This is a genomic window from Acidovorax sp. IB03 (assembly GCF_016406015.1).
GTDB lineage: Bacteria > Pseudomonadota > Gammaproteobacteria > Burkholderiales > Burkholderiaceae_C > Acidovorax > Acidovorax temperans.
The window spans coordinates 72,549-127,150 of the sequence record NZ_JAEFCH010000004.1; the positions used below are offsets into that span (position 1 = coordinate 72,549).

At 64.9% G+C, this 54,602-nt stretch carries 60 protein-coding genes and 1 pseudogene (2 of these 61 cut by a window edge); 43 read left to right on the plus strand and 18 right to left on the minus strand.

Annotated elements, in window-relative coordinates:
- Positions 1–247 carry the 5' portion of a helix-turn-helix domain-containing protein gene (locus tag IHV84_RS03555; RefSeq protein WP_198845838.1) on the minus strand. It extends 203 nt beyond the left edge of the window, so the window shows 247 of its 450 coding nt (coding positions 1–247); its start codon is at positions 245–247; the stop codon falls past the left edge of the window.
- Positions 248–314: 67 nt separating this feature from the next.
- Here IHV84_RS03555 and IHV84_RS03560 point away from each other — a divergent pair, with 67 nt between their 5' ends.
- From IHV84_RS03560 to IHV84_RS03650, 19 genes are all read left to right on the plus strand, one after another.
- Positions 315–521 (plus strand): hypothetical protein, encoded by a 207-nt coding sequence (locus IHV84_RS03560; RefSeq protein WP_198845839.1) that lies wholly within the window; start codon positions 315–317, stop codon positions 519–521.
- Positions 521–1,087: a hypothetical protein gene (locus tag IHV84_RS03565; protein WP_198845840.1), complete on the plus strand. Its 567-nt coding sequence runs from the start codon at positions 521–523 to the stop codon at positions 1,085–1,087. Before IHV84_RS03560 ends, IHV84_RS03565 begins: the two co-directional genes overlap by 1 nt.
- Positions 1,087–1,326 carry a hypothetical protein gene (locus IHV84_RS03570; RefSeq protein WP_198845841.1) on the plus strand — a complete coding sequence of 80 codons (240 nt, stop codon included), beginning with the start codon at positions 1,087–1,089 and terminating at the stop codon, positions 1,324–1,326. The genes IHV84_RS03565 and IHV84_RS03570 overlap by 1 nt, the downstream gene beginning before the upstream one ends.
- On the plus strand, positions 1,326–1,808 hold the full coding sequence (locus IHV84_RS03575; protein WP_198845842.1) for a hypothetical protein: 483 nt from the start codon (positions 1,326–1,328) through the stop codon (positions 1,806–1,808). Before IHV84_RS03570 ends, IHV84_RS03575 begins: the two co-directional genes overlap by 1 nt.
- A gap of 97 nt (positions 1,809–1,905) precedes the next feature.
- The gene (locus IHV84_RS03580; protein ID WP_198845843.1) at positions 1,906–2,229 is read left to right on the plus strand and encodes an ogr/Delta-like zinc finger family protein; all 324 of its coding nucleotides are present in this window, start codon (positions 1,906–1,908) and stop codon (positions 2,227–2,229) included.
- Positions 2,230–2,314: 85 nt separating this feature from the next.
- Complete coding sequence (locus tag IHV84_RS03585) at positions 2,315–2,626, plus strand: hypothetical protein (RefSeq protein ID WP_198845844.1); 312 nt, start codon at positions 2,315–2,317, stop codon at positions 2,624–2,626.
- Positions 2,626–3,024, plus strand: a complete 399-nt coding sequence (locus IHV84_RS03590; protein WP_198845845.1) for a hypothetical protein — start codon at positions 2,626–2,628, stop codon at positions 3,022–3,024. Before IHV84_RS03585 ends, IHV84_RS03590 begins: the two co-directional genes overlap by 1 nt.
- Before the next feature lie 11 nt (positions 3,025–3,035).
- Positions 3,036–3,419 (plus strand): hypothetical protein, encoded by a 384-nt coding sequence (locus IHV84_RS03595; protein WP_198845846.1) that lies wholly within the window; start codon positions 3,036–3,038, stop codon positions 3,417–3,419.
- Between the two features lie 2 nt (positions 3,420–3,421).
- On the plus strand, positions 3,422–5,392 hold the full coding sequence (locus IHV84_RS03600) for a replication endonuclease (protein ID WP_198845847.1): 1,971 nt from the start codon (positions 3,422–3,424) through the stop codon (positions 5,390–5,392).
- Positions 5,386–5,661, plus strand: a complete 276-nt coding sequence (locus IHV84_RS03605) for a hypothetical protein (RefSeq protein WP_198845848.1) — start codon at positions 5,386–5,388, stop codon at positions 5,659–5,661. The genes IHV84_RS03600 and IHV84_RS03605 overlap by 7 nt, the downstream gene beginning before the upstream one ends.
- Before the next feature lie 5 nt (positions 5,662–5,666).
- Positions 5,667–5,879 carry a hypothetical protein gene (locus tag IHV84_RS03610; RefSeq protein WP_198845849.1) on the plus strand — a complete coding sequence of 71 codons (213 nt, stop codon included), beginning with the start codon at positions 5,667–5,669 and terminating at the stop codon, positions 5,877–5,879.
- A 24-nt stretch (positions 5,880–5,903) separates the two neighbouring features.
- The gene (locus tag IHV84_RS03615) at positions 5,904–6,113 is read left to right on the plus strand and encodes a hypothetical protein (protein WP_198845850.1); all 210 of its coding nucleotides are present in this window, start codon (positions 5,904–5,906) and stop codon (positions 6,111–6,113) included.
- Between the two features lie 3 nt (positions 6,114–6,116).
- Entirely contained in the window at positions 6,117–6,341 is a 225-nt protein-coding gene (locus IHV84_RS03620) for a hypothetical protein (protein WP_198845851.1), read from the plus strand.
- Positions 6,338–6,676, plus strand: a complete 339-nt coding sequence (locus IHV84_RS03625) for a hypothetical protein (RefSeq protein WP_198845852.1) — start codon at positions 6,338–6,340, stop codon at positions 6,674–6,676. Before IHV84_RS03620 ends, IHV84_RS03625 begins: the two co-directional genes overlap by 4 nt.
- Positions 6,673–6,924 (plus strand): hypothetical protein, encoded by a 252-nt coding sequence (locus IHV84_RS03630; protein ID WP_198845853.1) that lies wholly within the window; start codon positions 6,673–6,675, stop codon positions 6,922–6,924. The genes IHV84_RS03625 and IHV84_RS03630 overlap by 4 nt, the downstream gene beginning before the upstream one ends.
- Positions 6,921–7,175 (plus strand): hypothetical protein, encoded by a 255-nt coding sequence (locus IHV84_RS03635; RefSeq protein WP_198845854.1) that lies wholly within the window; start codon positions 6,921–6,923, stop codon positions 7,173–7,175. Before IHV84_RS03630 ends, IHV84_RS03635 begins: the two co-directional genes overlap by 4 nt.
- A 38-nt stretch (positions 7,176–7,213) precedes the next feature.
- Positions 7,214–8,272: a tyrosine-type recombinase/integrase gene (locus tag IHV84_RS03640; RefSeq protein ID WP_370541175.1), complete on the plus strand. Its 1,059-nt coding sequence runs from the start codon at positions 7,214–7,216 to the stop codon at positions 8,270–8,272.
- A gap of 70 nt (positions 8,273–8,342) precedes the next feature.
- Entirely contained in the window at positions 8,343–8,687 is a 345-nt protein-coding gene (locus IHV84_RS03645) for a hypothetical protein (RefSeq protein WP_198845856.1), read from the plus strand.
- Positions 8,684–9,046 carry a hypothetical protein gene (locus IHV84_RS03650; RefSeq protein ID WP_198845857.1) on the plus strand — a complete coding sequence of 121 codons (363 nt, stop codon included), beginning with the start codon at positions 8,684–8,686 and terminating at the stop codon, positions 9,044–9,046. The genes IHV84_RS03645 and IHV84_RS03650 overlap by 4 nt, the downstream gene beginning before the upstream one ends.
- 260 nt (positions 9,047–9,306) lie before the next feature.
- On the opposite strand, the gene IHV84_RS03655 is transcribed toward IHV84_RS03650, so the two are convergent.
- The 3 genes and pseudogenes from IHV84_RS03655 to IHV84_RS20725 all read right to left on the minus strand — a co-directional run.
- Positions 9,307–10,188 (minus strand): EamA family transporter, encoded by an 882-nt coding sequence (locus IHV84_RS03655; protein WP_198845858.1) that lies wholly within the window; start codon positions 10,186–10,188, stop codon positions 9,307–9,309.
- Between the two features lie 175 nt (positions 10,189–10,363).
- Entirely contained in the window at positions 10,364–11,467 is a 1,104-nt protein-coding gene (locus IHV84_RS03660) for an aldose epimerase family protein (RefSeq protein WP_198845859.1), read from the minus strand.
- A gap of 125 nt (positions 11,468–11,592) precedes the next feature.
- Positions 11,593–11,721 (minus strand): annotated as a pseudogene (locus IHV84_RS20725) (EamA/RhaT family transporter); the annotation flags it as partial.
- 246 nt (positions 11,722–11,967) lie between these two features.
- On the opposite strand from IHV84_RS20725, the gene IHV84_RS03670 reads away from it, so the two are divergent.
- From IHV84_RS03670 to mpl, 6 genes are all read left to right on the plus strand, one after another.
- Positions 11,968–12,696, plus strand: coding sequence for a FadR/GntR family transcriptional regulator (locus IHV84_RS03670; RefSeq protein WP_198845860.1), 729 nt, complete (start codon positions 11,968–11,970; stop codon positions 12,694–12,696).
- Between the two features lie 180 nt (positions 12,697–12,876).
- A complete protein-coding gene (gene kdgD / locus IHV84_RS03675) occupies positions 12,877–13,788 on the plus strand; it encodes a 5-dehydro-4-deoxyglucarate dehydratase (RefSeq protein WP_198845861.1) in 912 nt (303 codons plus the stop codon).
- A 125-nt stretch (positions 13,789–13,913) separates the two neighbouring features.
- On the plus strand, positions 13,914–14,381 hold the full coding sequence (locus IHV84_RS03680; RefSeq protein ID WP_198845862.1) for a nuclear transport factor 2 family protein: 468 nt from the start codon (positions 13,914–13,916) through the stop codon (positions 14,379–14,381).
- Between the two features lie 35 nt (positions 14,382–14,416).
- A complete protein-coding gene (locus IHV84_RS03685; RefSeq protein WP_198845863.1) occupies positions 14,417–15,370 on the plus strand; it encodes a 2-hydroxyacid dehydrogenase in 954 nt (317 codons plus the stop codon).
- A gap of 33 nt (positions 15,371–15,403) precedes the next feature.
- On the plus strand, positions 15,404–16,846 hold the full coding sequence (locus tag IHV84_RS03690) for an aldehyde dehydrogenase family protein (protein ID WP_198845864.1): 1,443 nt from the start codon (positions 15,404–15,406) through the stop codon (positions 16,844–16,846).
- Positions 16,847–16,995: 149 nt separating this feature from the next.
- On the plus strand, positions 16,996–18,426 hold the full coding sequence (gene mpl, locus IHV84_RS03695) for a UDP-N-acetylmuramate:L-alanyl-gamma-D-glutamyl-meso-diaminopimelate ligase (RefSeq protein ID WP_198845865.1): 1,431 nt from the start codon (positions 16,996–16,998) through the stop codon (positions 18,424–18,426).
- Between the two features lie 111 nt (positions 18,427–18,537).
- On the opposite strand, the gene IHV84_RS03700 is transcribed toward mpl, so the two are convergent.
- The 7 genes from IHV84_RS03700 to IHV84_RS03730 all read right to left on the minus strand — a co-directional run bounded on the left by IHV84_RS03700 (position 18,538) and on the right by IHV84_RS03730 (position 25,097).
- Positions 18,538–18,849: a hypothetical protein gene (locus IHV84_RS03700; protein WP_066693976.1), complete on the minus strand. Its 312-nt coding sequence runs from the start codon at positions 18,847–18,849 to the stop codon at positions 18,538–18,540.
- A gap of 155 nt (positions 18,850–19,004) precedes the next feature.
- Positions 19,005–20,126: a 3-deoxy-7-phosphoheptulonate synthase gene (locus IHV84_RS03705; protein ID WP_198845866.1), complete on the minus strand. Its 1,122-nt coding sequence runs from the start codon at positions 20,124–20,126 to the stop codon at positions 19,005–19,007.
- A 333-nt stretch (positions 20,127–20,459) separates the two neighbouring features.
- On the minus strand, positions 20,460–20,990 hold the full coding sequence (locus IHV84_RS03710) for a hypothetical protein (RefSeq protein WP_198845867.1): 531 nt from the start codon (positions 20,988–20,990) through the stop codon (positions 20,460–20,462).
- A 130-nt stretch (positions 20,991–21,120) separates the two neighbouring features.
- Complete coding sequence (gene tldD, locus IHV84_RS03715) at positions 21,121–22,605, minus strand: metalloprotease TldD (protein ID WP_198845868.1); 1,485 nt, start codon at positions 22,603–22,605, stop codon at positions 21,121–21,123.
- A 53-nt stretch (positions 22,606–22,658) separates the two neighbouring features.
- Complete coding sequence (locus IHV84_RS03720) at positions 22,659–23,006, minus strand: YegP family protein (protein WP_198845869.1); 348 nt, start codon at positions 23,004–23,006, stop codon at positions 22,659–22,661.
- 130 nt (positions 23,007–23,136) lie between these two features.
- Positions 23,137–24,309, minus strand: coding sequence for a rod shape-determining protein RodA (gene rodA, locus IHV84_RS03725; protein WP_198845870.1), 1,173 nt, complete (start codon positions 24,307–24,309; stop codon positions 23,137–23,139).
- Positions 24,310–24,344: 35 nt separating this feature from the next.
- Complete coding sequence (locus IHV84_RS03730; RefSeq protein ID WP_233099687.1) at positions 24,345–25,097, minus strand: GAF domain-containing protein; 753 nt, start codon at positions 25,095–25,097, stop codon at positions 24,345–24,347.
- A 173-nt stretch (positions 25,098–25,270) separates the two neighbouring features.
- Between IHV84_RS03730 and IHV84_RS03735 the strand changes: the two genes are divergently transcribed.
- Positions 25,271–25,855 carry a YqiA/YcfP family alpha/beta fold hydrolase gene (locus tag IHV84_RS03735; protein WP_044401673.1) on the plus strand — a complete coding sequence of 195 codons (585 nt, stop codon included), beginning with the start codon at positions 25,271–25,273 and terminating at the stop codon, positions 25,853–25,855.
- 6 nt (positions 25,856–25,861) lie between these two features.
- Here the strand turns inward: IHV84_RS03735 and IHV84_RS03740 are convergent, their stop codons facing one another.
- Entirely contained in the window at positions 25,862–27,475 is a 1,614-nt protein-coding gene (locus IHV84_RS03740; RefSeq protein WP_370541176.1) for a PglL family O-oligosaccharyltransferase, read from the minus strand.
- Positions 27,476–27,706: 231 nt separating this feature from the next.
- Here IHV84_RS03740 and IHV84_RS03745 point away from each other — a divergent pair, with 231 nt between their 5' ends.
- The 4 genes from IHV84_RS03745 to mtgA all read left to right on the plus strand — a co-directional run bounded on the left by IHV84_RS03745 (position 27,707) and on the right by mtgA (position 32,372).
- A complete protein-coding gene (locus IHV84_RS03745) occupies positions 27,707–29,791 on the plus strand; it encodes a ribonuclease catalytic domain-containing protein (protein ID WP_198845871.1) in 2,085 nt (694 codons plus the stop codon).
- Complete coding sequence (locus IHV84_RS03750; RefSeq protein WP_198845872.1) at positions 29,788–30,648, plus strand: TonB family protein; 861 nt, start codon at positions 29,788–29,790, stop codon at positions 30,646–30,648. Before IHV84_RS03745 ends, IHV84_RS03750 begins: the two co-directional genes overlap by 4 nt.
- 83 nt (positions 30,649–30,731) lie before the next feature.
- Positions 30,732–31,583, plus strand: coding sequence for a shikimate dehydrogenase (gene aroE / locus IHV84_RS03755; RefSeq protein ID WP_198845873.1), 852 nt, complete (start codon positions 30,732–30,734; stop codon positions 31,581–31,583).
- 54 nt (positions 31,584–31,637) lie between these two features.
- A complete protein-coding gene (gene mtgA / locus IHV84_RS03760; RefSeq protein ID WP_066695452.1) occupies positions 31,638–32,372 on the plus strand; it encodes a monofunctional biosynthetic peptidoglycan transglycosylase in 735 nt (244 codons plus the stop codon).
- Between the two features lie 48 nt (positions 32,373–32,420).
- On the opposite strand, the gene IHV84_RS03765 is transcribed toward mtgA, so the two are convergent.
- On the minus strand, positions 32,421–33,401 hold the full coding sequence (locus IHV84_RS03765; protein WP_198845874.1) for a cyanophycinase: 981 nt from the start codon (positions 33,399–33,401) through the stop codon (positions 32,421–32,423).
- 233 nt (positions 33,402–33,634) lie between these two features.
- Here IHV84_RS03765 and IHV84_RS03770 point away from each other — a divergent pair, with 233 nt between their 5' ends.
- The 3 genes from IHV84_RS03770 (at position 33,635) to ruvC (ending at position 36,143) form a co-directional block, all read left to right on the plus strand.
- A complete protein-coding gene (locus IHV84_RS03770) occupies positions 33,635–34,396 on the plus strand; it encodes a 1-acyl-sn-glycerol-3-phosphate acyltransferase (RefSeq protein ID WP_198845875.1) in 762 nt (253 codons plus the stop codon).
- A 146-nt stretch (positions 34,397–34,542) separates the two neighbouring features.
- A complete protein-coding gene (locus IHV84_RS03775) occupies positions 34,543–35,535 on the plus strand; it encodes a phosphatidate cytidylyltransferase (RefSeq protein WP_044401697.1) in 993 nt (330 codons plus the stop codon).
- A gap of 59 nt (positions 35,536–35,594) precedes the next feature.
- Positions 35,595–36,143: a crossover junction endodeoxyribonuclease RuvC gene (ruvC, locus tag IHV84_RS03780; protein WP_198845876.1), complete on the plus strand. Its 549-nt coding sequence runs from the start codon at positions 35,595–35,597 to the stop codon at positions 36,141–36,143.
- 280 nt (positions 36,144–36,423) lie between these two features.
- On the opposite strand, the gene IHV84_RS03785 is transcribed toward ruvC, so the two are convergent.
- Complete coding sequence (locus IHV84_RS03785; RefSeq protein ID WP_198845877.1) at positions 36,424–36,909, minus strand: CZB domain-containing protein; 486 nt, start codon at positions 36,907–36,909, stop codon at positions 36,424–36,426.
- Positions 36,910–37,112: 203 nt separating this feature from the next.
- Here IHV84_RS03785 and IHV84_RS03790 point away from each other — a divergent pair, with 203 nt between their 5' ends.
- From IHV84_RS03790 to IHV84_RS03805, 4 genes are all read left to right on the plus strand, one after another.
- On the plus strand, positions 37,113–38,150 hold the full coding sequence (locus tag IHV84_RS03790; RefSeq protein ID WP_066695008.1) for an LLM class flavin-dependent oxidoreductase: 1,038 nt from the start codon (positions 37,113–37,115) through the stop codon (positions 38,148–38,150).
- Positions 38,151–38,328: 178 nt separating this feature from the next.
- Positions 38,329–39,561 (plus strand): type II secretion system inner membrane protein GspF, encoded by a 1,233-nt coding sequence (gspF, locus tag IHV84_RS03795; RefSeq protein ID WP_198845878.1) that lies wholly within the window; start codon positions 38,329–38,331, stop codon positions 39,559–39,561.
- 24 nt (positions 39,562–39,585) lie between these two features.
- Complete coding sequence (locus tag IHV84_RS03800; protein ID WP_198845879.1) at positions 39,586–40,530, plus strand: 5'-nucleotidase; 945 nt, start codon at positions 39,586–39,588, stop codon at positions 40,528–40,530.
- Between the two features lie 113 nt (positions 40,531–40,643).
- Entirely contained in the window at positions 40,644–41,033 is a 390-nt protein-coding gene (locus IHV84_RS03805) for an EF-hand domain-containing protein (protein ID WP_370541178.1), read from the plus strand.
- 43 nt (positions 41,034–41,076) lie between these two features.
- On the opposite strand, the gene IHV84_RS03810 is transcribed toward IHV84_RS03805, so the two are convergent.
- The 3 genes from IHV84_RS03810 to IHV84_RS03820 all read right to left on the minus strand — a co-directional run bounded on the left by IHV84_RS03810 (position 41,077) and on the right by IHV84_RS03820 (position 44,495).
- Positions 41,077–41,508 (minus strand): hypothetical protein, encoded by a 432-nt coding sequence (locus tag IHV84_RS03810; RefSeq protein WP_198845881.1) that lies wholly within the window; start codon positions 41,506–41,508, stop codon positions 41,077–41,079.
- A 151-nt stretch (positions 41,509–41,659) separates the two neighbouring features.
- Entirely contained in the window at positions 41,660–42,175 is a 516-nt protein-coding gene (locus IHV84_RS03815) for a DUF1854 domain-containing protein (protein ID WP_198845882.1), read from the minus strand.
- Positions 42,176–42,188: 13 nt separating this feature from the next.
- Positions 42,189–44,495, minus strand: a complete 2,307-nt coding sequence (locus tag IHV84_RS03820) for an ABC transporter ATP-binding protein (protein ID WP_198845883.1) — start codon at positions 44,493–44,495, stop codon at positions 42,189–42,191.
- 370 nt (positions 44,496–44,865) lie between these two features.
- On the opposite strand from IHV84_RS03820, the gene cphA (IHV84_RS03825) reads away from it, so the two are divergent.
- From cphA (IHV84_RS03825) to IHV84_RS03835, 3 genes are all read left to right on the plus strand, one after another.
- Positions 44,866–47,100 (plus strand): cyanophycin synthetase, encoded by a 2,235-nt coding sequence (gene cphA, locus IHV84_RS03825; protein ID WP_066691460.1) that lies wholly within the window; start codon positions 44,866–44,868, stop codon positions 47,098–47,100.
- A gap of 77 nt (positions 47,101–47,177) precedes the next feature.
- On the plus strand, positions 47,178–49,757 hold the full coding sequence (cphA, locus tag IHV84_RS03830; RefSeq protein ID WP_198845884.1) for a cyanophycin synthetase: 2,580 nt from the start codon (positions 47,178–47,180) through the stop codon (positions 49,755–49,757).
- Positions 49,754–50,245: a CreA family protein gene (locus tag IHV84_RS03835; protein WP_198845885.1), complete on the plus strand. Its 492-nt coding sequence runs from the start codon at positions 49,754–49,756 to the stop codon at positions 50,243–50,245. The genes cphA (IHV84_RS03830) and IHV84_RS03835 overlap by 4 nt, the downstream gene beginning before the upstream one ends.
- 122 nt (positions 50,246–50,367) lie before the next feature.
- Here the strand turns inward: IHV84_RS03835 and IHV84_RS03840 are convergent, their stop codons facing one another.
- Positions 50,368–51,015, minus strand: coding sequence for a DsbA family oxidoreductase (locus tag IHV84_RS03840; RefSeq protein WP_198845886.1), 648 nt, complete (start codon positions 51,013–51,015; stop codon positions 50,368–50,370).
- Between the two features lie 225 nt (positions 51,016–51,240).
- On the opposite strand from IHV84_RS03840, the gene IHV84_RS03845 reads away from it, so the two are divergent.
- The 3 genes from IHV84_RS03845 to IHV84_RS20730 all read left to right on the plus strand — a co-directional run.
- Positions 51,241–52,215 (plus strand): YcjF family protein, encoded by a 975-nt coding sequence (locus IHV84_RS03845; protein ID WP_198845887.1) that lies wholly within the window; start codon positions 51,241–51,243, stop codon positions 52,213–52,215.
- Between the two features lie 276 nt (positions 52,216–52,491).
- Positions 52,492–53,808 carry an SPOR domain-containing protein gene (locus IHV84_RS03850; protein WP_233099688.1) on the plus strand — a complete coding sequence of 439 codons (1,317 nt, stop codon included), beginning with the start codon at positions 52,492–52,494 and terminating at the stop codon, positions 53,806–53,808.
- Between the two features lie 162 nt (positions 53,809–53,970).
- Positions 53,971–54,602 carry the start of an EAL domain-containing protein gene (locus tag IHV84_RS20730; protein WP_198845889.1) on the plus strand. 1,903 nt of this gene lie beyond the right edge of the window, so the window shows 632 of its 2,535 coding nt (coding positions 1–632); its start codon is at positions 53,971–53,973; its stop codon lies beyond the right edge, outside the window.

Sequence of the window (54,602 nt, forward strand, 5' to 3'; positions counted from 1 at the left end):
CTTCATCGGACAGCGCACCAGAACCCAAGGGCGCGCGCTCGCCTGTCACCACGTACAGCACATCAACGCCCAGGCCGGCCATCATGGAAAGCACCGCAGCGGTGGGGCTTTGTTCGCCCTTTTCCCAGGTGGCCAGGGTGCTGCGGTTCACACCGCAGGCGTCTGCGATAACGACCTGAGACAAGCCAAGCCGCGCACGCTCGCCGCGCAGTCTTTCCCCGATATGTTGTAAATTTCCAGCATTCATTTGTTGACATGCTGGAATTTTCCAGCAATGATTGCGCCACGTTGTAACTACTTGCCATGGATCCTACATGACCACCACGCAAACCACCGCGGCTACCGGTGATCGCAAGCCGGAACGCCTGCTGCATGAAAAGCCCATCGCCCTGCGACTGCTGCCCCATGAGCGCGCCGAGGCGTTCGAGATTGCCCAACGGCAAAGCCGCAGCGCCAGCAATCTGGCCCTGGTGGCCTACCGCGCCGGCATCCAAGTGCTGAAAAGCCAGGGGGCGCTGTGATGAACACAAACTCAGCTCCGTTGTCGGTTGCCGAAGACGCTGAAGAACTGTCCATCGAAGAAGCCGCGGGTCTCGTTGTGAAGACCGTAGCCCTGCAAGGCTTCGTTGAAGGCGCGCAGCTCGCGTTTGCCACTGGCGCGCACGACGCGGTAGACAACGCCAACCTCGTTCTTGATGGCAATGGGGAAGATCTCCAGGGCGCGCGCGCCTGCAGGCCTTTGTTTGGCGTGGGCATCAAGGATGGCGAATATGCGTTCGTCATCCACCCGAGGGTCTACACCTTCGATGAGTTGTGTGAGCATGGTTTTCTTTCTGTGGCGGATGTGCTGGTGCTAACGCACGCTGCCAAGCGGGTGGTGCGCCAGTCCAACCGCATGCAGCTGCGCTTGCTGCGCGAGCGGCAGGCGCGCGCGCAGGGGCTTGACCTGGCAGACCCGAAGGTAGCGCGGTGGATTAAACAAAGCCGCTCCATGGCTGATGCGGCGTCTGATGTGCTCGTTGACGGCGCGATGCCGCGGGCTGCGCGCGAAATGATGGGCACCGCATTAACGAAGGGGGTGCGGTGATGCGTCGTCATACCGTGAAAACCCATTCATCTTTACCAGCCTTGGCTGAAAAGCTGCGCACGGCTGTCTGCAACTGGCTGATATGCGATGTGGGCATGGCGGTAGCGACGGGTGCGGTCTGTTTGGCGACTTTGCTGGCTGACGGCTTTGTATCAACAGTTTTGGCGATTGCACTGTGTGCCTGCGCGGTAGCGGTGTTGGTCGTTGCATGGATGCGCGCTGCGCAGGGAGTGAAGTAATGCAAACAAATCACATTAGCGCGCAAGACGCACGCACGGCACGGACCATGCTCAAGGCCGTTTTGCAGACCCTGAGCCTTGAAGTGCGCCGGGCGGTTGACGCATCAGGCAAAGATGGAGTCGCACCCATCGCGCATGCCTTTTTCGCCGTCGAGTTCGTCGGTCAACCCCAGACGCTTGAGAGCCTCACACGCTCGGACGAACTCGCCCATGCCTTGGGCGCCGAAGGCCCGGTAAAGCTGCCCGCTGGCGTTGCGCACACCGATGATGAATTCCATGCTGCCACCACCAAACTGGCGGTCGGCTTCGGCTTCGACGGCGGCTGTTATCTGCTGGTCGTCGGGGCGTGGGCTTGTCCCATCCAAGAGCTTCGTTCGCATGGTTGCCTTCTTTCTGGTTGCGATGTTGCGATGCTGATCGGTGCCGCCAAGTACCTGCACAAAGCTGCTGGCGCGGACGTGGTGGCGGGTGATTTGATTTGACCATGTGCTGCTTGATGGCCCAACACAGTGCAACCCAAGAGCGCGTCCAGTTTGTGGATTGCTTCACGGTTTGCTCACCTTCTCAGGGGTTCGCCGCATGAAGATGAAGTGCCCGCACTGCCACCAGTGGGCCTACACCCGCACCAGCGCCCAGGTGACGATTACGAGCCGCGAGACGGTGTTCCGCTGCACGAACGACGAGTGCGGCCACGTGTTCGCAGCCGTGACGGAAATCAACCGGACCATCAGCCCAAGCGCTACGCCCGACCCGAAGGTGGTCATTCCGCTGTCAAAGCACATCAGAAAACACACGCTGGCAGAGCAGCTGCAGCGCATGCCAGAGGCGGACTACCGCCCCCTGGCACCACGGCCGCACGGTGATCTGTTTGACGCCCTGCTGCCACTGGCCAGCCCCGGCTAGCCGCTAACCAAACCCAACCCCATCGCCCCTGTGGCGCCTGTTCGGAGGCGCTGCGGGATTCGTTCACCCTTTTTTTGCCGGAACCATGACCACACCGCCCCTGATTGACCAGCACGGCAACCACCGCCAGCAGCACGGCGAGCCGATTCACCACGTTACGCGCTTCACCGCGCGCGGCCCCGAGCGCCACACGCACGCATACCTGCTGTGCATGACGGTGCGCGATTGCCGCAAGGGCGAGCTGCCAGTGGTGGAACTGAAGCACGCGAACCACCCGGCCTATTTCTTCACTGATCTGACGCCCGACGACGCCGACCAGCTGGGCGATGCGCTCAAGCAGGCCGCGCAACGTGCGCGTGAAGTTACCGAAGCGCTGCAGGCGCGCTGGGGGCTGTGATGGCTGAAACGACCGCAACAAAACGCGAGATTGGCGAAGGCTTGGAGGCGCTGTCGCACTTCTTCATTCTGGCCACCACGCAAGACCACAGCGCCGCCAAAGTAGCCGCGTGCATGCTGCTGGGCCTTTACAACGGTTACCGCTTTCAGTTCGACCTGACAGAGCTGCGCCGCCTGGATGCGAGCAACTTGAAACGCGCACTGGCGCTGCTGGAGTTCGACGCGCGCCCACGCATGGAGGTGCACGAATGGTTAAACCGCCTGTACGGCCGCACCGACTTTGGCCCCAGGTTTGAACACCTGGCCCACCGTTGGAGCCTGAAAGGGAAGTGCAAAAAGCAGGGGCTGGTGCCGGTTGAGGCCGTGCGATTCCTGGCTGCTGGGGGTGGCGAAGAATGAGCGGATGCGCGATGGCGTCCACAGAGCAGGTGGGCGCGGTATCTGCGAACGATGAAGCGCCCGCCGACCTGGGCGACCACCGCGCGCACGTTTCGGCCTTTCTGCGGAATGAACACGTCAACAAGCTGGCTGCGCTGCGGGACGAGTTTGTGCGCATTGCTACCGATGGGCGGTTTGTGGATTCCGCTTCACGAGAGTGGCGCGGCATCCCTATGAACTGGCGCATGGCGCTGGTGCTGATGGCGGGCTTGGGAGATGAAGCCGAGAGCCCGGCAATCCTTGCGTCACGCGAATGGCGCGAAATGCCGCCACCAGAGCGTGAAGCGCTGCGGGGCATGGTGCGCAGTGCCAAGCGCCATTTGGGCGGGCTGACGGCCCTGGCCGCGCGGGTGTAGCCATGCCGACGATTCCCCGCAAGCTGCCCAACGCCAGTCTGGAAGACTGGAACAAGAACAAGCCCACAAAGCATGTGGCGCGTGAGCACATGGAGCGCGTCATTAGGTGCGCCCCCGCTGCCTGGCAGTCGGCCGTGCGTGAACGCTTGAATACCGAGGCGCCGCCCATCCTGGCGCGAAACCTGTCTGACCGGGAATGGCTGCAGCAGCCGCCCGAGTGGGCGCAGGCCTGGGATTTGATGCAGGCGGTGGCGGACTATGAGGACGAGTTTGGCCAGGCCAGCCTGTGGAACCTTGACGATTACGAAATCTGCGCCATGGCCAAGAAGCTGGCCGGGGAAGCGGACGAGCTGGACGCATTGGCCATAGGCCAGGGCGCCACGTTGGAAGCGCGGGTGGATTCCATTCGCCTGCTGGTGCGCTGCGTGGGTGTGGCCGAAGACAAGCCCATCACTGGAGAGCCTGCCATCAAGCGGGCACAGGATGCAGCCTGGTGGCGGCGCCGACTGCGCGTGCACGTTGCGCGCGTAGTCGAGGCCGGAGCCGTGGGCCTGGGGCTGGTACACGCGCGCCGTGGCGGGTATGTGAGCAGCGAGGGGCTAGGCCGGCGCCAGGCCCAGCTGCGCCGCAATGCCGAGGCGCTGCAGCGCACGCTGTACCGAAATGAGGCTGGCCAGGTGTACTCGCTGCACGAGCTGGCGGCCCTGGGCAATTCCAACCCTGTGGTACGCGGTGGCGAGCTGATGACGCGCATCAGAGGCGCCGAGGAATACGCCGACGCCCGCGCCCACGTGGGCCTGTTTCTGACCCTGACATTGCCGAGCCGCTTTCACCCGGTGAAGCTGGGCAGCGGTGGCCGCCCGTTCCAAAACAAGAAGTACCAAGGCGCCACCCCGCGCGATGGCCAGCTGTGGCTGCGCGACAAGTGGGCCAAGACACGGGCAGCACTGGCGCGCGAGGGTGTGCGCATGTACGGCCTGCGCGTGGCCGAACCGCACCACGACGCCACCCCGCACTGGCACGCCCTGGTGTGGGCCGAGGACGAGGCCAGCGCCCAGGCCATCGAGCGGTGGGTGCGCCATTACTGGTTGAGCGATGACGGCACCGAGCGCGGGGCCGTGGAAAACCGGGTGAACGTAAAGCGCATGGTGAAGGGCGGCGCTGCGGGATACGTGGCGAAGTACATCGCCAAGAGCGTGGGCAATGTGGCCCTGGCCGAACACATGGACGTGGTGAACGGCCAGCAGATTCAGCTGGACCTGGGGCCAACCGACCCGGCTAACGTGAAGGAAACGGAGCCAGGCCACAAGCGTGTGGACGCCTGGGCCGCAACCTGGGGTATTCGCCAGTTCCAAACCATTGGCATGCCCAGCGTGACGGTGTGGCGCGAGCTGCGCCGGGTGACGCCCGACCAGCTGGAGCTGTTCAGCCAAGAGGGCGACCGCGCAGCGGTGCGGGCCTTCCACGCGTGCCACCGGCGCGGGGAGATTCGGGCCGACTGGCGCCTGTTCATGGAAGCAATGGGCGGCCATGCCCTGCCCCGCAAGTGCTGGCACCTGCGCACGGCCCACCGCACGCCCGAGCCGGGCACGGTGAACAAGTACGGCGAAGAAGTAAAGGTGGGCCGCATCGTGGGCCTGCAGGCCCAGCGTGGCCGCATGCGTGGGCACTGGCTGGTGTCCCGCCGCATTGCCTGGGCGCCGGTTGTTGGCGAGAGCCAACACGCAGCCCAGGTGGGCAATGAAGGCGATGCAGCTGGACAAGCGCAGGGCGACGGCACCGCCACGGCCCGCGCGGCTTTGGCCGCGCCTTGGACAGGTTTCAATAACTGTACGGCCCGCCTGACGGGCGAACTTTCCCGCGCCATTTTTGGGCGCGGCGACCACGAAAAAGAGGACTGGTGCACGCCTGAAGTGGTGGCCCAGTTCCGCGCGATGCGCTCCCAACGATTCGCGGAGGCATTGCAGTGCTGAAAAAACAAGCACCTAAGCACACCACCACCACCGAGGTGCGCAGCCGCATGGCCGAAACGGGCCGCAAGCCCACGCCGCTGCAGGCCCAGGTACTGCTGGCCGCCCGCCGGCGCTGCGACGACATGGGCGACGGCCAGGCCGCGCGCGACCAGATGAAGCGCGAGGTGCTGGAAACGCCGGCCGAGTTGCTGGCCGACCTGCTGACCGCCCTTTCCACCGTGCGCGTGACGCGCGCAGACCTTTTCCAACCGACCACCACAAAGGAGTGATGACCATGAACGCCACCCGCATCGAGCCACGCGTGCATTGCTACCAGCGCCCCCTGCACGGCGGCTACGTCAACGCAGCCAGCACGACACCGGAGCACCTGCGCGCCGTGTTCGACGCCGAGCGCGCGCGCATCGAGGCCGCCCGCCCACGCCGGCGCCGCCGCCTGGCCAACACCAAAACAAACCAGCAGCCCACCCAGCTGCTGCTGGTTGTCTGAATTCAAACGACTGGAGCCGAGAACATGCACCCACACTTCGACGTGCTGCCACTGCGCAGCTACCGCGCCCACCTTGTGCCGCCGCACACCAACCCGGAAGACGTGGAAGACCTGGCCGACGCTGGCCAGCTGCCCACCATCCGCCTGAAAGCCGCGACGGCCGAGCAGGCCGAAGCCAAAGCCCATATCACCACCGGCAAGCAAGTGCTGCGCGTGGAACGGGTGGAGGCCTGAGCGATGACACGACGCAAAGAAACCGCCCTGGCCCACCCAGTGGCCCCCAGCAAGTGGGCAAGCATCCGCCAAGCCGAGCGCGTGAGCTACGGCGGCGCAGTGGCCACACCGCCTCGCGCAAACTGGAAGGCCGGCGGCACATACACCTGCCCCGAGCTGCAGCACCGCAGCCGGGGACAGAGCGTTCACAGCATCGTGCTGGGCAAGCGTGTGGAGGCCGGGCGATGAAAACCTGCAGACCGAGCCAACCCATAAGCGGACTGTTTTTCAACGGTGCTCAGATACGCCTGCGAAATATTGGGGCTGTGGTTGATAGTCAGGACGCCAAAGGTTCGTGGCGGGTAGCGACGATCCACCCGCATGCCCTTGTTGATGCGCAGCAATATGCGGCAACAGGCTGTGCAATGGCCGCAGCGGGTGAAATGTTGGCTGCCCTGCAAGCAGTTGCTGACAAGTTAGGTTCCCGGCCCTATGGGACAGGCTCTTACCTGCCAAAGTCTCTACGGGATCAAGTCTTTGCTGCGATTGACAAGGCCACAAAAGTGGAAGGCGGTTCAGCATGACATTGATACAACGCCAAAACGCGCTGGTGGCCAAGCTAGAGCCGATCCACCTCCGATTCATCGGCATGGGAACCGGCGGTGGCGGTGCATACAGCGGCCACCGCGCACGCCTGAAACGCCAGCACATCGAAGACATGCGGAAAGCCGGCTACAGCCAGCGCGAAGCAGCAGAGAGCGCGCAGCAATGCGACGACGTAGCGCGACTGAACGCCGACCATGCTTTAACTCAGAAAGGTGGAACGCAATGAGCTTGCGCTGGGTGACCGTGGAAAAGGCATCCGAGGAAACCGGCCTGCCTTGTTCATTTTTTCACGAACGCACGGGGTTGTCGGGGGAGTGGCCAGAGCGCACCGTCTGGAAGTGGTTCGAGGGCCGTAAGATGATCGACCTTCAAGAGCTATACAACTTCATCGACAAGCGCCCGAGCATCCAGAGCAAGCGGGGCCGGCGCAAAACACCGCAATGCCACGGGCTCCAGTCAAACCTGCTGTCGGCGTAGTTATTCGAGACCAGCACCTGCAGATTGATTTGCGAACGGTGGGGTTCGGAAAAGAACGCCTGGACCTTCCACCGACGCCAGCGAACATAAGGTACGCCGAACGGCTGCGGGCCGAGATCATGGGCAGGATCGAGCGCGGCACGTTTTCGCTGGCCGACTACTTCCCCGACAGCCCGCGCGTGAAGCGCGACGCGCCCAGCCTCACATTCCAGCAGCTCGCCACTGAGTGGCTGAAAATCAAAACACCAGAGGTGCAGCACAGCACCGCGCACCATTACGAACAGGTGCTTTCCAGCTATCACTTTGACGACTGGCGCGAAAAGCGCATCGTGGAGCTGGACTACCGCGCCACCATGGCGCTGCTGGCCAAGATGCCGGCGAACCCCAAGACCTTCAACAACAGCGCCACCGTGCTGCGCCAGGTGCTGGAGTACGGCTACAAGGCCAAGCTGCTGCGCGAGCCGCTGTTCGAGTCCGTGGAAATGCGCAAGCACCAGAGCCCAGGCCCTGACCCGTTCACCATGGACGAGGTGGAGGCCATCCTGGCCGCCCTGCCTGATGGGCCGCCGCGGAACTACTTCGAGGTGGCGTTCTTTACCGGGCTGCGGCCTTCCGAACTGATAGCCCTGCGATGGTCCAAGGTGGACAAGAAAACCGGCTACATGAAGGTGGACGCGGCCCTTACCCGTTTTCAAGAAAAGGGCACCAAGACGTGGAGCGCCAGAAACGTGGAGCTGTCGGCCAGGGCGCTGCAGGCGCTGGAGCGCCAGCGCGCCGCCATGGGGAAGCGGGCGGTACCGGCTGGGCATGTCTTCACGTCTGACGAAGGGGCACCATTCACCACCACCGACGAGCCACTGCGCAGCTGGTGGAAACCGGCGGTGAAGGCCTCGAAGGTGCGCACACGCGACGCGCGCCAAACCCGCCACACATTCGCCACCATGTGCCTGATGGCCGGCCTTACCCCTGGGTGGGTGGCCATGCAGATGGGCCACTCGCCCGAGATGTTCTTCCGCGTGTACAGCCGGTGGATTCAGGGTGCCGACCAAGGCGCAGAGCGCCGCAAGCTGGACGCCTTCTTGGAAGCGAAAACATAAAGGCGATGCAGAATGCAATCCAGTGCATCCGCCTAACGCTCAAAACTAGTTTCAACCCGGAGCCCGCTTGATGATCAAAATTGGCGATCGCGACTTGTTAGCAAGCCACCTACTACTTGTACCTGCGAATACACGCGCAACCATTGACATGGATGTTTATGGATGGGTGTTCAAAGTAGGGATCACTTTTGAGGATGACCACGCCGAGCAGTCGATAGATATCCGAACTACCAGAGAGGGAGTCGATCTAATTTTCAAAAAGTGGAGTAACACTTTGGGGACTTCACTCGTGACGCCGGGGCGCTTGGCCGCACTGGCAGGCGGCGGTACGCTTGATGTGATGGTCTCAAACTACCGCATAGGCGAAACGAATCAACTCCTGATTCAGTTCTTGCACAACCGGGCAGCATCATGAGCCAGCCCGGAAAAATTACTGCAGATCAGATCACGATCAGCTCGATTCACTCCAATACAGAGCTGACGCTTGTTCAGATAACAGAGGACAAACTACGACTTACTCTGATCGCTCACCTTGGGGCGATAGAAAACAAGAAACGGTGGCATGTGCCCCTAGGGGTGTTGCTGGCCATAGTTCCTGTTTTGCTAACGAGCGAGTTCAAGGACACATGGAACATTGACAAGGCTACGTGGAAGGCATTTTTCATGTTCCTTTCTGCAGGTGCTGGTATCTGGCTCGCTTTATCCATTAGGGATGCGTTTGCATCCACATCGATCGATACTCTGGTTGAGAGGCTCAAGAACGTTGCGAACTGAATGAGTGTTCGCTACGCAATGCCATGCCGCCACCGAACGCACCGGGACAAAGAGCGGGACAAGCGCCCAGAATTAAACCGAAATTAGCAGCATGGTTTTCAGGCCGCCATAGGTAAAGATTCAGCCGAATTCCGCTACTTTCGGCCGTTTCTAGGTTCGATTCCTGTCGAGGGGACCATCACCATACAAGCCAAATTGGCCTCCAGCGCTTGATATATAAGCGCTAGCAGCTACGAAATATGTAGCAAACATCCATCCCATCAAGCAGGCTGCGCCTGCACCGCAGGCAGCCTGCGCGCCGTTGCGGCGCTGCCCATCGACGCCGCCACGATGCAGCCAATGGCGAGCCACTGCACGGTGTCCAGCCGCTCGCCCAGCAACGCCAGGGCCAGCAGGGCCGCCACGGCGGGCTCCATGCTGATCATGATGCCGAAGGCCTCTTTGGGCAGGCGCTTCAGGGCCATCATCTCCAGCGAGATGGGCAGCGCGCTGGAGATGGCCGCCACAGCCACCCCCACCAGCAGCACCGAGGGCGACAGCAGCGCAGCGCCTGCGTGGGCCACGCCCACCGGCACCACCACCAGCGCCGCCACCAGCAGGCCCAGCGACACCGACTGCCCGGCATGCAGGTGCCCGGCCCGTTTGCCAAACACGATGTACAGCGCCCAGAACACGGCCGCCCCCACGGCATACAGCACGCCCAACGGGTCCAGCGTGCTACCACTCAGCCCCAGCGGCAGCAGCAGGGCCAGGCCCACGATGGCGAGAGCCACCCACACAAAATCCACGGCGCTGCGCGATGACCAGATGGCCACGGCCAGCGGCCCCGCAAACTCGATGGCCACCGCCAGGCCAAAAGGCAGGGTCTGGAGTGAGAGGTAGAACATGAGGTTCATCGCGCCCAGCGCCGCGCCATACAGCACCACCGCTTGGGCATCGGCCCGCGACAGACGCCAGCGCCAGGGGCGCCACAACATCAGCATCAACAGCGCCGACAACCCCACCCGCACGGCGGTGGTGCCCTGCGCGCCCACCACCGGGAACAGTGCCTGCTTGGCCCACGAGGTGCCCACCCCCAGGGCGGTGACGGAGCCAAGGACAGCGAGAAAGGGAATAAACCGTTGAAAGGGGGATGCGCTCATTGGCAAAAATGTAGTGCGTTTGGCAGGCGCTGGGGCGGGCTGACCATGCCAGCACCGAGAAGGTGGGTGCAGTGATGCGCGGCCGGGGCGGACACTACAAGGCTGATTGGCCTCTAGCCCTTTATCAGAAAGCGGAAGCAGCTATTTATTTAATAGCAAAATTCCCTAGCACCCCTCAAGGGCCCGTGAACCGGTACACGATGCTGCCGCGCACCACGTCGCCCGGCAGCCACCAACGTACCGGGAAGGCCAGGTGGTTGGGCGCATCGGGGTACTCCATGGGCTCCAGGCAGATGCCATCGCCTGGCTGCCACAGCCAGGTGCCCTGCCCTGGCCCACGGCCCAGGTCGCGGGCCGGGTCGCCTTTGAGGCCGTGGCCTGCGTACACCTGCACGCCGGGGGCGGTGCTCCACACCTGCATGGCGCGGCCCGAGGCGGGGTCGGCCAGTTGGGCGGCCAGGCGCAGACCGGGGGTGGCAGCGGGAGCTACAGAGACTGGGGAGGCATCGTCCAGCACCAGGTAGTGGTCCAGCCCACCGGCCCGTGCCAACTGCTCATGCGGCGTGGCCGTGGCATCGGCCACGCTGCGCGGCTGGCGAAAGTCGAACGGCGTACCTTGCACAGAATCAACGGTGCCCGTGGGGCACACATCGGGGGCCAGCGGCACGTAGCGGCTGGCGGGCACCTGCAGCGTGTGGCCCAGGGAGCTGCCCGCGCCCGCCAGGTTGAAGAAGGCGTGGCCCGTGGGGTTGAACACGGTGGCGGCGTCGGCCACCTCGGCCATCCACTCCATGTGCAGCGCGTTGTCAGGGGTGACCTGCAGGTGCAGCGTCAGGCGCACGGTGCCGGGCACGCCATCGTCTTCGGTGCGGAAGGTGTGGGTGAGCACCATGGCATCGGGCTGCACTTCGGTGACGCCGAACACCTGAAAGCGGCTGCCCAGCGGCCCGCCGTGGTGGTGGTGCGGGCCACTGTTGGTGGGCAACTGCAGCGTGCAGCCGCCGGGCAGATGCAACTTGCCACCCCGCAGCCGCCCCGCCCAGCGGCCAATGAAGGCACCCATGGAGAGCTGCCCCTCAAGGTAGCCCTGCAAGGAGTCGTAACCAAGGGCCACATCCACCAGGCCGCCCTGCCCGTCTGGCACGGCCACTTGCACCAGGCGCGCGCCATAGTTGCTCACCGCCACCTGCAGCCCGCCCGCACCGCGCAGGGTGAACAGGTCGGTGCGCTGGCCGTGCAGTTCTTGTTGAAACGCTTCGCGTGAAAGGGTGTAAGCCATGTGCCCGAGTTTAGAGCGACCAACAAAACGCAGCGCAGCGGCCCTGGCTAGGCGTTTCGCCGCAGGCAGTACAAACAGTACGACAAGGCGAAACAACGACGCCAGGGGCGTTTTGTTCGCCGCTCTTATTTGGCTGGCGTGGCAGAGGGGGCGGAATCCTTGGGGGCCGGGGCATCGCGCGTCACCAGCCAGATGCCACCGCACACCAACACCAGAGCAAGCAGGTTCTTCCACTCCAGCAGCGCCTCACCCAGGTCAGCAATGACCGACAGCCGCACGGTGGTGCAATATGGTTTCAGGCGGGCGCGCAGCTTGCGCCCCAAGCCACCGGCAGCGCCAGTGAGCAAGATACGGTTGCATCGGATCGGCGTCGGGTGACTGGGCATGGCAATTCGGTAGGTTCTTGGTACAGTGGCAACGCAGGACAGTTGAATGTCATCAGTTGTCATACAACAAATGCAATACAGAACGACGAATCGACATAGGGATCACACCGAGAAATGAACACAGAAACCACTCCCCGCCGCAAACCCCGCACGTTGGCCCTGGAGCTGGTGGATTCCCTGGGCGACCGCATTCGTGATGGGCGCCTGGCCGTGGGCGACAAGCTGCCCACCGAGGCGGCCATCATGGCCGAGTTCGACGTCAGCCGCACCGTGGTGCGCGAGGCGATTTCCAAGCTGCAGGCCTCGGGGCTGGTCGAAACCCGCCACGGCATTGGCACGTTTGTGCTGGGCATGGGACAAAACCCAGGCTTCAAGATCACCCCCGAGCAATTCAGCACCCTGCGCGACGTGATTGCCGTGCTGGAGCTGCGCATTGGCGTGGAGACGGAAGCCGCCGCTCTGGCCGCACAACGCCGCACCGACGCCAACCTGGCCACCATGCGCCAGGCGCTGAACGCGGTGGCTCAAGCCGTGGACGAAGGCCGGGATGCCGTGGCGGCCGACTTCCAGTTCCATCTGGAGATTGCACGCGCCACCCAGAACAGCCATTTCACCGAGCTGATGAGCACACTGGGCAGCATGATCATTCCGCGCGCGCGCCTGCAAAGCAGCGAAGACCAGACCGATGAGCGACGGCAGTACCTGCGCCGCGTCAATGGCGAGCACGAGAACATTTTTGACGCCATCGTGGGGCAAGACCCCGACGCCGCCCGCGCGGCCATGCGCACCCACCTGGCCAACAGCCGCGAGCGCCGCCGCCGCGCTCAGGCAGAAGCCAGCTGATCCACCCAGGCCACATTCGCCCAGTGAAGAGCGGATGTGGCATGCGTGTTAACCCGTACGCTTTTTTTTGATTCATGTTGTACGATGACATACAACATGAATCACTCGTGTTCCTGGTGCCCGGCCTTGACGGGCTGGAAGCAGGACTCTTCCACTTTTCTCACCCAACGGAGCCTGAACATGTCCCCACAAGACCTCAAAAGCGTATTGCAAGCCGGCTTGCTGTCCTTTCCTCTGACCGACTTCGACAGCGAACTGCGCTTTGCGCCCAAGCCCTATGCCGATCGCCTGGAGTGGCTGCAGCCCTACGGCGCTTCGGCACTGTTTGCCGCAGGTGGCACGGGTGAGTTCTTCTCGCTGGAGCCCGGCGAATACAGCGAAGTGATCAAGGTCGCCCTGGCCACCTGCAAGAATCGCACGCCCATCATTGCAGGCGCTGGCGGTGGCACCACCCTGGCCCTCAAGTACGCACAAGAGGCCGAGCGCCTGGGCGCCCAGGGCATTTTGCTGCTGCCCCACTACCTGACCGAAGCCAGCCAGGAAGGCCTGATCGCCCACGTGCAAGCCGTGTGCAAGAGCGTGAAGTTTGGCGTGGTGGTCTACAACCGTGGCGGCTGCCGCCTGACGCCTGCCAGCCTGCAAGTGCTGGCCGACACCTGCCCCAACCTGATCGGCTTCAAGGACGGCTTTGGCGATATCGAGAAGTTCGTCAGCATCCGCCAGACCTTGGGCGACCGCTTTGCCTACTTGGGCGGCCTGCCCACGGCTGAGCTGTTTGCCGGTGCCTACAAGGCCATGGGCTGCCCCGTGTACTCGTCGGCCGTGTTCAATTTCATCCCCAAGACGGCGATGGAGTTCTACAACGCCCATGCTGCCAACGACACCGAGACCTGCAACCGCCTGATCCGCGACTTCTTCATTCCCTACATCGCGCTGCGCAACCAGGGTGAAGGCTACGCCGTGTCGATCGTGAAGGCCGGCGCCACCATCAGCGGCCACAGCGCAGGCCCTGTGCGCCCACCCCTGTCGGACCTGAAGCCTGAGGAATTCGAGCAACTGCGCGCTCTGATGGCTCCTCTGGGCCCACAGTAAGCAGCCCACGCAGAACGCATAACCACAAAAAGGCGCACGAACTTGCCCGCAGGTTTCAAGCGCCATTCCGGCCCCAGCCCTCTGGGGCTTTCTGCTTTCCCAACCACCATCCTGAGGAGACACCCATGAACCCCTTCCATTCCCGCTGGACGCTGCACTGCGCTCAAGGCGTGACCCTGGCCGCTGCGCTGGTCACCGCGCCTCTGGTGGCTCACGCCCAGGCCTCTGCCGAAGAGCAAGCCGTGGCTTCGGTGGTCGAAAAGCTGCGGGTCGCCATGGTGGACCCTGACCAGGCCACACTCACCAGCCTGACCAGCCCCTTGCTCAGCTACGGGCATTCGGGCGGCAAGGTAGACACGCAAGCGAGCTTCATCGGCGCGCTGATGGACAAGTCTTCGGACTTTGTTTCCATCTCCCTGTCCGACCAGACCATCAGCATCTCAGGCAACGCGGCCGTGGTGCGCCACACCCTGGCCGGCGCCACCAATGACCGCGGCACCCCCGGCAACGTCACCATCAAGGTGCTGACCATCTGGCAAAAAGATGGCGGCCAATGGCGCCTGCTGGCCCGCCAGGCCGTGCGCCCCGCCTGACGCGCCCCTCCCTACCCTCGTACTGAACCCACCCCATGCACACCTTGAACCGCATCCTCCAGGCAGGCAAATTGGTACCCGCGCTGGAACAAGCCTTGCACGCCCGCTACAGCGTGCACCGCCTGGCCAATGAACCCGATCCAGCCGCCTTCCTGGCAGCGCACGGGGCGCAATTTGATGCGGTGGTGACCAGTGCGGCCATTGGCTTGCCCGCGCAGCACCTGGCGGCACTGCCTTCGGTCAAGGTGATCTCCAGCTTTGGAGTGGGCCTGGACAAGGTGCCGGTCGAAGAAGCCAAGGCCAGGGGCATTGCCGTGGGTTACACCCCTGATGTGCTCAACGACTGCGTGGCCGATACGGCCTTTGCGCTGTTGCTGGACGTGGCCCGCCGCACGGCCGAGGCCGACCGCTTTGTGCGCGCCGGGCAGTGGGCACGCCTGGGCGGCAACAGCTTCGGGCTGGGCCGCAAGGTCAGCGGCGCCCGCATGGGCGTGGTGGGGATGGGCCGCATTGGGCGGATCATCGCGCGCCGGGGCCTGGGCTTTGATATGGAGGTGCGCTACCACACGCGCCGCCCGGTGGCTGGTGTGCCCTGGGCGCACGAGCCCTCCCTGACGGCGCTGGCCGCCTGGTGCGACTTCCTGGTCGTCATCACGTCCGGTGTTCCATCCACGCGCCATCTCATCAACGAAGAAGTGCTCAACGCACTGGGGCCCCGGGGCTTCCTCATCAACGTGGCGCGTGGCACCGTGGTCGATGAAGCTGCGCTGATTCGCGCCCTGCAAGACGGGCGCATCGCCGGGGCCGGGCTCGACGTGTTCGAGAGCGAGCCCCAGGTGCCCGAAGCCTTGACGGGCATGGACAACGTGGTGCTGCTGCCGCACATTGCCAGCGCCACCCACGAAACCCGCCAGGCCATGGGCCAGCGCGTCATGGACAACCTGGACGCCTTCGAGCGCAAGGGGCAGCTGATCTCAGCCGCTTACTGAACACCCCCCTTTTTCTCTTTGCAAACCACTCACATGACCATGAAACACAATCTCATCGGCGGCCAATGGACCGAAGGCGTCCGCACTTACCAAAACACCAACCCGTCCGACATCAGGGACATCATCGGCGACTACGCGGTGGCCAGCCGCGAGCAAGCGCTGGAAGCCGTGGCAGCCGCCCACGCCGCCTTCCCGGCCTGGAGCCTGTCCACCCCCCAGCAGCGCTTTGACATCCTGGACGCCGTGGGCAACGAAATCATCGCCCGCAAGGCCGAGCTGGGCGACCTGCTGGCCCGCGAAGAAGGCAAGACCCTGCCCGAAGCCATTGGCGAAGTGGGCCGCGCCGCTGCCATCTTCAAGTTCTTTGCCGGTGAGGCCCTGCGCCCCGGCGGCGAGGTGCTGCCTTCGGTGCGCCCCGGCGTGGGCGTGGAAATCACCCGCGAGCCCCTGGGCGTGATTGGCCTGATCACCCCCTGGAACTTCCCCATCGCCATCCCCGCCTGGAAAATTGCCCCAGCCCTGGCCTACGGCAACACCGTGGTGTTCAAGCCCGCGGAAGTGGTGCCTGGCTCGGCCTGGGCGCTGGCCGACATCCTGCACCGCGCAGGCCTGCCTGCGGGCGTGTTCAACCTGGTGATGGGCCGTGGCTCTGAAGTGGGCGCTGTGCTGCTCGAAGACGAGCGCATCGCGGGCGTGAGCTTTACCGGCTCCGTCGGCACTGGCCAGCGCGTGGCCGCCGCCTGCGTGGGCCGGGGTGCCAAGGTGCAGCTGGAGATGGGCGGCAAGAACCCGTTTGTGGTGCTGGACGATGCCGACCTGAACGTGGCCGTGGGCGCGGCCATCAACAGCGGCTTTTTCTCTACCGGCCAGCGCTGCACGGCCAGCAGCCGCGTGATCGTGACCGAAGGCATCCACGACCGCTTCGTGGCCGCGATGATTGAAAAGATGAAGACCCTGAAGGTGGATGATGCCCGCAAGGCCGGCACCGACATCGGCCCTGTGGTGGACGACCGCCAGCTGGCGCAAGACCTGGAATACATCGCCATCGGCCAAAAAGAAGGCGCCAAGCTGCACGGCGGCGAGGCACTGGCCACCAACGCAGACGGCGCCCCCGGCTTCTACCTGCGCCCCGCCCTGTTCACCGAAACCACGCCCGAGATGCGCATCAACCGCGAAGAAATCTTTGGCCCCGTGGTCAGCATCCAGCGTGTGAAGAGCTACGACGAAGCCCTGGCCCTGGCCAACGACACGCCGTTTGGCCTGGCCAGCGGCATTGCCACCACCAGCCTCAAGCACGCCACGCACTTCAAGCGCCACGCCCAGGCGGGCATGGTGATGGTGAACCTGCCCACCGCCGGGGTGGACTACCACGTGCCGTTCGGTGGCCGCAAGGGCAGCAGCTATGGCTCGCGCGAGCAAGGCCGCTACGCCGCCGAGTTCTACACCACGGTGAAGACCGCTTACATCCAGGCCTGATAGCACGCAGGGGGGTACAACGCCCCCTGCAGATTTCCGCCCCCCTGCAATCTCTTCAGAGGGACATCGGCACCGCAGGGGTGTGGGCTCTTGGCCTGAGCGCCGACCCGGCCCCAAAGCCCTGCAGGCCCTCATTAGAATCCCCGGCCATGCACATACACATACTCGGAATTTGCGGAACCTTCATGGGTGGCCTGGCGGCCCTGGCCCGCGAGGCGGGGCACAAGGTCACGGGCTGCGATGCCGGTGTGTACCCGCCCATGAGCGACCAGCTGCGCGCCCTGGGCATTGAGCTGATCGAAGGCTTTGGCGCCGACCAGCTCGCGCTGCAACCGGATATGTTTGTGGTGGGCAACGTGGTCAGCCGTGCGCGGCTGGCCGATGGCAGCCCCAAGTTCCCGCTGATGGAAGCCATTCTGGATGCGGGCCTGCCCTACACCAGCGGCCCCCAATGGCTGGCCGAGCATGTGCTGCAAGGCCGCCATGTGCTGGCGGTGGCGGGCACGCACGGCAAGACGACCACCACGTCGATGCTGACCTGGATTCTGGAGAGCGCCGGGTTGCAGCCTGGCTTTTTGATCGGCGGCGTGCCGCTGAACTTTGGCATCTCGGCCCGGCTCGGTGCAGACCAGCGACCCGTTCCCGGCCCCGGCACCCAAGCGCAGCGCCCACTGTTTGTGATTGAGGCCGATGAATACGACACCGCCTTCTTCGACAAGCGCAGCAAGTTTGTGCACTACCGCCCCCGCACGGCGGTGCTCAACAACCTGGAGTTTGACCACGCCGACATCTTTGACGACCTGGCGGCGATTGAGCGCCAGTTCCACCACCTGGTGCGCACCGTGCCACCTTCAGGGCGCGTGGTGGTCAACGGGCTGGAAGAGAGCCTGACCCGCGTGCTGAACACCGGCTGCTGGAGCCAGGTAAGCAGCTTTGGTGCAGCGGTGAGTGACTTCAGCGCCGAGGGTGATCCACAAGCCTTTGATGTGCTGCACCAGGGCCGCAAGGTGGCGCGCGTGGAATGGGCGCTGACGGGCGTACACAACCAGCTCAACGCACTGGCTGCCATTGCCGCTGCCCACGACGTGGGGGTGGAACCCGCCGTGGCGGCGGCCGCGCTGGGCCAGTTTCAGAACGTGAAGCGCCGCATGGAGCTGCGCGGCACGGTGCGCGGCATTGCCGTGTATGACGACTTTGCCCACCACCCCACGGCTTTGCGCACCACGCTCGACGGCCTGCGCCGCAGCCTGGGAACCAAGGCACGCATCCTGGCGGTGTTTGAGCCCCGCAGCAACACGATGAAACTGGGCGCCATGAAAAGCCAGCTGCCCTGGGCCCTGGAACCCGCCGACCTGGTGTTTTGCCACACCGCCGGCCTGGACTGGGACGCCGCTGACGCCCTGGCCCCGCTGGGCGTAGGCCCCGGCCAACGCGCCCAGACGGCCCCCGACATTGCCACGCTGGTGGACCAGATCACCCAGGCCGCCCAGCCCGGCGACCACGTGGTGTGCATGAGCAACGGCGGCTTCGGCGGCATCCACACCCGCCTGCTTGAAACACTGGCCAACCAACCGCTATAAAAACAATAGCTGCTAACGCTTTATGGATAAGCGCTAGCAGCTATTTTGATCTCAAACCCCGCAGGCACTGCACAGGGGCATATACCCTGCCCAGCACGCTTGGGGCTGCGTTCAGTACGTGACGGCCATGGCGGGCACATCGACCCGAATCACCTTCCTGGCCAATGCGGCACTGGCAGCGCGGGCAAATGCCTGGCCCCACTCGGGCTGTGCAAGCAGGTGGGCACCGGCGGCCTGCGCGACGGTCAGCACCTTGTCGGCCAGCAGCACTTTGCCGCTGGCGCGCAGGGGTTCGCAGTCGAGGGCGGTGAACTGGTCGTCCAGCCAGCGGCGCCCCGCCTCGTGCGCCATGGGTTCCGCGCTGGTCAGGTCGAAACGAAACTCCTGGTCGTCGGCCAAGCGGACCGAAACTTCACTCTGCATGGGTTACCTCGTTGGAATGTTGGGGGCGGTAAGAGGGCGGTGGCCCGTGCCACCCACCTCGCACGCGCCACAATCTTGCAGACTGAGCTTACACGGTTCAAAAAGGCGATGGCCTGGGTTTTTTCCCTGTCGGCACATCGCCCCCGCCAACCATCTCAGCGCGAGCGGCGTGCCTGCACTGCGGCCGACAGCTCTGCCAGGGCCACCAGGGAATCGTCCCAACCCAGGCAGGCATCGGTGATGCTCTTGCCATATTCCAGCGCGCTGGCGTCATCCTTGCCAGGGGTGAACTTCTGCGCACCCGCGTTGATGTGGCTTTCAATCATCACGCCGAACACGCTGTGCGAGCCACCAGCAATCTGGCTGGCAATGTCGCGCGCCACGTCCAGCTGCTTTTCGTGTTGCTTGCTGCTGTTGGCATGGCTGCAGTCCACCATCAGCGTGGCGGGCAGCTTGGCGGCTTCCAGGTCCTTGCAGGCAGCGGCCACGCTGGCGGCGTCATAGTTGGGGGCCTTGCCGCCGCGCAGAATCACGTGGCAATCTTTGTTGCCGCTGGTGTTCACGATGGCCACTTGCCCATTCTTGTGCACCGACAGGAAGTGGTGGCCGCGGCTGGCCGACTGGATGGCGTCGGTGGCGATGCGGATGTTGCCGTCCGTGCCGTTCTTGAAGCCGATGGGGGCGGACAGGCCCGAGGCCAGCTCGCGGTGCACTTGGCTTTCAGTAGTGCGCGCCCCAATGGCGCCCCAGGCGATCAGGTCGCCAATGTACTGGGGCGAGATCACGTCCAGGAACTCGCTGCCCGCGGGCATGCCCAGGCGGTTGATGTCGATCAGCAACTGCCGCGCAATGCGCAGGCCTTCGTCGATGCGGTAGGTTTCGTCCAGGTAGGGGTCGTTGATCAGGCCCTTCCAGCCCACGGTGGTGCGGGGCTTTTCGAAGTACACGCGCATCACGATCTCCAGCGTGTCCTTGTATTGCTCGCGCACCACTTTCAGGCGGCGGGCATAGTCGAGCGCGGCTGCGGGGTCGTGAATGGAGCAGGGGCCAATGATGACCAGCAGGCGGTCGTCATCACCCGCCATGATGTTGTGGATGTTCTTGCGGGTCTGGCTGATGAGCCCTTCCACCGGCGTGTTGCTGATGGGGAAAAAGCGGATCAGATGCTCTGGAGGAGGCAGCACGGTAATGTCCTTGATACGTTCGTCGTCGGTCTGGCTGGTTTTCTCGACGCTGCGGTACCAGGCATCGCTGGCGGGGGTGGCTTGCAAGCTCATGTTGTCGTCCTCGTAAGGTGGAAAAGGTGAAAAAAAGGGGCTGAAAAACAAAAAACCGCCGGGCTTTGCAGCTGCGGCGGTTGGTATGGGGAGGGTGCTTCAGTTACTTGCGCGTTTTCCTCTCATCCGCCTAGGACCGAGATAAAAAACCAAAAATAAAACGCGCTGCGAACTTGCATGGCGTTCAATGTAGCACAGCCCCAGGGTGGTCTTGCAAGCGGCTTTCGCAAACTTGGCCCGAAAAAACCACACCTGAACCGCCGAGGGCGAAGGCCATGCTCCGAGCGTGGATACGCGTCAGCCTTCACCCAGGGGCGCGCATGCAGCAATGCCTCAGCGACCTAACCAGCGCAAGGCGCGCTGCCACCAAGGCAGACGGCGAGGGGGCGCTAGAGGCTCTGCACCACCCTCACCTCTGCTGCCCTGCTCGTACATGTCGATGAGCAGCAAGGCCTCGCCCAGCGTGCGCCAGGCCAGCAACTCAAACTTGTCAAAGTGCTCGGTCTCGCTGGAGTGGCGAAGCTCCAAGGCCTCTTTCCAGGTGGAAACCGACTGACCCAGCTCCCACAACGCCCGCTGGTACACCCCAAACTCGTACAGGGTGTGCCACCCGGAACCCAGCCCCGTCAGTAGCCGCTGGTGCTCTCGCACGCCCTGAAACAGGGCCGTTGCGGTGCGGTGGATGAGTTGTGTGTCTGTGCTGGTGCGCCGAATGCGCACAGCCTCTTCGATCGCGTTGGACAAAGCGCCCAGGCTGTCGCGCAGCTGGCGCGAATCTTCATCGGCAACGCCTTCACGCAAAAAGCGGCTGATGTCTCCAAACGACTGGAAACTTTGCGACAGAAAAGTGCGCGAAGTCGGCATAGGCCGATTGTGCTGCGCGCCGCAAAAATTGTTACAGCGCAACCCCCCCTGAGTGGCCAGGGTGCAGCCAATGCGCAACAGCCGCACTGGCGGCCCCGCCCTCGCACCCAGGTCGTAGGTGGTCAGGTGGTCAGGCCGTGCCGCCCACGGTAAGGCCTTCGATGCGCAAGGTGGGCTGGCCCACGCCCACGGGCACGCTTTGGCCTTCCTTGCCGCAGGTGCCCACGCCGCTGTCCAGGCGCATGTCGTTGCCGATCATGGTCACCTTCTTGAGCGATTCAGGGCCGCTGCCCACGATGGTGGCGCCCTTGACGGGGTACTGGATCTTGCCGTCTTCCACCCAGTAGGCTTCACTGGCAGAAAACACGAACTTGCCCGAGGTGATGTCCACCTGACCGCCACCAAAGTTGCTGGCGTACAGCCCCTTCTTGATGCTGGCGATGATTTCCTGCGGATCCTTGTCGCCACCCAGCATGTAGGTGTTGGTCATGCGCGGCATGGGGATGTGGGCGTAGCTTTCGCGGCGGCCATTGCCCGTGGGGGCCACGCCCATCAGGCGGGCGTTGAGCGAATCCTGGATGTAGCCCTTCAAGATGCCGTCTTCGATCAGCACATTGCGCTGGCTGGGGTTGCCCTCGTCGTCCACATTCAGCGATCCACGGCGGTCGGCAATGGTGCCGTCGTCCAGCACCGTCACACCCTTGGCGGCCACACGCTGGCCAATGCGGCCGCTGAAAGCGCTGGAGCCCTTGCGGTTGAAGTCGCCTTCCAGGCCATGGCCCACGGCTTCGTGCAGGAGGATGCCGGGCCAGCCCGCGCCCAGCACCACTGTCATTTCGCCAGCCGGGGCGGGGCGGGATTCCAGGTTGGTCAAGGCAGCGTTCACCGCCTCGTCCACGTAATTGCTCAGCTGTGCGTCATCGAAATACGCCAGACCAAAGCGGCCACCACCGCCGGCCGAGCCCACTTCGCGGCGGCCGTTTTGCTCGGCAATCACGGTGATCGACAGGCGCACCAGGGGGCGCACATCGGCCGCTAGCGTGCCGTCGGCACGGGCCACCAGCACCACGTCGTATTCACTGGCCAGGCCCGCCATCACCTGCGCGACGCGGGGGTCCTTGGCGCGGGCGCGCTGCTCCAGGCGCTCCAGCAGGGCCACCTTGGCGGTGCTGTCCAGCGAAGCAATGGGGTCTACACCCTGGTAAAGGCTGCGGCTGGTGGCAATCTTTTTGGCGGGTACGCGCACACGGCCAGTCTGCGCCACGGAAGAAATGGCACGCACGGTGCGCGCGGCATCCAGCAGCGAGGCCAGCGAAATGTCATCCGAATACGCAAAAGCGGTCTTTTCGCCGCTCACGGCGCGCACGCCCACGCCCTGGTCAATGCTGAAAGAGCCGGTCTTCACAATGCCCTCTTCCAGGCTCCAGCCCTCGCTGCGCGTGTACTGGAAGTACAGATCGGCATCGTCCACCTGGTGGGCACGGATTTCCGCCAGCGCACGGGCCAGGTGGCTCTCGTCCAGCCCAAAAGGCGTCAACAGCAGTTCACGGGCGACATCAATGCGTTGGGTGGTGGCTGCGCGCTGTGGCGCTGCGGTAGAGGAGCGAAAGGTCATCGCCGCATTTTAGGCGGGCAACCCCACCCGCACCGCCGCAGGGGAAAACTGCGCTACGCGCTCTGCGAAGCCGAGAGGTCCACCAGCACTGCCACCGGGGCATGGTGCTGCACGGCCTCGATGCCGGCATCGCGGGCTTTGGCGCCGGAGTACATCTGGCTTTGGCCGATGACCTGGCCATTGCCCGCCTTCAACGTGAAGTAAGGTGCGCCGTTGCGGGCACTCAGTCGCCCGAAGCGGGCATCGTCAGGCGCGTGTTTTTTGACGGATTCGATGCCCTGCAGGGCACTGGCGCGCGAGTCGTAGGTCTCGCTGGTCAAGATCACCTGCCCGTTTGAGGCCAGCAGGTTGAAAACAAACTTTTCGTTGGACGTTTTCTTGAGCTCGAACTTTGCCGCCATGGGGAGCACCTCCAGGGGTTAGTGACAACACGCCCCCGGGTTGTAACCCCAGGACAGACCCCGAGGCAAGGGTATTGACCCAGCCCCTGCACCGCCTGAGGGCATCGCCCGGCCAAACCGACGCAGCGCGCTACAGCGGCGCACGGGCCTTGGCTGGCTCCTGGCGCTGCGCGCGCGCCACCGACATGAGAATGCCCAGCGCCAGCCCCAGGGTGACCATGGCCGTGCCCCCGTAGCTGACAAAGGGCAGCGGCACGCCCACCACCGGCAGAATGCCGCTGACCATGCCCATGTTCACAAACGCATAGGTGAAGAAAATCATCGACACGGCACCCGCCATGAGGCGACCGAACAAGGTGCCGGCCCCCATGGCAATGGCCAGCCCGCGCCAGATCAGCAGCAAAAAGCACACGATCAGAAACAGGTTGCCTGCCAGCCCGAATTCTTCGGAATAAGCCGCAAAGATGAAGTCGGTGGTGCGCTCGGGAATAAACTCCAGGTGGGTCTGCGTGCCCGCCATGAAGCCCTTGCCCGTGAGCCCGCCAGAGCCAATCGCGATCATGCCCTGAATAATGTGAAAGCCTTTGCCCAGCGGGTCGCGCGTGGGGTCCAGCAAGGTGCAGATACGCTGCTGCTGGTAGTCGTGCAGCACCGGCCAGCGCACGCCGTCCGCGCACAGCTGGGGTTCAAACCACACGATGAGGGCAATGCCGATGCCCCCCAGCACCACGGGCGGCAGCACCAGCTTCCACGACAGGCCTGCGAAAAAGATCACCGACAGCCCCGCCGCCAGCACCAGCAGCGAGGTGCCCAGGTCCGGCTGCTTCATGATGAGCCCCACCGGAACGGCCAGCAGGGCCCCGGCAGCGACAAAGTCCAGCGGGCGCAACTGCCCCTCGCGCTTTTGAAACCACCAGGCCAGCATCAGGGGCATGGCAATTTTCAGAATCTCGCTGGGCTGGATGACGATGCCCAGGTTCACCCAGCGCTGCGCGCCCTTCTTGGTGATGCCAAACAGCGCCACCGCCAGCAGCAGCGCCACCCCCGCGGCGTACAAGGGCACGGCAAATGCCATGATCCTCTGGGGCGGCACCTGCGCCACCACAAACAAGATGGTTCCGGCAATGAGCATGTTGCGGCCGTGGTCCACAAAGCGGGTGCCGTGGTCGTAACCGGCCGAGTACATGGCCACCAGGCCTGCCCCTGCCAGCAACAGCACGACAAACAGCAAGGGCAGGTCAAACCCCCGAAACAGGGGCAATATGCGTTGCAGGAGAGAGGTTTTTTCAAAAACGGCGGCCATCCCCCAATTATCGGGCTGACGGCTGCGCCGGGAAGTCAGCCCGCTTGGCGAAAGGCCATCACCGCCTGGTTGCGCAAGGTGCGCAGCAAACCCGGGGCCTTGTCGTCCACCACGATGCCGCCAGGAACCGCCTGGTCGGCATAGATGAGTGCAAACGGCTGCCCCTTCATCTGCAGCGGCAGCAACAGAAAAGAGGGGGCGTTGACGCCTTCCACGTACCACCGGGGCAGGCGCGCACTGATGCGGGGCTCCGTGGCATCGTTGATGAGGGTGTCGGCGCCCCGCAGGCACACGGCCGTGAACAAATCGCCGGGCACGTTCAGCGGCACCTTCATGGCACGCACCACGGCTTCGCTGCCTTCGCCCAGGCCAAAGCGGCCGGTGAGCTGGTCGGTGCGCGCCTCACGCAGGCAAAACACCATGCGCCGAAAACCCAGAGCGCGGAACATCGTCTCCAGGATCATGCGCAGCACGTCGTTGAGCTGAAAGCTCTCGACCATGGCGTTGGTGATGTCCTGGATGCCAGCAGCCAGCACCTCGTTCACCTGCGCGACCGACACCGCGCCGCCCGCCTGCGACGCCAGCAACGCAGGCAAGGGCTTGGCTTCGCTGGGCTTGAGTTCCAGGGGGCTGAGGGCGTCGTCCTGCGCGGTGGCGTCTTGCGCCGCCGGGGGCAGCTTCAGCAACCGGGCAGCGGGCGAGCCAGCATCCACCCGCAGGTCCAGTGCCTCGGCCAGCGCCACCAGCTTGCGGCGTGCGCGCAGCGTCGCTTCGTTGACGGCCCGCATGCAAGGGAGCGCTGGCTGCAGAAAGCGGGGCAAAATCAGTCATGGTGCTGGCGGCTCAACAGACCCCGCACAGTGCCGGGTCTTCGTGGCTAGACATCTTATGCCCGCTCAGACCCGCCAAAAGCAGTGATTCCCCTGCCCTGCGTCTTCCGCACACACCCTTCAACGCGCCCATGACCACCACGCACCTTCTGTACCTGCACGGCTTTCGTTCATCGCCCTCTTCGGCCAAAGCACGGCAAATGGCGGCCCATGTGGCGCAGCACCACCCGGCCGTCACCTTCTGGTGCCCGCAGCTGCCGCCCTCGCCCCAGGCCGCGATGGCGCTGGTAGCACAAGGCATTGCATCCTGGCCCAGGGGCGCCATGGCGGTCATCGGCTCTTCGCTGGGCGGCTTCTATGCGAGCTGGGTTGCGCAACACGCAGGCTGCCCCAGCGTGATGCTCAACCCCGCGGTGGACCCGGCCCGTGACCTGGCGCGCTACATCGGCGAGCAAACCAGCTGGCACGACCCGGCCGAGCGTTTTTACTTTCTGCCGGAATACATCGGCGAGCTGCAGGCGCTGGATGTGCGCGGCCGCCCACCTGCTGCGCCCGAGCTGGCCATCATCGCCAAAGGCGACGAAGTGCTGGACTGGCGCGAGATGGTGGCCCGCTACCCGCAGGCCGAGCTGCGTTTGCTCGAAGGCGGCGACCATGCACTGAGCGACTTCACCGAGCACCTGGAGCCCATCACGCGCTTCCTGCGGCTGGCATGACGACGGCTACTGCACGCCCGATGCGCTGGCCGCGCTGGCAGCATTGGCGTGGCGCGCCTGCCAGCGGGCGAAGTCTGCAGGGTAGGCAATGCGGTAGCGCTGCTGGTGCAAAGCCGCTTCGTCCGCCCGGCCCAGGGCCAGGGCGCCGTCCACCACCTTCTCGATCACCCGGGGTTCGGGCGAAAAATGCAGCAAATCCAGCGCCACGGCGTGCATCTGGGCCGCATTGGCGGGCGTTAAATCCTGCGTGGTGAGCCAGGCAAAGCGCACCTGGTCAGAAAACAGCACCCCCTTGGGCTGGGGCACGGCCCGCACATCGCGCAAGGCGGGTGGGCGCTGAGCCACCGGCTTGTAGAGCTGGCTCACCACCCGGTACTGGTAGGCAGCCATGCCCAGCACTGCGGCGCCGATCAGGCACACGGCGGCCCCCAGGCCCCACCCCACAGTGACATCGCCCAGCTTGCTGCCCAGCCAGCGCCACGCCTCGGGCACACCACGCCCCGGCGCGCGCCGCCACCACAGCAGCACCAGCGCAAACAGGGTGGTGACCTGGAAGGGGCCGTACCACAGCGGGTATTCGAGCAGGCTGTGCAGCCCCACAACGGCGACCACGCCCCAGGCCAGCTGGCGCACGGGGTCGGTCTCGCGCCAGGGGCGCGACCACACCAGCCACGCCAGCACGCCGCCGCACAGCAGCAGCGCGGCGGGCAGGCCCAGCTCCACCGCCAGGTGCAGGGGCAGGTTGTGGGCGTTGTCCAGCAGCACGCAAAAACGTTCTTCGGGGAACAGCGTGATGTAGTGCGCGTAGCTCAGCTCCCCCCACCCCCAGCCCGTCCAGGGCTTGAGCGAGATGAGGTGCAGCATGTTCGACCACAGCACCCGGCGTGCGCCGCAGGCGCCCGAGGTGTTGGAAAACCGGTCGAACAGCCCATCAATGCGTATGCCGCTGACCTGCAGCAGCAACTGCGGTAGCGCCCAGGCCGCCAGCACATACAGCACCATGCCCACCAATACCAGGGCGATGGCCTTGCGTGCATCGGTGCGGCGCCACAGGCAGAGCAAGCCCAGCATCAGCAGCCATTGCAGGGCGCCGGTGCGCGAATTGGTGGCGGCAGCGGCCACGGCCAGCACCGCCAGCGCCCCCCCCAGCACCATGCCCATGCCCCACTGGGGGCGCTGCACCCGCTCGGCCCGCACCCACAGCCAGAGCAGGGACCACACGCCCAGCGCCATCAGCGATGCCTGCTGGTTGCGCTGGCGCAGGTTGCCCACCGCCTCACCCGGTGTGGACGGATGAATCCACGGCAAGCCCCAGGGCTCTGCGCCCAGGTACTGCAACAGCCCCACCACGCCACCCAGCACCGCCGCCAGCAACAGCCCCCACGCCAGCGTGCCAGCGGCACGGTTGCCCAGGCGCACGCACTGGGCGCGGGTGACTACCGCCGCCCCCTGCACCAGCCCCCAGGCGGCCAGCACCAGACCACAGGCCCAGGAAAACACCAGCGGCCAAAAATTGGGAGACGGCGGCGCCGTGACCGCGAACAGGAAGGGCAGCGCCACGGCCAGCACCGCCAGCAGCGTGTTGAGGGCAGAAAACGGCATCGTCTGGGGTTTGCGCAAGGGTCAGAAATCAAAAGACAAATAACGAGGCGGCGGCGCCAGCCCACCACGGGGCGCAGGCTGCGCCAGGGTGGGGATCATAGGGGCGCCAGAAAGGCTTTGGGCAAAAAATGCCTCTGGCGCTTATCCAACAAGCGCCAGCAGCTACAAATTCAATAGCATTTCATTTCACCCGGCTTGGCCGGGTCTGCACCGTGCGGGGCGGGCAGACAGCCATGGGAGAATCCCCCGATGCATGCACTGTTTGAAGAAGCCGGCAAATTCATGGCCGGACGTATCCTGTCCGAAGCCGACACCTCGGCCCAGGTTGAGCTCGATTCGGGCAAGCGGGTCAAGGTCAAGGCCGCGAACATTCTGTTGAAGTTCGAAAAGCCCGCCCCCGCCGAACTCATCGCCCAGGCCCAGGCCGTGGCCGAGACGATTGAGCTGGACCTGGCCTGGGAATTCGCGCCCGAGGACGATTTCGGCTTTGCCGACCTCGCCCGCGACTATTTCTCGGAAAACGCCACGCTGGCCCAGCAGGCGGGCGCGCTGTTCCGCCTGTACGAGGCGCCGCATTACTTCCGCCGCGCAGGCAAGGGCCGCTTCAAGAAGGCGCCCGCAGAAATCCTGCAGCAAGCCCTGGCCGCCATCGAGAAGAAGAAGGCCCTGCTCGCGCAAATTGACGAGTGGGCCGCCGCCCTGGGCCGGGGCGAGTGCCCGCAGCCCATCCGCGACCAGCTCTACAAGATTCTGTTCAAGCCCGACAAGAACGCGCCCGAATACAAGGCCGTGGTCGAGGCCAGCCGCGCCACGCACACCGCGCCGCTCGATCTGCTGCAAAAGGCGGGCGCCATCGACTCGGCCTACCAGTTCCACTGGAAGCGCTTCCTGTTCGAAAACTTTCCCAAGGGCACGGGCTTTCCGGCGCTGGCAGCGCCGCAGCCGCCGGCCGACCTGCCGCTGGCACCGGTGCAGGCCTATTCCATCGACGATTCGCAAACCACTGAAATCGACGATGCGCTGTCTGTGCAAGGCCTGGGCACCGGCACCGTGGTGCTGGGCATCCACATCGCAGCACCCGGCCTGGCCATCCAGCCGGGCAGCGCCATTGACCAGCTGGGCCGTGCGCGCCTGTCCACCGTGTACATGCCGGGCTACAAGATCACCATGCTGCCCGACGAGGTGGTGCAGATCTACACCCTGGACGAAGGCCGTGCCAACCCGGCCGTGTCGCTGTACGTGACGCTGAACGAAGCCACGCTGGAGATCACCGGCACCGAAACGCGCCTGGAGCGTGTGCCGGTGGAGGTCAACTTCCGCCACGACCAGCTCGACCACATCGTCACCGAGCAATGGCTGACCGACCCGTCGATTCAGCATGAAAACACGCCGCAGGCCTTGCAGGACAAGCGCGAGCAGCTCTCATTTTTGTATCGCCTGGCCCTGCACCTCAAGGCCCAGCGCGAAGTGGTGCGCGGCAAGCCCGAGAACTTCAACCGGCCGGACTACAACTTCCGCCTCGTCGGCAACCAGGGCGCCGAGCCCACGGGGCACGAGCAGGTGCAGATCAGCGTGCGCCAGCGCGGCGCGCCGCTCGATCTGATCGTGGCCGAGGCCATGATCGTGGCCAACAGCACCTGGGGCAGCTGGCTGGCCGAGCTGGGCGTGCCCGGCATCTACCGCAGCCAGGCCAGCATGGCCCCCGGCGTGAAGGTGCGCATGGGCACCAAGGCGCTGCCGCACGCGGGCATTGGCGTCAAAGCCTATTCGTGGGCCACATCGCCGCTGCGCCGCTACACCGATCTGGTCAACCAGTGGCAAATCATTGCCTGCGCCCGCCACGGCGCCACGGCGGCATTGGCCGCACCGTTCAAGCCCAAGGATGCAGACCTGTTCTCCATCATCAGCAGCTTTGATGCGGCCTACAGCGCCTACAACGGCTACCAGGCGGGCATGGAACGCTTCTGGACGCTCAAGTACATCGAGCAAAACGGCATCACCGAGCTCACGGCGGCCGTCATCAAGGAAGGGCCGGGCGGCAGCTTTCTGGTGCGCGCGGACGACATTCCGCTGGTCTTCCCCGTGCTGGGCGCGCAGAACCTGCCGCGCGGCGCGCGCCTGAAGGTGCGGCTGGGCGAGGTGGATGAAATCACCCTGGACATCCACGGCACGGTGGTGGAACGCCTGGACGACCCGAACGACGCCAGCGACGATGCCGTGGTAGAGGACGAGGGCGACGAAGACGCCGCCGTGGCCGGCCCGATCGCCATCGCCGTGGATGTGAACGAAGCCGACAGCACCGCACCCGCCAACGCCGATAATCCGACGCCGTGAACATCCGCTCGCTTTTCCGCTCCTTCAGCACGCTGCAGATTGCTCTGGGCGTGTCGGTGGCCGTGCACGCGGCCCTCCTCTCGGTGCGCTTCATCGACCCCGAGGGCTTCAACCGCGTGTTCCAGGACACGCCGCTGGAAGTCATCCTGGTCAATGCCAAGTCCACCGAGCGCCCCGAAAAGGCCCAGGCCATCGCCCAGTCCAACCTGGCAGGCGGCGGCGATGCCGCGCAGGGCCGGGCCACCAGCCCCCTGCCCTACTCGGCCCTGACGGCGGTGGGCGACGACTTTGAAGAGATGCAGCGCAAGATGGACGCCATGCAGGAGCAGCAGACCCAGCTGCTCACGCAACTGCGCAAGCAGCTGGCTGCCATGCCCGAGCCCGACCCGCGCAAGCAAAGCGACAGCGGCGAGCAGATGTCGCAGGAAGAAAAGCGCCGCCAGTTGCTGAAGCTGCTGGCCGAGATTGAAAAGCGCATCAACGAAGAAAACTCGCGCCCCAAAAAACGCTACATCAGCCCCGCCACGCGCGAGGAAGCCTACGCGGTGTACTACGACGCGCTGCGCCGCAAGGTGGAAGACAAGGGCACCGAGAATTTCCCCGAGCAGGGCGGCAAAAAGCTGTATGGCGAGCTGATCATGATCGTCACCGTCAACCACGACGGGCGCGTGCTCTCTACCGAAGTGGTGCAAGGCTCGGGCAAGCCCGCGCTGGACCGCCGGGCCGAAGCCATTGCCCGCGCCGCCGCGCCGTTTGGCCGCTTCACCCCCGAAATGCGCGCCAAGGCCGACCAGGTGGCCATGGTGGCCCGCTTCAAGTTCACCCGCGAACAGATCCTAGAAACCAGCGTGCGGTAACCCCCTTCAGGCGCCTGCGGACTGGCGCAGCCAGCTTCGCGGCAGCCCTGGCCTGCCCCCTGCATGCAGCCCTTGTTGTTCCCATGAACTCTTCGACGCTTACCTCCGACCTGTACTGCGTGATGGGCAACCCCGTAGCCCACAGCCGCTCGCCTGCCATCCACGCCCGCTTTGCCGAACTCACCGGCCAGCACCTGCGCTACGAGCGCCGACTGATCGCGCTGGACGGCTTTGCGCAAGGCGTGCGCGGCTTCATTGCCGAAGGTGGGCGCGGCTGCAACATCACCGTGCCCTTCAAGTTCGAGGCCCCGGCCCTGGCCAGCGTATGCAGCGAACGCGTGCGCCTGGCCGGTGCCGCCAACACACTGAGCCTGCAACCCGATGGCAGCATCCACGCCGACAACACCGACGGCCTGGGCCTGGTGGCCGACATCACCCGCAACGCAGGCGTAGCTCTGCAAGGCGCGCGGCTGCTGCTGGTGGGCGCGGGCGGTGCCGCGGCTGGCGTGCTGGGCCCGCTGCTGCAGGCCGGTGTGCGCCACATCACCATTGCCAACCGCACCGTGGCCAAGGCCGAGGCGCTGGTGGCCTCGCACAGCGCTCTGGCGGTGCTACAAAAAGCAGAGCTGCTGGCGCTTGCTCCGCAAGCGGTAGAGGGCGATTTTGATGTCATCATCAACGCCACCGCCAGCAGCCTGGCGGGCGACGCCGTGCCGGTGCCCGCCAGCGTGCTGCGCCCCGGCAGCCTGGCCTACGACATGATGTACGGCCCCGCTGCGCAAGGTTTTCTGGACTGGGCCCAAGCCCACGGCGCCGTGGCGCGCGACGGCCTGGGCATGCTGGTGGAACAGGCCGCCGAGGCGTTTGCCATCTGGCGCGGTGTGCGCCCGCCATCGGCCCAGGTGCTGGAAGAACTGCGCCGCGCCCCGCACTGACACAGCCATGCGCGCACTGCCCGTCACACCCTGCAACACCCCGGAGCCCAAGCCATGAGAGCGCTGCTACGCTGGCTGGGCCTGGTGCTGCTGGCCCTGGTGGGCCTGCAGCTGTTCTTTGTGCTGCGCATTGCGGCCATGGCGGCCATCAACCCCGAATCCACCACCTTCCAGCGCTCAGAAGCCTGGACGCTGCTGACCAACAAGGGCAGCGTGCCGTGGCGCCAGCAGTGGGTGCCCTACGGCAGGATTTCCGACCACCTCAAGCGCGCCGTCATCGCATCGGAAGACGATGGCTTTGTGAACCACGAGGGCGTGGACTGGGCCGCGATTGAAAAGGCCTGGGAGCGCAACGCCAAGGCCGAGGCCCAGATCGCCAAGGCCCAAAGCCGCGCCCCCGACCGCCCCGTGCGCGCACCCAAGATCCGGGGCGGCTCCACCATCACCCAGCAACTGGCCAAAAACCTGCTGCTCTCGGGCGAACGCACGCTGCTGCGCAAGGGGCAGGAATTTGTGCTGACGCTGCTCCTGGAACAAATCCTGAGCAAAGAGCGCATTCTGGAGATTTACCTCAACAACGTGGAATGGGGCGAAGGCGTGTTTGGCGCGGAAGCCGCTGCGCAGCACTACTTCAAGAAAAGCGCCGCCCAGCTCACCCCCCCCGACGCTGCCCGCCTGGCCGTGATGCTGCCCGCGCCCAAACGGTTTGAGAAAACGCCTGGCTCGGCGTATCTGGCGGGGCGCACGCGGGCGATTCTGGGGCGCATGGGCAGCGCAGAACTGCCTTGACCCCACCACCCCGCCTTGGGGTGTAGCGCAGGGTTATAGGTCGCACGCTCAGGGGATGTTCACCTCCTGGAATTCCACCCGGCGCCGACGCGGGTCGAACAGCCCGCCTTCGGGCAGCACATGCATGCGGATGTCGGCGGCCTTGGCCATGGGCCCCCGGTCGTCCACGATCTGCGCACGGCGGGCATCAAAAATCTTCACGTAGTAGTTGCCCAGCACCTCCCACTGGCCGTCTGCGCGCACCAGCAGGGCGGTCTCTTCATCAATGCCCACGCCAATGAGCTGGGGGTGGTCGAGCACCGCGCTGATGAGCCGGTTGTAGCGGGCGCGGTGCATGAAATGCTGGTCCACGATGGCGCCCTTGAAGAAGCCGAAGCCAGGGGCCAGTTCCTTCATGCCGCGTGCGATGTTGACCTGCTCCTCTTCATCGGAATTGCGCGGCGTGCGCCACTTGCCGGTCAGCATCAACCGGCTCATGACCGAAGCCCCGGCCGAAGTGCCGCCCACCACCGCGCCTGCCTGGTAGCGCGCCTCAATGGCCTGCAGCGCGCGCGTGCCCACCAGCAGGCTGGACAGGCGCGACTGGTCTCCGCCAGAAAACCAGAAGCCACTGAACTTCTCCAGCGTCTGCGCCACAGCGGTGCTGTTGACATCAGTGGGCCGGATTTCCACCACCTGGGCCCGGGCGCCCAGGCCCTCCAGGTCGCGCACCAGCTCCTGCGCCTCTTCATCTGACTGGGAACTGGCCATGGGCAGCACGGCAATGCGCGCGTTTTCGGGGCCGCCGGCCAGCGCCACAAAGCGCTGCTGCACGCTCAGAGGGGTGTCCCCACCGCCCACGATGAGCAGATTGCCCTGTGGGCGGCTGAACAAACGGCCCACCGCCTGCAGGGCGCTGCCGCCCAGGCCACCGGCGCCACCGGACGTTTGCGCCTGCACCGAGGCACCCACGCCCAGCGCTGCCGCCATGCCCCCCAGCACGCGCAGCGCCCCCCGGCGTCCCATCACAAACCCATCACTTTTCACCATGGAATGAAACCCAACCAATGAGCCTGTGTTCAACGCAGCCGGGGCTTGCCACACCATGACGATGCGCGCGCAGTTGAGGCGCGCCCTGCAGCTTCGTTTGTCAAGAAATACCTGGAGCCGACCGTGCAACACCGGGCGTGGCGCCCCACCCGCCCCGGAGCACCAGGTGGGGCGCGCATTCTAGGGCCTGCATAACGGCTGGGCATCACACCCCTGCCCGTATGATCCCCGCCATGCTTGCCAAGTTAATGAGTTACCTTCTGCTCGGCGTGGTGCGGTTTCTGACGGGCTCCCAGGCGCGCTGGTACGGCTGCCCCCCCAAGGCCGAGCAGCGCATCTACTTTGCCAACCACCAGAGCCACGCCGACATGGTGCTGATCTGGGCTGCGCTGCCCGAAGAGCTGCGCAGCATCACCCGGCCCATCGCCGCCAAGGATTACTGGACCAAAACCCCCTTCAAGCAGTGGATCACCACCGCCGTGTTCAACGCGGTGTATGTGGACCGGCAAGCCAGCCCTGCGCGCACGCCAGCCCCGGCCGCGGAGGCTGCAGGCAACGCCGCCCCGGCGCTGGACAGCGCCGCAGAAACCGCCGCCCCCGGTGGCCCCGACCCGGCCCCCGAGCCCGCCGCCCCGCCCTCGCCCGAAGCCCTGCGCGCTGCGCTGCCTGACAGCGACCCGCTCGCCCCGCTGGTGCGGGCGCTGGAAAGCGGCGATTCGATCGTGATCTTCCCTGAGGGAACACGCGGCCATGGCGACGAGCCCCAGCCCTTCAAGTCGGGCCTGTACAAGCTGGCGCAGATGTTCCCGAACGTGGTGCTGGTGCCCGCCTGGATCAACAACGTGCAGCGCGTGATGCCCAAGGGCGAAGTGGTGCCGGTGCCCATCCTGTGCTCGGTGACGTTTGGCGCGCCGATTGCGCTAGAGCCCGGGGAAGAGCGCCGCCCCTTTCTCGACCGTGCCCGCCGCGCGGTGATGGCCCTGCGCGAGGTGTGAGATGAAGACCCCCCTGAGTCGCTTTGCGCGTTCCCCCCAAGAGGGGACGACGCCCTCACTGCAGGGCGGCCTTTGCTCGGCGTCCCCGGCAGGGCCAGCGCCCATCGCAAAGTCAGCATTGAATGGGTCGATATGGGATTTTTGGAATGAATAGTTTTTTGCGCAACCTCACCACCTCGCAGCAGATCGGTGCCTTGTTCATCGTGGTGTTTGGCGTGCTCTCGCTGGCCACCCTGTGGGGGTTTTTCCGTTCGCTGCGCGAGCACGCCAGCGACGACCCGCAGGCCGAAGCACATGCGCAGGAGGTCAAGCGCTTTTGGGGCCTGATCAAAACTTCGTGGGTGATGGCCACGGTGTTCTGGATTGGCTGGGCGCTGGGCGACACAGTGGCCACGGTGCTGTTTGCCATCGTCGGCTTTTTTGCGCTGCGCGAATTCATCACGCTGTCGCCCACGCGGCGGGGCGACCATCGCAGCCTGGTGCTGGCCTTCTTTGTGGTGCTGCCGCTGCAGTTCACCATCGTGGGCAGCCGCATGTTCGACCTGTTCACCGTGTTCATCCCGGTGTACGTGTTTCTGGCGCTGCCGGTGGTGAGCGCACTGGCCAACGACCCCGAGCGCTTTCTGGAGCGCAACGCCAAGCTGCAGTGGGGCATCATGGTCTGCGTGTACGGCATGAGCCATGTGCCCGCGCTGCTTCTGCTGGACTTCCCTGGTTACCGCGAAAAGGGCGCGTTCCTCGTCTTCTTCCTGGTGTTTGTGGTGCAGACCTGCATGCTGGTGCAGCACCTGGTGGGGCAGCGCTTTCCGCACAAGCCGGTGGCGCCCCAGGTGAGCCAGAGCTTTCAGTGGGCGAGCTGGCTGGCCGGTGTGGCCGCCGGGGGGCTGGCGGGCGGGCTGCTGTCGTTCATCACCCCGTTCAAGCCGGGGCAGGCGCTGGGCATGGCGCTGCTGGCCTGCTTTGCAGGCAGCCTGGGGCATCTGGTGATGAAGGCACTCAAGCGCGACCGGGGCGTGACCAGCTGGGGCATGCAGGGCATGTCGGTCACCGGCGCGGGCGGCCTGCTCGACCGCGTGGACGCGTTGTGCTTTGCCGCCCCCGTGTTCTTCCACTCCACCCGCTGGTACTTCGGTCTTTAAGCAAAATTGGCCGCTGGCGCTTATTGGATAAGCGCTGGCAGCTACAAAATCAATAGCACATGCGTATTTTAGGGATTGACCCCGGCCTGCAGACTACCGGCTTTGGCGTGGTGGATGTGGACGGCCACCGGCTCAGCTACGTGGCCAGCGGCACCATCCGCACCACCACACTGGCCCTGGGCGACCTGCCCGGGCGGCTGAAGATTTTGTTCGACGGCATCACCGAAGTGGCGGCCCGCTACGAGCCCGATGTGGCCTCGGTCGAAATCGTGTTCGTCAACGTCAACCCGCAGTCCACCCTGCTGCTGGGGCAGGCGCGGGGCGCGGCCATCACCGCCCTGGTGGCCAGCAACCTGCCCGTGGCCGAATACACCGCGCTGCAGATGAAAAAAGCCGTGGTGGGCCACGGCCGCGCCGCCAAAAGCCAGGTGCAGGAGATGGTGCGCCGCCTGCTGCAACTGCCCGGCCTGCCCGGCACCGATGCGGCCGACGGGCTGGGCCTGGCCATTACCCACGCCCACGCGGGTGCCGCCATGGGCCGCCTGGGCGAAACCGCTACGCTGAACCGCCGCCAGCACGCCATGTACAAGGGCGGGCGCAGTTACTGAAGGGGTTGGCATCGCCCCCTGCTTATCGCCTGAATTTTTATAGAGAATCGGCCTCTAGGGATGTCCTGCATAACTCCCTGCAGTCTGTGATAGCGCGGTCTCGGGCCATCCGCTGCGTTGCTTTTTTGGCCCATAGCCCCGCTATGGGCTGCAAAAAGACGCCTTGCGGCCTGTCCCGATCCGCACTACCACCGACCCGCGAGGGTTATGCAGGACATCCCTAGCGCTTATCCAGCAAGCGCCAGCAGCTCACCTATTGATAGCAAAAGCCGGTTGACGATCAGCGCCCCAGCCCGCGCTTGAGTCCCTTGAGCAGCAACAGCACCTGGTTGGACGCGTGGCGGCAACTGGTGTTGAAAAGGTGCAGCGCCTTGGGCTGGTCGCCCGCACGCATCTGATCGACCACTGCGGCCGCCTGCTGGTGAAAGTACTGGTGGCGGGCCACCAGCATGCCAAACGCCGGGTAGTGGCCCAGCCGCAGCCGCCCGGTGCCGCCCAGCCAGCGCCCCAGGTCACACCGGTCGGCACTGCAAATGGGCTCGGCCTGCGGCACCTCGCCCGAGCGACCATGCACCAGGTCTTCCAGCTGCTGGCGCCACACCTCGTGGTTGGCAATGGCGGCGTCCAGGTCCAGCTCGGTCATCAGCGTGGCAGCGTATTCCGGGTCCAGCACCAGCTCGCTGCCGTTGTCTTCCATGGCCCAGGTGGTTTCTGCGCTGTCGGGGTCTTGTTCGCGGATCTTGAAAAAACGGCTGAAAAAGCCCATACCTTGCCTTGGTTGATGAACGGGGAAGTGCGGAGGCATTCCGCAATCGGCGCCACCATTCAGAAACATTTTGTATCGCATCCTGTGTTTTGGCTATCAAAAAAATGCACTCCCGTGCTTTTGCAAGGCAGAGCAACCCCGCTGGCGGGCACAGCTCCCCACCAGGGCCTGCAGACTGCGGTCAGGCGGCGGACAATAACGGCATGAACGCACCCACTCCCACCCATCGCCCTGCCCTGTCCATGCTTGATCTGGTCGCCGTGCGCGAAGGCGGCACCGTGGCCCAGGCGCTGCAAATCGCCCTGCGCACCGCCCAGCACGCCGAAAAGCTGGGGTTTGCGCGCTACTGGCTGGCCGAACACCACAACATGCCGGGCATTGCCAGCTCGGCCACGGCCGTGCTGGTGGGCTACATCGCGGGGGGCACCTCGCGCATCCGCGTGGGCTCCGGCGGTGTGATGCTGCCCAACCATGCCCCACTGGTGGTGGCCGAAGCCTTTGGCACGCTGGCAGAGCTGTACCCCGGCCGCATCGACCTGGGCCTGGGCCGCGCCCCGGGCACCGACCCCGCCACCATGCGCGCCCTGCGCCGCAGCCGTGTGGAAACTGCCGACGACTTCCCGCAGGATGTGGCCGAGCTGCAGCGCCTGCTGGGCCCCGTGCAGCCAGGTCAGCGCCTGGTGGCCATGCCTGGTGCGGGCACCAACGTGCCGATCTGGCTGCTGGGCTCCAGCCTGTTTTCTGCGCAACTGGCCGCACAGGAAGGGTTGCCCTACGCCTTTGCGTCGCACTTTGCGCCGCGCCTGATGCACCAGGCCATTGACCTGTACCGACGCCTGTACCAGCCATCGGCCGCCTGGCCCAAACCGTACGTGGCCATTGGCGTGCCCTTGATTGCCGCCCCCACCGACGACGAGGCCGAATACCTGGCCAGCAGCACGTACCAGCGGGTGCTGAGCATCCTCACGGGTAACCGCCTCAGCCTGCAGCCACCGGTCGAGAACTACGCTGCCCGCCTGCAACCGCAAGAGCGCGCGGCCATTGGCGACTTTCTGGCCGCCGCCGTGATTGGCGGGCCCGATACCGTGCGTGACGGCCTCACCACGCTGGCGCAAGAAACGGGTGCCGATGAGCTGATTCTGGTGTGCGACGTGTACGACCCTGCGCTGCGCCTGCGCTCGCTGGACATTGCCGCCCAGGCGCACAGCGCCATGGGGCAGGCCACAGCCGCTGCGCTGTGAGAGCCTGCTCGGCGGACCGGCAGGCCATCGGCCGATCACGGCGCAGGTCACCGCCATGCGCTAGGCATAAGGCCCCCGCACATTCCCAGGCACCCCGGTCACACCGAGCGGCTACTATCGCGGGGGCAGCATTGCCTTGAGCGCAGTGCCCCTTTGCCCCCGACACCGCCACTGATTCATGCCCGCTTTTTCTTTTGAAGCCCTGGACGCCCAGGGCCAGACCCGCAAAGGCCTGCTGGAGGCCGACACCGCCAAGTCCGCTCGCAGCATGCTGCGCGCCCAGGCTTTGGTGCCCCTGACGGTGGAGCTGGTGCAGACGGGGCAGACTGCCGCGGGTGGCGGCACCTCGCTGGGCCAGCGCCTGTTCACCCGCCCGGTGTTCAGCGCCACCACGCTGGCGGTGTGGACCCGGCAACTGGCAGGGCTGGTGTCATCAGGCCTGCCGCTGGAGCGGGCACTCACCGCCCTGAGCGACGAGGCCGACGACGAGCGCCAAAGCCACCTGGTGGCCGCCTTGCGCGCCGAGGTCAATGCGGGCTCCACCTTTGCCCGCGCGCTGAGCCAGCACCCGCGCGAGTTTTCCGACATTTATTGCGCCGTGATCGGTGCGGGCGAGCACAGCGGCAACCTGGGCATGGTGCTGGAGAAGCTGGCCGACGACCTGGAAGACCGCCAGGCCCTCAAGGCCAAACTGGTGGGCGCGGCGCTTTACCCCGCCATCGTCACCGTGGTGGCCATCGTCATCGTGCTGTTTCTGGTGGGTTACGTGGTGCCCCAGGTGGCCAGCGTCTTCGCCGGCACCAAGCGGGCGCTGCCCTTCCTCACGGTGATGATGCTCACCATCAGCTCTATCGTGCGCAACTACGGCTGGTGGATGTTGAGTGCTCTTATTTTGATAGCTGCTAGCGCCCGCTGGGCGCTGACTCTGGAGTCTTTTCGCCAAAAGTTTGATGCTGCCTGGCTCAACCTGCCGCTGGTCGGCAAACTGGCACGCGGCTACAACGCCGCCCGTTTTGCAGGCACCCTGGCCATGCTGGCGGGCGCGGGCGTGCCCATTCTGAAGGCACTGCAGGCGGCGGCCGAAACCCTCAACAACCGCGCCATGCGCGCCGACGCGCTGGATGCGCTGGTGCTGGTGCGCGAAGGTGCGCCGCTGGCCTCGGCCCTGGCACAGAAGAAGCGCTTTCCGGGCCTGGTGTCCATGTTCGCCCGCCTGGGTGAACAAACCGGGCAGTTGCCGCTGATGCTGCAACGCGCCGCCACACAAATCTCCACCGAAGTGCAGCGCCGCGCCCTGCAACTGGCCACCATCCTGGAGCCGCTTTTGATCGTGGGCATGGGCCTGATCGTGATGACCATCGTGCTGGCGGTGATGCAGCCCATCATCGAACTCAACCGCTTCGTGAAATAACGCCCCCGGCAGAAAAACCGCACCATGGCCGTAACGCTGGACGACAAACTGGTGGTGGCGATCTCGTCACGCGCGCTGTTTGACTTTGAAGAGGAAAACCGCGTTTTCGACCCCCTGGACCCGCGCGCCTACATGGAACTGCAACAGGCGCGGCTGGAAGTACCGGCCAAACCGGGGGTGGCCTTCCAGCTCGTGAAAAAGCTGCTGGCCTTCAACACCGCCCACGCCCGCAATGTGGAGGTGGTCATCCTCTCGCGCAACGATCCGGTCAGCGCGCTGCGGATTTTTCGCTCGGCCAAAGAGGCAGGCCTGCCCCTGGAGCGGGGCGTTTTCACCCAGGGGCGCGACCCCTTCCGCTACCTGCGGCCGCTGGGGGCGCACCTGTTTTTGTCGGCCAACGAGCAGGACGTGAGCGAAGCGCTGGCGCTGGGCTTTCCGGCTGCGCGGGTGCTGACCGAATCGGTAGCCGCCGGAGTCGATTACCCCCACGAGCTGCGGATTGCGTTTGACGGCGACGCGGTGCTGTTCTCGGACGAAGCCGAGCGCGTGTACCAAACCGAAGGGCTGGAAGCCTTTCAGACGCATGAAATCAACAAAGCCGAGCTGCCGCTATCTGGCGGCCCATTCAAGCCCCTTTTGGCTGCGCTGCACCAGTTGCAGCAGCAGGCGGGCGCCTCGGGCATGCGCCTGCGCATCGCACTGGTCACGGCCCGCAGCGCCCCCGCGCATGAGCGCGCCATCAACACGCTGATGAAATGGAACCTGGCGGTGGACGAAGCCATGTTCCTCGGCGGGCTTGAAAAAGGCCCGTTCCTGCGCGAATTCGAGCCCGACTTTTTCTTTGACGACCAGACGGGCCATGTTACCTCAGCCGCGCTGCATGTGCCTTCAGGCCACGTGCGCGCCGGTATTGCAAACCCACCGCTGGTGGCGGATGAAGCCACCGAGCGGCGTAAGCCCAAGGCCTGATCCTGTGCAAAGGCATGTGAATGCGCGCAACCACCGGTAAAAGGCCCGTCGCCACGGTTGCAAATCCAGCACATTCACCCCAAATGCCAAGCTACACACCTGAGGAGCACGCTTTGCTGTTGATTCGAACACTGTGGTTTTGCAGCGCTGCCTTGCTGGGCACGGCGGCGATGGCACAAGGCACGCCCACCCCCACTGAAACCGCACCCTCGCAGGAAGCAGCGCTCACCAAGGGAGAGTTGAAGGCGATGCGCGACTTCAAGATGCTGGATTTCAACGGCGACGGCAAGCTCAGCCGCACCGAGGTGAAGCTGTTCCCGCGCCTGTCAGCCGCATTCGACGATGCGGACACCAACCACGACAACTACGTTTCGTACGAGGAAGTGCGCGAATTTGCCGTCAAGTACCGCGCCGAACGCGACCGCCAAAAAGCAGCGCAGGCCGCACAGCCCCCCATTCAAGAGGCGCCTGCCATCCAAGGCGCGCCTCTCAAGGCCGAATGAGATGCTGGTGGGATGGGAAAACACCCGCCGCGTTCCCTTGGAGTCACAAACCCGTGGTGCGCTTGATCTTCGGATCTGAATAAGTCAGATCTTCTTTTTTAACCTGCTGGGCCAGGCGCTCCTGCTGGGTCACCTTGTTCACTTCTTGCGCCATCTCCACCGCGCTGCCGCTGGCGCGCCACATGGACTGGATCAACTCCAGCAACTGCTTGTAGATGGGCTCTTTGGGTGGCTCAGGGGGTTCCTCCACCGTGTCTTTTTTCTTGACTTCAGTCCAGTCCCGGTTCGTAGCATCGGGGGCAGACGGCTTGTCAGGCTCGCGCACCACGGCGCCCTGACCCAGTCTGTCGATAGACTCGACGGGGTTGGGGGCGTTGATAGGACGCACCGGCGGTGCGCCAGAAGCCCCAGTGGAATACAAATCGGCGCCCTGAGGACGCCAGGCAGGCGATCGGTCAACAGGTGGCATTTGCATGACATGGGCCCATGGTGAAATGAAAAAGCGAAGGCTTTACCGCCTCCTTCGTAATCCATTTCGGCAAAAAGAAGGGCAAATTAAGCCTTTTTTCACCTTTTGGGCCAAAACCAGGGTTTACCCTAGTTTTTCACACCTCCACCCAGGCGAATTACAAGAAGCGCTCCAGCAGCTTGCGGGAATGTTTGTCCAGAGCGGTGGTGTCAGGCACTTTGAACTGCCCGCCTTCGCCTGCGGCAATCAGCAAACGCGTGCGTCCAGCCAGGCGGCGGATGTCTTCCTCCGCCTTCAGCACCAGGCGGGCCGCACCACGGTCCGTGATCACATCCCAGGTACTGGGGGTGGAGAAGCTGGACACCGCCACGATTTTTTCAATGGTGGGCACAAACTCCCGCACCGCCAATTCTTCTTCCAGCAACTGCCGCTGGGGCGCTGGCAGCGTATCGATGCGGTCTATCCACAGCAGCTCGTGTCCATCTGCGCCCACGAGGGAAAGGCCCTCCTGGGGCGCCGCGATGGGGAAGGCTCGCACAGGCACCACGCCTTCGTGCGCTGTGCCGTCTGGCAGGGTAAGCACCAGACGCCCGTGGGGATTGCGGTGAAGTTGCACGGAAGCAGCCAGGGCGGGGGTAGCTGAGCCAGCAGGGGAATGGTTTTGCGAAGTCATGTCTTCTCCGGGCTCAGGAGTTACCTGCAGGGTGGGCTGGGTGCAGCAGGCTGCTGTCGATGATGACGCCGGCGGCCTGTGCGTCTTCTTCGGCACGACGGGCTTGCGCTTCGTACAGGCGCCAGTAGGCCCCCTGCTTGTCCATGAGTTCGTCGTGTGGCCCGACTTCCACCACTTCGCCGCGGTCCATCACCACCAGGCGATCGGCCTTGCGCAGGGTGGAGAGACGGTGGGCAATGGCAATCGTGGTGCGGCCTTGCACCAGGTTGTCGAGCGCCCGCTGGATTTCCTTCTCGGTCTCGGTGTCCACGGCTGACGTGGCCTCGTCCAGAATCAGGATGCGGGGGTCAATCAGCAGCGCGCGGGCAATCGAAATGCGCTGGCGCTCGCCGCCCGACAGCCCCTGGCCGCGCTCACCGACCAGCGAGTCGTAGCCGTGCGGCAGGCGCAGGATGAATTCGTGCGCATGGGCGGCACGCGCGGCGGCCACGATTTCTTCGCGCGTCGCGTCGGGCTTGCCATAGGCAATGTTCTCGGCAATGGTGCCGAAGAACAGGAAGGGCTCTTGCAGCACGAGGCCAATGTGGCGGCGGTAGTCAGCCACCGCAAAGCGGCGGATGTCGATGCCATCTACCTGGATGGAGCCATCGCTCACGTCATAGAAACGGTTGATCAGGTTGACCAGCGTGCTCTTGCCCGAGCCGCTGTGGCCCACCAGGCCAATCATTTCGCCCGCCCGGATCTCCAGGTCGAGCCCCTTGATCACGGCGCGGCTGCCGTAGCGAAAGCCCACGTTCTGCATGGTGATGGAGCCGGCGATCTTGTCCACCTTCACGGGCTGGGCCGGGTCGGGCACGTTGCTGACGTGGTCCAGGATGTCAAAAATGCGCTTGGCCCCCGCCGCCGCCTTCTGCGTGACGGAAACGATGCGGCTCATGGAATCCAAACGGCCATAAAACCGCCCGATATAGGCAATGAAGGCAGTGAGCACACCCACCGTGATCTGGTTGCGCGACACCAGCCAGATGCCGAAGGCCCACACCACCAGCAGCCCGATTTCGGTGAGCAGCGACACCGTGGGCGTGAACAGGCTCCAGGTCTTGTTCAGCTTGTCGTTCACTTCCAGGTTGTGCTGGTTGGCGTCGCGAAAGCGCTGGGCTTCGCGCTTTTCCTGGGCAAAAGCCTTCACCACGCGGATGCCGGGGATAGTGTCGGCCAGCACATTGGTCACCTCGGACCACACGCGGTCGATCTTTTCAAAGCCGGTACGCAAGCGGTCGCGCACGGTGTGGATCATCCAGGCAATAAAAGGCAGCGGCACCAGGGTGACCAGCGCCAGCCAGGGGTTGATGGAGAACAGAATCACCGCTGTCATGAAGATCATGAGCACGTCGGTGATGAAATCGAGCGCGTGCAGCGACAGGAAGACGTTGATCCGGTCAGTTTCAGAACCGATGCGCGCCATCAGGTCGCCCGTGCGCTTGCCGCCAAAGTAGTCGAGCGACAGGCGCAGCAGGTGCTCGTACGTGGTGGTGCGCAGGTCGGCACCGATGCGCTCGGACACCAGCGCCAGGATGTAAGTGCGGGCCCAAGACAAGCCCCAGGCGGCCAGAGCTGCCAAAAGCAGCCCACCCAGGTACGTCAATACCAGCCAGGGGTCAATGGTCTGCCCGTTCTGGTACGGGATCAGGATATCGTCCATCAGCGGGATGGTGAGGTACGGGGGTACCAGCGTGGCGGCCGTGGACGCCATGGTGAGGGCAAAGCCCGCCGCCAGTTGCTTGCGGTAGGGGCGGGCAAACCGCCACAGGCGCAGCAGCACCCAGGTGGAGGTCTGGGGCGCCTGGGCGCGCGCACAGGCGGGGCATTCGTCCGTGTCAGGCGGCAGGGGGGTGTGGCAAGCGGGGCAGGCGGGCTCTTCTTCCTCGGTGGCAGCTTGACCGGCACCCCGCTCGACCTGCTGCTCAAAGCGCTGCACCAGGCGCAGCGCCTGGGGATGGTGGCCGAGGGTAAAGCGCCAAAAAGCCACCCGCTCCTGCGGGTTGTGCAACTCCAGCGTTCCCACGCCCCCGTGGTCCTGCAGCTTGAGTGACAGGCCAGGGGCAAGGGGCCAATCTTTCCATACCGAGGCGCCCGGATCGCATGCCAGCAGGCGCCTGGAAGTCACCACCACCCAACCACTGACGAAGCGCAAATCTGCACTCAGGTCAACCTGTAACGCAGCCAGTACGTTTTCATCAGACGCGAGCTTGGCCCGCAAATCGGCCCCTACCGGGCCGGAAAAGACACCCGAGGCGTCCACAGAATGGTGATGTTGCATATTCTTTGTGTTTTCCGCAGCTGGCAGTACAAAACTGCTGGCCGTGCAGATGCAGGAATTTTGACCGAAACCCAGGCCGCCAACGACCGCTGACACTTGGAACCTGTTTACGATCTTTAAAGGAACGCATTGGTGTGCCATTGGGATGACCGGATGACCAGTGTTCGCTGCAGGCGCTCATGCCCATGCAAGCAACCGAGACAGACGCATCGCCAGCCTGCACTCCAACTCTTCCAACCTGTGAGTTGCGCAACCCCGAAAAAGTCGCAAACCGTTTCTGATTCCCACCGTCCCGTCCATTTCCAGCCCAACCGGGCGCACAATGGCAACCCTGTCCGGCCCGTCCGGTGTCTCTGAACCGCTCCGATCCATGGCAAAAATCGACGACATCCAACTGCTTCGCATCAACTACCTGCGCGGCCCCAATATCTGGACCTACCGCCCCGTGCTGGAAGTCTGGCTGGACCTCGGGGTGCTGGAAGACCACCCCTCCAACACACTGCCGGGCTTCAACGAACGGCTCACCGCCTGGCTGCCCGCCCTGGTCGAGCACCACTGCGGCGTGGGTGAACGCGGCGGTTTCCTGCAGCGCCTGCAGGAAGGCACCTGGTGCGGCCATGTGCTGGAGCACATCGTCATTGAACTGCTGAACCTGGCGGGCATGCCCACCGGTTTTGGCCAAACCCGTAGCACTTCGGTGCGCGGGGTGTACCGCATGGTGTTCCGTGCCCGCGACGAGAGCGTGGCGCGTGTGGCGCTGGCCCAGGGCCATGCACTCATCATGGCCGCCATCAACGACGAACCCTTCGATGTACAGGCCGCTGTGGCACGCGTGCGCACCGAGGTGGACGACCAATACCTCGGTCCCAGCACAGCATGCATCGTCACCGCAGCGACCGACCGGGGCATTCCCCACATTCGCCTGAACGATGGCAACCTGGTGCAGCTCGGCTACGGCGCTGCCCAGCGCCGCATCTGGACAGCCGAGACCGAGCGCACCAGCGCGATTGCCGAAGGCATTGCCAGCGACAAGGACCTCACCAAGAGCCTGCTCAAGGCCTGCGGCGTGCCCATTCCCGAAGGCCAGGTGGTCAACAGCCCCGAAGAGGCCTGGGAAGCCGCTCAGGACATCGGTCTGCCCGTGGTCGTCAAGCCATCAGACGGCAACCATGGCCGGGGCGTGACGCTGGAGCTGCGCAAGAAAGAAGACATCGAGGCGGCCTACCACGTGGCCTACCCCGAAGGCAGCGACGTGATGGTGGAGCGCTTCATCCCCGGCGACGAACACCGCATTCTGGTGGTGGGCGGCAAGGTGGTGGCCGCCGCGCGTGGCGAGGTGGTCAGCATCACCGGCAATGGCCGCTCCACGGTCAAGGAACTCATCGACAGCCAGCTCAACTCCGACCCCCGCCGCGGCTACGAGGAAGAGTACCCCCTCGAAATCATCGACCTGGCCACCGACACCAAGGTGCAGCTCGAACTCAAGCGCCAGGACCTCCAGGCGGACTCGGTGCCTGCCGCAGGCCGCCAAGTGGTCATCCAGCGCAACGGCAACGTGGCCGTGGACTGCACGGACGACGTACACCCTGAGGTGGCTTACATCGCCCAACTGGCTGCCAAGGTGGTGGGCCTGGACATTGCCGGTATCGACATGGTGGCGCAAGACATCAGTAAACCCCTGCATACCCAAGGCGGCGCGATTGTGGAAGTGAATGCCGGCCCCGGCCTGCTGATGCACTTGAAGCCCGCCGTGGGCGCCCCCCGCCCCGTGGGGCAGGCCATTGCCGAACACCTCTTCCCCTCGGAAGACCACCCAGAAGGCACGGCCGGCCGTATCCCCGTGGTGGGCGTGGCCGGCACGCGTGAGACTTCCACCATTGCCCGCGTGGTGGCCTGGCTGCTGCACCTGGGCGGCCACCACACCGGCCTGGCGTGCCGCGATGGCCTGTTCCTGGACCGCCGCCGCGTCGAGTCTTCGGACAGCGCCCACTGGGAAGCCGCCCACCGCCTGCTGATGAACCAGATGGTGCAGGCCGCGGTGATTGAAAACGATGCCCGTACCATCCTGCGCGATGGCCTGGCTTACGACCGCTGCACCGTAGGCGTGGTGACCGACATGGACGGCGTGGAATCGCTGGCCGAGTTTGACGTGCATGAGCAAGACCAGATGACCAAGGTGCTGCGCACCCAGGTGGACGTGGTGCTGGACAACGGCGCCGCAGTGCTCAATGCCGCCATTGCGCAAGTGGCTGCGCTGGCCCCGCTGTGCGACGGCGACGTGGTTCTGTACGCGCAGGACCCCACGCTGCCCGCCATCGTGGAGCACCGCGCCAACGCCAATGGCCGTGCCGTGCTGGTCAAAAAAGGCTACGTAGTGCTGGCCACTGGCGCCGCAGAGCATGTGCTGGGCACCCTGGACGAGCTGACCTTTGGCCGCAACGCTGTGGTGCCTGACACCGATGCCCTGCTGGCCGCCATTGGTGCTGCGTGGGCCCTGAACATTGCCCCTGACCTGATTGGTGCTGGCATCAAGACCTTCGAGCCCGAGCTGCAAGCCCCCGTTGGCATCCGCCCCGCGGGCGTGAGCACGCTGAACACGCTCTGAGCAGCCAACACCATCTTGCTGCACGCGATGACACTCCAGCGCACGGCGCACTGACGGAACAAAAAGAGAGAATTTCCATGGATGTAACCCGCACCCGGGCCCTGCGTGGCCCCAACCTCTGGAGCCGCCACATGGCCATCGAGGCCGTGGTGACCTGTACCGATACCGAGCGCGCCATCGGCAAGATGGCCGGCTTTGAAGACCGCCTGCGCGCACTGTTTCCAGCCATTGGCGTGCTGCACCCCGAGGGGGGCGATAGCGACATCTCGCTGGCGCATGTGCTGCAAACCGCTGCCCTGGCCCTGCAAGCCCAGGCCGGCTGCCCGGTAACTTTTGCCCGCACCACGGCCACCACAGACCCCGGCGTGTACCAGGTGGTGGTGGAATACAGCGAAGAGGCCGTGGGCCGCAAGGCGTTTGAAGATGCGCAGCAGCTCATCCAGGCCGCCTTGGGCAACGGCAGCTTTGACGCCGACAAGGCCGTGGCCGACCTGCGCGAGCTGGACGAAGACGAGCGTCTGGGCCCCAGCACGGGCTCCATCGTGGAGGCCGCCGTGGCCCGGGGCATTCCCTACCGCCGCCTCACCCGCGGCAGCCTGGTGCAGTTTGGCTGGGGTTCCAAGCAGCGCCGCATCCAGGCGGCTGAGGTCGATTCGACCAGCGCCGTGGCCGAATCTATTGGCCAGGACAAAGACCTGACCAAGCGCCTGCTGCACGCCGCTGGCGTGCCCGTGCCGCTGGGCAAACCAGTGGAGACGGTGGAAGAAGCCTGGGAAGTCGCCCAGAAGGTCGGCCTGCCCGTGGTGGTCAAACCGCAAGACGGCAACCAGGGCAAGGGCGTGACGGTGAACATCACCGACCGCGCGCAGCTGGAAGAAGCCTACAAGAACGCCGCCGAATACGGCACCGTGATGGTCGAGCGCTTTTTGCCCGGCCACGACTTCCGCCTGCTGGTGGTAGGCGACCAACTGGTGGCCGCAGCGCGCCGCGAACCGCCCCAGGTGCTGGGCGATGGCCAGCACACCGTGCGCGAACTGGTGGATGTGGTCAACCAGGATCCCCGCCGTGGCGAGGGCCACGCCACCTCGCTCACCAAGATCCGCCTCGATGACATTGCCGTGGCCCGCCTGGCTGCGCAGAACCTCACGCCAGACTCCATTCCCGCCAAGGGCCAGCGCGTCATCCTGCGCAACAACGCCAACCTCTCCACCGGTGGCACCGCCACCGACGTGACGGACGACGTGCACCCCGAAGTGGCCGCCCGCGCCATTGCTGCCGCCCAGATGGTGGGCCTGCACATCTGCGGCGTGGACATGGTGGCCGAAACCGTGCTGCGCCCGCTCGAAGAGCAAGGCGGCGGCTTTGTGGAAGTGAACGCCGCCCCCGGCCTGCGCATGCACCTGGCGCCCAGCTATGGCAAGCCCCGCAACGTGGGCGCGGCCATGGTGGACAAGCTCTTTGCCCACGGCGACGACGGCCGCATCCCCATCGTGGCCGTGACCGGCACCAACGGCAAAACCACCACGGCACGCCTGATTGCGCACCTGTTCACCGCCCAGGGCCTGCGCGTGGGCATGACCAACACCGACGGCGTGTACGTGAACGGCCGCCAGATTGACAGCGGCGACTGCAGCGGCCCCAAGAGCGCCCGCAACGTGCTGCTGCACCCCGAGGTGGATGCAGCCGTGTTCGAGACCGCCCGGGGCGGCATCTTGCGCGAAGGTCTGGGCTTTGACCGCTGCCAGGTGGCCGTGGTCACCAACATTGGCGCGGGCGACCACCTGGGCCTGAACTACATCACCACGGTGGAAGACCTGGCCGTGCTCAAGCGTGTGATCGTGCAGAACGTGGCCACCACAGGCTACGCCGTGCTCAACGCGGCAGACCCCATCGTTGCCGCCATGGCACCGGCCTGCCCCGGCAAGATCATCTTCTTTGCCAGCGACCGCCACCACCCCGTGATGGCCACGCACCGCGCACAGGGCCATCGCACCGTGTACGTCGATGGCGACTCCATCGTGGCTTCTGAAGGCTCGTGGCGTGAAACCATTCACCTGCGCGACGTGCCCATCACACGCAACGGCCGGATTGCCTTCCAGGTCGAGAACGTCATGGCCGCCGTGGCCGCCGCCTGGGGCGTGGACATGCCCTGGCAGACCATCCGCCGGGGCCTGTCGGGCTTTGTGAACGACAGCGACAACGCGCCCGGCCGCTTCAACATCATGGACTACCGCGGCGCCACCGTGATTGCCGACTACGGCCACAACCCCGACGCCATGCGCGCTCTGGTGCAAGCCGTGGACGCCCTGCCCGCCAAGCGGCGCAGCGTGGTCATCAGCGGCGCGGGTGACCGCCGTGACGAAGACATCCGCGAGCAAACGGTGATTCTGGGCGCTGCGTTTGACGACGTGATCCTGTACCAGGACGCCGCCCAGCGCGGCCGTGCCGACGGCGAGGTGATGGCCCTGCTGCGCGAAGGCCTGGCTGGCGCACCGCGGACCACACACGTCGAAGAAATCCGTGGCGAATTCATCGCCATCGACGCCGCCCTGGCACGCCTGCAGCCGGGCGACCTGTGCCTGGTGCTGGTGGACCAGGTGGAAGAAGCGCTGGCCCACCTGGCCCAGCGCTGCGCTGACGCGGGACCTGCGGCATGAAGCCCCACGCGCTGGCCGTGCTGGCGCTGTGCGCCGCCCTTGGGTTGCCGGGGGCCGCGCAAGCAGCTGCGGGCGAAAAAATCGGCACGGTGGACACCGCCTTCCAATGGATCGGCCGCGACCACGACATCATCGTGGAAGCGTATGACGACCCTGGCGTGCAGGGCGTGACCTGCTACGTGTCGCGGGCACGCACTGGCGGTATCAAAGGCACACTGGGTTTGGCCGAAGACCGCGCCGAGGCATCGATTGCCTGCCGGCAGGTGGGGCCCATCAGCTTCCCAGAGCCGCTGAAGAAGCAGGAAGAAGTGTTCAGCGAACGCATGTCCATCCTGTTCAAGCGACTGCGCATCGTGCGCATGGTGGACGCTCCGCGCAACACCTTGGTGTACCTGACCTATTCCGAAAAGCTGATCGACGGCTCGCCGCAAAACAGCGTCACAGCCGTGCCGGTGGACAGGGCCCAGCCCATTCCGGTGCGCAAGTAAGCCGCCGGCTTCACCACCAACGTCCCGCAGCGGCCATCGTTGCGGGGCGTTTTTATTTGAGCATCAAAACGGCCTCTAGCGCTTTATCTATAAGCGCCAGCAGCTATCATTTTTGAAATCTCTCAAGACTGCGCTGCAATCTGTCGCAGGGCCTGCTCAAACACCTCCACCGGCTGCCCGCCGGAGATCAGGTGGCGCTCGTTGACGATGATGGCGGGCACCGAGTGGATGCCGTTTTGCAGATAGAACTGCTCGCGCTCGCGCACCTCGTCGGCGTAGCGGTTGGAGGCCAGCAGCGCACGCGCCTCGGCCGCATCCAGCCCCACTTCGCTCGCCACGCGCACCAGCACTTCGTGGTTGCTCGGGTTTTGCCCGTCGGTGAAATAGGCCTTGAACAGCGCATGTTTCAGCGCCTTCTGCAGGCCCTGCTCCTCGGCCCAGTGCAACAGGCGGTGTGCGTCAAAGGTGTTGTAGATGCGGCTGCGCTTGTCCATGCTGAAGGTGAACCCCAGCTCGGCCCCGCGCGCAGCGATGGCTTCGCGGTTCTTCTGGCTTTGCTCGGGCGTGGCGCCGTACTTTTCCTGCAGGTGCTCGCCAATGTCCTGGCCCTCGGGGCCCATCTGCGGGTTCAGCTCGAAGGGCTGGAAGTGCAAATCCAGCGCGACTTCGCCCTGCAGCCGCTCAGCCGCCTGCTCCAGCGCCTTGAGGCCGATGATGCACCAGGGGCAGGAGACATCGGAGACGAAATCGATCTTGAGCGTGGTGGTCATGTGCGGGCTTTCAGGGTGCAAAGCCGCCATCGTAGGCGGCCTTGGCGCCGGCCGCAGCATGGGCGGGGATGACCTTTGTTGCCCGCAGGGCTGCGCACCACCAAAAACCCCACGCCACCAGCCATTGATAGCGCGCCGACCCCCCCGATATGCCACGCTAACGCCCGCGCCCGGCCCACCACCCGCGCGCACTTACCTTGAATTGACCGTGGAAAGATCCCTCCCATGAACCTGCAGCAGCAACAGTCCGTCCTCACCATTGCCATGCTGGCCGCCTTTGCCGATGGCGCCAAAGACGACACCGAGCGCGAGGAGATTCGCCGCATTGCGCAATCGTTGGCAGCCGAGGGCAACATGCCCGACCTGCCCCGCCTGTACCAGGACGTGCTGCTGCGCCGCACCAGCCTGGAATCAGCCGCTGCCGCGCTGCAAGACCCCACCCACCGCCAGCTCGCCTACGAAATGGCCGTATGCGTGTGCGATGTGGATGGCCGCCAGACGCCTACCGAGCGCGAATTCCTGGCCCACCTCAAGCAGACGCTGCAACTGGGCGGCGCAGCCACAGATGCCTTTGATCAGGAAGAACAAGCCCTGCTCAACGCGCTGGACGACGCCACCGCCCGCACAGCCAGCTTGCCAGTGCCTGCGGCGGTGCCCAGCGGCCCCTCGGCCGCCGCCGTGCAGCGCGAAGCAGAGCTGGACAAATCCATCCTGAACTACGCGCTACTCAATGGCGCGCTGGAGCTGCTGCCGCAGTCATGGGCGTCCATGGCCATCATTCCGCTGCAGATCAAGATGGTGCACGCCATTGGCCTGGCCCACGGCGTGGAGCTGGACCGGGGGCACATCAAGGAATTCATCGCCGCGGCCGGGGTGGGCATGGCGTCGCAATACGTCGAGCAGTTTGGCCGCAAGCTGCTGGGTGGCCTGCTGGGCAAGGTGGCGGGCAAAACCATCGGCGGGCTGGGCGGTGCTGCCACCGGCATGGCGTTTTCTTTTGCCACCACCTACGCGCTGGGGCAGGTGGCCAAGCGCTACTACGCTGGCGGGCGGGTGATGAGCACCGCTATGCTGCGCGAGAGCTTTCAAGACATGCTCGGCCCCGCCAAGCAGTTGCAGACCGAATACCTGCCGCAAATCCGGCAAAAGGCAGCCACGCTGGATGCAGGGCAAATCATGTCGATGGTGCGAGGCGCCTGAGCACCGCACCCCGAGGCACGTCTTTGCCCCAAGTGCGCAAGCTTGCGCATTGACTCGCTATTTAATTGATAGCTGGTAGCGCTTACAGCCAAACGCCCAAGCCCTCATTTGATTCAAAATTTTGGCATCCTTTGGTAGGCCCCGCCCAGCCGCTGCCATGCTCCGGCCGTACTCTCCCGCGCAAGACGCATATGCGTAGCGGGGGGCCGCGCTACTGCACCGCGCCCCCGTGCTTTTGCCCGCATTGGGCGCTGAAGCGGCATGCCAGAATGCGGCATGCCTGCCCCTTTGGTCACCACACCAACCGTTGCCCACATGACCCTGGAGTCTCCTTCCGACAAGGCCATCACCAGCCTGTATCGGGCGGCCCTGGGGCCCGTGAACACCGAGCGCTACATGCCCGTGTTTGCCCGGCTGGACGCCGTGGGCCGCACGCTGACGAGCTGGCACTGGTCGGCCTGCTTCTTCACACTGGGGTGGATGGTGTTCCGGCGCCTGTGGGGCGCCGCGCTGGTGTATGTGGCGGCCGCAGAGGGTGTCGCACTGCTGGTGTTTGGCGTGGGCCGCCCGCTGCTGCAATGGCCGCAAGGGGTGGAATGGGGCGTGGTGGGCGCCTTTGCCGTGGTGGGCAGCGTCATCCCGGGGCTGTACGCCCACGCCATCTTGCACGCCGACATTCGCAAGCGCGTGACCAGCGCGCTGGCCGCCTCGGCCAACATTCCGCAGGCCTGCGACCTGCTGGCCGCGCAGGCCGTTTCGCGCAAGCGGCTGCATGGCGTGATAGGCGGGCACGCACTCATCGTGGCTGCGGCCTTGCTGGCCTATGTGCTGTTCCCCCAAGGCCTTTTTGACACGCCTGCAGCGCAGCCCGCTGCCGCGGCACCACAGCCCGCCAGCCGCGCGGCATCCTGGAACCAGCCCGAACCGACGCTGGCCACCGCCAGCCGCACTGCCGTGACCGCCTCAGTGGCGGCATTGCCTGCGTCTCCACAGGCACCGCTGCCTGAGCCAGATGCGGGTATCGCTGCCTTGGCTGCCTCCGCCCCCCTACCTGCCGCAGAGTCCTCCTCCAGCGCGTCTGCGCCCGCTGCAGCTCCGGCACCGACCGAGCCCGCCAGCCAAGCCATCGCAACCAGCGCGCAGTCGCCCGACAACCCCCGCAGCGCCAAATCAGCGGCGGCGAACACCGAGAAACGTACGGCGCCCCCGCCCGCCAGCAAGGCCAGCGCCCCCACCAAAGCTTCTGCGCCTGCGCCCGCCGCGTCCAAAACGGCCTCCGCCACCAAGTCCGCAGAACCTGCACGCCCCAAGCCAACCGCAGCAGCCAAAGCACCTGCGGAGGACCTGGCGACCGTGGGCTCGGCGCCTGGCTTCTACATCAACGTGGGCTTGTTCGCCGACGAAAGCAATGCGCGCAAGGCGCAGTCTCGGCTGCTGAACGAGGGGCTGCCCGCGTTTCGCCAGACGCTGGATGGCGCCAAGGGCACCCGCGTGCGCGTGCGGGTGGGGCCCTATGCGTCGCGCAGCCAGGCGGAAGCTGCCGCCGCCACAGTCAAAGCGTTGGGGCTGGAAGCCGTGGTGTTCCGCAAGTAGCCCTCACGGGAAAACATCAGTTGACAAAACCTCTTTCGTCAATACCGAACCCCACTACAAGGTTACTTTATGTAACCTTGTAGTGGGGTTCGGTGTTAAATTGATACAACATAGGCGCGGAGCATCCTCTCCACGCCCGAATCAGCAATTCACAGGCAGCCCGTGGAACTTAATCGCGAATTTCAACGCCGCAAAGATTTTTTGTCGTTAACCCCCGAGGATGAGCGCGCACTGCGCGGATTGCATTCTCTGCTGGGCGATCAAACCCCGGGGTTCGTGGAATCGTTTTACGACCATCTGTTGTCCTTCGGGGAAACGCGCGCGCTCATTCCCGACGAGTCCACACTGAACCGCCTCAAAAAGGCCCAATCCACCTACTTCAAGGCCCTGGTGGCAGGCGTGTATGACCGTCCCTACCTTGAAGACCGCCTGCGTGTCGGCCTGGTACATGCCAAGGTGGGCCTGTCCCCAGGCTGGTACCTGGGAGCTTACAGCCGCTACCTCACCGAGCTCCTGCCACGCGTTGCCAAGGGTATGGGGGAAGCGCAGACCGAAGAGCTGATGCACACCTTCCAGGCGCTCATCAAGGTGGTGTTTCTCGATGTAGGGCTGGCCATCGACAGCTACATCGCCCACCGCGACGATCTGATTGCCGACTTGCGCGACTATGGCGCGGCGTTTGCCAACCTGCCCTACGGCACGATGGTGGCCACGTCCGATCTGAAGGTGGTGTTTGCCAACCGGGCGTTTGAAAACCTGTTTGGCTTCTCCCCTAGCAACCTGCGCGGCTGCCC

Bases quoted from the DNA above. Each gene is read 5' to 3' on its own strand.
- rodA (WP_198845870.1), bottom strand. From the start codon at position 24,309: ATGGCCGCCGTTTTTGAAAAAACCTCTCTCCTGCAACGCATATTGCCC.
- IHV84_RS03565 (WP_198845840.1), top strand. From the start codon at position 521: ATGAACACAAACTCAGCTCCGTTGTCGGTTGCCGAAGACGCTGAAGAA.
- IHV84_RS03595 (WP_198845846.1), top strand. From the start codon at position 3,036: ATGGCGTCCACAGAGCAGGTGGGCGCGGTATCTGCGAACGATGAAGCG.
- IHV84_RS03585 (WP_198845844.1), top strand. From the start codon at position 2,315: ATGACCACACCGCCCCTGATTGACCAGCACGGCAACCACCGCCAGCAG.
- IHV84_RS03705 (WP_198845866.1), bottom strand. From the start codon at position 20,126: ATGAGCTTGCAAGCCACCCCCGCCAGCGATGCCTGGTACCGCAGCGTC.
- IHV84_RS03770 (WP_198845875.1), top strand. From the start codon at position 33,635: ATGCTTGCCAAGTTAATGAGTTACCTTCTGCTCGGCGTGGTGCGGTTT.
- IHV84_RS03590 (WP_198845845.1), top strand. From the start codon at position 2,626: ATGGCTGAAACGACCGCAACAAAACGCGAGATTGGCGAAGGCTTGGAG.
- IHV84_RS03850 (WP_233099688.1), top strand. From the start codon at position 52,492: ATGCCTGCCCCTTTGGTCACCACACCAACCGTTGCCCACATGACCCTG.
- IHV84_RS03620 (WP_198845851.1), top strand. From the start codon at position 6,117: ATGACACGACGCAAAGAAACCGCCCTGGCCCACCCAGTGGCCCCCAGC.
- IHV84_RS03655 (WP_198845858.1), bottom strand. From the start codon at position 10,188: ATGAGCGCATCCCCCTTTCAACGGTTTATTCCCTTTCTCGCTGTCCTT.
- IHV84_RS03575 (WP_198845842.1), top strand. From the start codon at position 1,326: ATGCAAACAAATCACATTAGCGCGCAAGACGCACGCACGGCACGGACC.
- IHV84_RS03685 (WP_198845863.1), top strand. From the start codon at position 14,417: ATGCACACCTTGAACCGCATCCTCCAGGCAGGCAAATTGGTACCCGCG.
- IHV84_RS03600 (WP_198845847.1), top strand. From the start codon at position 3,422: ATGCCGACGATTCCCCGCAAGCTGCCCAACGCCAGTCTGGAAGACTGG.
- cphA (WP_066691460.1), top strand. From the start codon at position 44,866: ATGGCAAAAATCGACGACATCCAACTGCTTCGCATCAACTACCTGCGC.
- IHV84_RS03650 (WP_198845857.1), top strand. From the start codon at position 8,684: ATGAGCCAGCCCGGAAAAATTACTGCAGATCAGATCACGATCAGCTCG.
- IHV84_RS03820 (WP_198845883.1), bottom strand. From the start codon at position 44,495: ATGCAACATCACCATTCTGTGGACGCCTCGGGTGTCTTTTCCGGCCCG.
- IHV84_RS03790 (WP_066695008.1), top strand. From the start codon at position 37,113: ATGAACGCACCCACTCCCACCCATCGCCCTGCCCTGTCCATGCTTGAT.
- IHV84_RS03785 (WP_198845877.1), bottom strand. From the start codon at position 36,909: ATGGGCTTTTTCAGCCGTTTTTTCAAGATCCGCGAACAAGACCCCGAC.
- IHV84_RS03800 (WP_198845879.1), top strand. From the start codon at position 39,586: ATGGCCGTAACGCTGGACGACAAACTGGTGGTGGCGATCTCGTCACGC.
- IHV84_RS03690 (WP_198845864.1), top strand. From the start codon at position 15,404: ATGACCATGAAACACAATCTCATCGGCGGCCAATGGACCGAAGGCGTC.
- IHV84_RS03670 (WP_198845860.1), top strand. From the start codon at position 11,968: ATGAACACAGAAACCACTCCCCGCCGCAAACCCCGCACGTTGGCCCTG.
- IHV84_RS03560 (WP_198845839.1), top strand. From the start codon at position 315: ATGACCACCACGCAAACCACCGCGGCTACCGGTGATCGCAAGCCGGAA.
- ruvC (WP_198845876.1), top strand. From the start codon at position 35,595: ATGCGTATTTTAGGGATTGACCCCGGCCTGCAGACTACCGGCTTTGGC.
- IHV84_RS03625 (WP_198845852.1), top strand. From the start codon at position 6,338: ATGAAAACCTGCAGACCGAGCCAACCCATAAGCGGACTGTTTTTCAAC.
- mtgA (WP_066695452.1), top strand. From the start codon at position 31,638: ATGAGAGCGCTGCTACGCTGGCTGGGCCTGGTGCTGCTGGCCCTGGTG.
- gspF (WP_198845878.1), top strand. From the start codon at position 38,329: ATGCCCGCTTTTTCTTTTGAAGCCCTGGACGCCCAGGGCCAGACCCGC.
- IHV84_RS03580 (WP_198845843.1), top strand. From the start codon at position 1,906: ATGAAGATGAAGTGCCCGCACTGCCACCAGTGGGCCTACACCCGCACC.
- IHV84_RS03730 (WP_233099687.1), bottom strand. From the start codon at position 25,097: ATGCGGGCCGTCAACGAAGCGACGCTGCGCGCACGCCGCAAGCTGGTG.
- IHV84_RS03610 (WP_198845849.1), top strand. From the start codon at position 5,667: ATGAACGCCACCCGCATCGAGCCACGCGTGCATTGCTACCAGCGCCCC.
- IHV84_RS03710 (WP_198845867.1), bottom strand. From the start codon at position 20,990: ATGCCGACTTCGCGCACTTTTCTGTCGCAAAGTTTCCAGTCGTTTGGA.
- IHV84_RS03645 (WP_198845856.1), top strand. From the start codon at position 8,343: ATGATCAAAATTGGCGATCGCGACTTGTTAGCAAGCCACCTACTACTT.
- IHV84_RS03775 (WP_044401697.1), top strand. From the start codon at position 34,543: ATGAATAGTTTTTTGCGCAACCTCACCACCTCGCAGCAGATCGGTGCC.
- IHV84_RS03735 (WP_044401673.1), top strand. From the start codon at position 25,271: ATGACCACCACGCACCTTCTGTACCTGCACGGCTTTCGTTCATCGCCC.
- kdgD (WP_198845861.1), top strand. From the start codon at position 12,877: ATGTCCCCACAAGACCTCAAAAGCGTATTGCAAGCCGGCTTGCTGTCC.
- IHV84_RS03660 (WP_198845859.1), bottom strand. From the start codon at position 11,467: ATGGCTTACACCCTTTCACGCGAAGCGTTTCAACAAGAACTGCACGGC.
- mpl (WP_198845865.1), top strand. From the start codon at position 16,996: ATGCACATACACATACTCGGAATTTGCGGAACCTTCATGGGTGGCCTG.
- tldD (WP_198845868.1), bottom strand. From the start codon at position 22,605: ATGACCTTTCGCTCCTCTACCGCAGCGCCACAGCGCGCAGCCACCACC.
- IHV84_RS03720 (WP_198845869.1), bottom strand. From the start codon at position 23,006: ATGGCGGCAAAGTTCGAGCTCAAGAAAACGTCCAACGAAAAGTTTGTT.
- aroE (WP_198845873.1), top strand. From the start codon at position 30,732: ATGAACTCTTCGACGCTTACCTCCGACCTGTACTGCGTGATGGGCAAC.
- IHV84_RS03815 (WP_198845882.1), bottom strand. From the start codon at position 42,175: ATGACTTCGCAAAACCATTCCCCTGCTGGCTCAGCTACCCCCGCCCTG.
- IHV84_RS03630 (WP_198845853.1), top strand. From the start codon at position 6,673: ATGACATTGATACAACGCCAAAACGCGCTGGTGGCCAAGCTAGAGCCG.
- IHV84_RS03570 (WP_198845841.1), top strand. From the start codon at position 1,087: ATGCGTCGTCATACCGTGAAAACCCATTCATCTTTACCAGCCTTGGCT.
- IHV84_RS03680 (WP_198845862.1), top strand. From the start codon at position 13,914: ATGAACCCCTTCCATTCCCGCTGGACGCTGCACTGCGCTCAAGGCGTG.
- IHV84_RS03615 (WP_198845850.1), top strand. From the start codon at position 5,904: ATGCACCCACACTTCGACGTGCTGCCACTGCGCAGCTACCGCGCCCAC.
- IHV84_RS03745 (WP_198845871.1), top strand. From the start codon at position 27,707: ATGCATGCACTGTTTGAAGAAGCCGGCAAATTCATGGCCGGACGTATC.
- IHV84_RS03635 (WP_198845854.1), top strand. From the start codon at position 6,921: ATGAGCTTGCGCTGGGTGACCGTGGAAAAGGCATCCGAGGAAACCGGC.
- IHV84_RS03700 (WP_066693976.1), bottom strand. From the start codon at position 18,849: ATGCAGAGTGAAGTTTCGGTCCGCTTGGCCGACGACCAGGAGTTTCGT.
- cphA (WP_198845884.1), top strand. From the start codon at position 47,178: ATGGATGTAACCCGCACCCGGGCCCTGCGTGGCCCCAACCTCTGGAGC.
- IHV84_RS03840 (WP_198845886.1), bottom strand. From the start codon at position 51,015: ATGACCACCACGCTCAAGATCGATTTCGTCTCCGATGTCTCCTGCCCC.
- IHV84_RS03845 (WP_198845887.1), top strand. From the start codon at position 51,241: ATGAACCTGCAGCAGCAACAGTCCGTCCTCACCATTGCCATGCTGGCC.
- IHV84_RS03810 (WP_198845881.1), bottom strand. From the start codon at position 41,508: ATGCAAATGCCACCTGTTGACCGATCGCCTGCCTGGCGTCCTCAGGGC.
- IHV84_RS03765 (WP_198845874.1), bottom strand. From the start codon at position 33,401: ATGGTGAAAAGTGATGGGTTTGTGATGGGACGCCGGGGGGCGCTGCGC.
- IHV84_RS03835 (WP_198845885.1), top strand. From the start codon at position 49,754: ATGAAGCCCCACGCGCTGGCCGTGCTGGCGCTGTGCGCCGCCCTTGGG.